General features: G+C 71.5%; 59 protein-coding genes and 1 pseudogene (2 of these 60 only partly in view). 41 read left to right on the top strand and 19 right to left on the bottom strand.

The window, feature by feature from the left end:
- Positions 1-127: the 3' portion of an SRPBCC family protein gene (locus KK087_RS04690; RefSeq protein ID WP_214564353.1), read on the top strand. 317 nt of this gene lie to the left of the window's left edge; the window shows 127 of its 444 coding nt (coding positions 318-444); its start codon lies off the left edge, out of view; the stop codon is at positions 125-127.
- Positions 128-202: 75 nt separating this feature from the next.
- Here KK087_RS04690 and KK087_RS04685 read toward each other — a convergent pair whose 3' ends face one another.
- Entirely contained in the window at positions 203-1,021 is an 819-nt protein-coding gene (locus tag KK087_RS04685) for a shikimate 5-dehydrogenase (protein WP_214564352.1), read from the bottom strand.
- Between the two features lie 79 nt (positions 1,022-1,100).
- Between KK087_RS04685 and KK087_RS04680 the strand changes: the two genes are divergently transcribed.
- From KK087_RS04680 to KK087_RS04670, 3 genes are all read left to right on the top strand, one after another.
- Entirely contained in the window at positions 1,101-2,027 is a 927-nt protein-coding gene (locus tag KK087_RS04680) for an NADP-dependent oxidoreductase (protein WP_250896306.1), read from the top strand.
- Between the two features lie 92 nt (positions 2,028-2,119).
- A complete protein-coding gene (locus KK087_RS04675) occupies positions 2,120-2,314 on the top strand; it encodes a PspC domain-containing protein (RefSeq protein ID WP_214530611.1) in 195 nt (64 codons plus the stop codon).
- A 56-nt stretch (positions 2,315-2,370) separates the two neighbouring features.
- A complete protein-coding gene (locus KK087_RS04670) occupies positions 2,371-3,792 on the top strand; it encodes an L-serine ammonia-lyase (protein WP_214564351.1) in 1,422 nt (473 codons plus the stop codon).
- 16 nt (positions 3,793-3,808) lie between these two features.
- Here KK087_RS04670 and KK087_RS04665 read toward each other — a convergent pair whose 3' ends face one another.
- Genes KK087_RS04665 through KK087_RS04645 form a run of 5 tightly spaced genes read right to left on the bottom strand, consistent with a single transcriptional unit; the run spans position 3,809 to position 8,514 of the window.
- The gene (locus KK087_RS04665; RefSeq protein ID WP_214564350.1) at positions 3,809-4,645 is read right to left on the bottom strand and encodes a class II fructose-bisphosphate aldolase; all 837 of its coding nucleotides are present in this window, start codon (positions 4,643-4,645) and stop codon (positions 3,809-3,811) included.
- A complete protein-coding gene (locus KK087_RS04660) occupies positions 4,642-5,619 on the bottom strand; it encodes a 1-phosphofructokinase family hexose kinase (RefSeq protein WP_214564349.1) in 978 nt (325 codons plus the stop codon). The genes KK087_RS04665 and KK087_RS04660 overlap by 4 nt, the downstream gene beginning before the upstream one ends.
- Complete coding sequence (nagA, locus tag KK087_RS04655; RefSeq protein ID WP_214530607.1) at positions 5,616-6,734, bottom strand: N-acetylglucosamine-6-phosphate deacetylase; 1,119 nt, start codon at positions 6,732-6,734, stop codon at positions 5,616-5,618. The genes KK087_RS04660 and nagA overlap by 4 nt, the downstream gene beginning before the upstream one ends.
- On the bottom strand, positions 6,731-7,636 hold the full coding sequence (locus tag KK087_RS04650; RefSeq protein ID WP_214530606.1) for an ROK family protein: 906 nt from the start codon (positions 7,634-7,636) through the stop codon (positions 6,731-6,733). The genes nagA and KK087_RS04650 overlap by 4 nt, the downstream gene beginning before the upstream one ends.
- Positions 7,636-8,514: an SIS domain-containing protein gene (locus KK087_RS04645; RefSeq protein ID WP_214564348.1), complete on the bottom strand. Its 879-nt coding sequence runs from the start codon at positions 8,512-8,514 to the stop codon at positions 7,636-7,638. Before KK087_RS04645 ends, KK087_RS04650 begins: the two co-directional genes overlap by 1 nt.
- 133 nt (positions 8,515-8,647) lie before the next feature.
- Here KK087_RS04645 and KK087_RS04640 point away from each other — a divergent pair, with 133 nt between their 5' ends.
- From KK087_RS04640 to KK087_RS04575, 14 genes are all read left to right on the top strand, one after another.
- Positions 8,648-9,436: a DeoR/GlpR family DNA-binding transcription regulator gene (locus tag KK087_RS04640; protein WP_250900807.1), complete on the top strand. Its 789-nt coding sequence runs from the start codon at positions 8,648-8,650 to the stop codon at positions 9,434-9,436.
- Between the two features lie 147 nt (positions 9,437-9,583).
- The gene (locus KK087_RS04635) at positions 9,584-10,807 is read left to right on the top strand and encodes a Gfo/Idh/MocA family protein (protein WP_214564346.1); all 1,224 of its coding nucleotides are present in this window, start codon (positions 9,584-9,586) and stop codon (positions 10,805-10,807) included.
- A gap of 23 nt (positions 10,808-10,830) precedes the next feature.
- Positions 10,831-12,153 (top strand): ABC transporter substrate-binding protein, encoded by a 1,323-nt coding sequence (locus tag KK087_RS04630; RefSeq protein ID WP_214564345.1) that lies wholly within the window; start codon positions 10,831-10,833, stop codon positions 12,151-12,153.
- 9 nt (positions 12,154-12,162) lie between these two features.
- Positions 12,163-13,140 carry a carbohydrate ABC transporter permease gene (locus KK087_RS17265; protein WP_214564344.1) on the top strand — a complete coding sequence of 326 codons (978 nt, stop codon included), beginning with the start codon at positions 12,163-12,165 and terminating at the stop codon, positions 13,138-13,140.
- Positions 13,137-13,997, top strand: a complete 861-nt coding sequence (locus tag KK087_RS04620) for a carbohydrate ABC transporter permease (RefSeq protein WP_250893249.1) — start codon at positions 13,137-13,139, stop codon at positions 13,995-13,997. Before KK087_RS17265 ends, KK087_RS04620 begins: the two co-directional genes overlap by 4 nt.
- Positions 13,994-14,767: a hypothetical protein gene (locus KK087_RS17820; protein ID WP_214564343.1), complete on the top strand. Its 774-nt coding sequence runs from the start codon at positions 13,994-13,996 to the stop codon at positions 14,765-14,767. Before KK087_RS04620 ends, KK087_RS17820 begins: the two co-directional genes overlap by 4 nt.
- A gap of 34 nt (positions 14,768-14,801) precedes the next feature.
- The gene (locus KK087_RS04610) at positions 14,802-14,996 is read left to right on the top strand and encodes a hypothetical protein (protein WP_017887924.1); all 195 of its coding nucleotides are present in this window, start codon (positions 14,802-14,804) and stop codon (positions 14,994-14,996) included.
- 54 nt (positions 14,997-15,050) lie between these two features.
- Positions 15,051-16,736: a bifunctional 3'-5' exonuclease/DNA polymerase gene (locus tag KK087_RS04605; RefSeq protein WP_214564342.1), complete on the top strand. Its 1,686-nt coding sequence runs from the start codon at positions 15,051-15,053 to the stop codon at positions 16,734-16,736.
- Positions 16,737-16,853: 117 nt separating this feature from the next.
- Complete coding sequence (locus KK087_RS04600) at positions 16,854-17,315, top strand: hypothetical protein (RefSeq protein ID WP_214564341.1); 462 nt, start codon at positions 16,854-16,856, stop codon at positions 17,313-17,315.
- A 46-nt stretch (positions 17,316-17,361) separates the two neighbouring features.
- Complete coding sequence (locus KK087_RS04595) at positions 17,362-18,180, top strand: phosphatase PAP2 family protein (RefSeq protein ID WP_214543410.1); 819 nt, start codon at positions 17,362-17,364, stop codon at positions 18,178-18,180.
- Between the two features lie 123 nt (positions 18,181-18,303).
- On the top strand, positions 18,304-19,887 hold the full coding sequence (locus KK087_RS04590) for a serine/threonine-protein kinase (protein ID WP_214564340.1): 1,584 nt from the start codon (positions 18,304-18,306) through the stop codon (positions 19,885-19,887).
- Positions 19,888-19,933: 46 nt separating this feature from the next.
- A complete protein-coding gene (locus tag KK087_RS04585) occupies positions 19,934-23,086 on the top strand; it encodes a GH92 family glycosyl hydrolase (RefSeq protein ID WP_307859976.1) in 3,153 nt (1,050 codons plus the stop codon).
- A 34-nt stretch (positions 23,087-23,120) separates the two neighbouring features.
- Positions 23,121-23,357: a hypothetical protein gene (locus tag KK087_RS04580; RefSeq protein ID WP_214564339.1), complete on the top strand. Its 237-nt coding sequence runs from the start codon at positions 23,121-23,123 to the stop codon at positions 23,355-23,357.
- A gap of 59 nt (positions 23,358-23,416) precedes the next feature.
- A complete protein-coding gene (locus tag KK087_RS04575) occupies positions 23,417-23,629 on the top strand; it encodes a hypothetical protein (RefSeq protein ID WP_214531008.1) in 213 nt (70 codons plus the stop codon).
- Positions 23,630-24,075: 446 nt separating this feature from the next.
- Here KK087_RS04575 and KK087_RS04570 read toward each other — a convergent pair whose 3' ends face one another.
- The 5 genes and pseudogenes from KK087_RS04570 to KK087_RS17250 form a co-directional block, all read right to left on the bottom strand.
- Positions 24,076-24,216 (bottom strand): hypothetical protein, encoded by a 141-nt coding sequence (locus KK087_RS04570; protein WP_214564338.1) that lies wholly within the window; start codon positions 24,214-24,216, stop codon positions 24,076-24,078.
- Positions 24,217-24,602: 386 nt separating this feature from the next.
- Positions 24,603-25,541, bottom strand: coding sequence for an aldo/keto reductase (locus tag KK087_RS04565; RefSeq protein ID WP_214564337.1), 939 nt, complete (start codon positions 25,539-25,541; stop codon positions 24,603-24,605).
- Between the two features lie 51 nt (positions 25,542-25,592).
- Positions 25,593-26,213 (bottom strand): CG0192-related protein, encoded by a 621-nt coding sequence (locus KK087_RS04560; protein WP_214564336.1) that lies wholly within the window; start codon positions 26,211-26,213, stop codon positions 25,593-25,595.
- 49 nt (positions 26,214-26,262) lie between these two features.
- On the bottom strand, positions 26,263-26,484 hold the full coding sequence (locus tag KK087_RS17255; protein WP_307859987.1) for an SDR family oxidoreductase: 222 nt from the start codon (positions 26,482-26,484) through the stop codon (positions 26,263-26,265).
- A 167-nt stretch (positions 26,485-26,651) separates the two neighbouring features.
- Positions 26,652-27,077 (bottom strand): annotated as a pseudogene (locus KK087_RS17250) (SDR family NAD(P)-dependent oxidoreductase); the annotation flags it as partial.
- Positions 27,078-27,111: 34 nt separating this feature from the next.
- Here KK087_RS17250 and KK087_RS04550 point away from each other — a divergent pair.
- Complete coding sequence (locus KK087_RS04550) at positions 27,112-27,924, top strand: putative RNA methyltransferase (protein ID WP_214564335.1); 813 nt, start codon at positions 27,112-27,114, stop codon at positions 27,922-27,924.
- Between the two features lie 19 nt (positions 27,925-27,943).
- Here the strand turns inward: KK087_RS04550 and KK087_RS04545 are convergent, their stop codons facing one another.
- Entirely contained in the window at positions 27,944-28,363 is a 420-nt protein-coding gene (locus tag KK087_RS04545) for a VOC family protein (protein WP_214543403.1), read from the bottom strand.
- A 62-nt stretch (positions 28,364-28,425) separates the two neighbouring features.
- Here KK087_RS04545 and KK087_RS04540 point away from each other — a divergent pair, with 62 nt between their 5' ends.
- A complete protein-coding gene (locus KK087_RS04540; protein ID WP_214564334.1) occupies positions 28,426-29,382 on the top strand; it encodes a helix-turn-helix transcriptional regulator in 957 nt (318 codons plus the stop codon).
- Here the strand turns inward: KK087_RS04540 and KK087_RS04535 are convergent, their stop codons facing one another.
- Positions 29,383-30,456, bottom strand: coding sequence for an Abi family protein (locus KK087_RS04535; protein ID WP_307859974.1), 1,074 nt, complete (start codon positions 30,454-30,456; stop codon positions 29,383-29,385).
- 256 nt (positions 30,457-30,712) lie between these two features.
- Between KK087_RS04535 and kdpF the strand changes: the two genes are divergently transcribed.
- The 7 genes from kdpF (at position 30,713) to KK087_RS04500 (ending at position 39,088) form a co-directional block, all read left to right on the top strand.
- Complete coding sequence (gene kdpF, locus KK087_RS17815) at positions 30,713-30,802, top strand: K(+)-transporting ATPase subunit F (RefSeq protein ID WP_194629227.1); 90 nt, start codon at positions 30,713-30,715, stop codon at positions 30,800-30,802.
- A complete protein-coding gene (kdpA, locus tag KK087_RS04525; protein WP_214564333.1) occupies positions 30,802-32,484 on the top strand; it encodes a potassium-transporting ATPase subunit KdpA in 1,683 nt (560 codons plus the stop codon). Before kdpF ends, kdpA begins: the two co-directional genes overlap by 1 nt.
- Positions 32,481-34,577 carry a potassium-transporting ATPase subunit KdpB gene (kdpB, locus tag KK087_RS04520; RefSeq protein ID WP_214564332.1) on the top strand — a complete coding sequence of 699 codons (2,097 nt, stop codon included), beginning with the start codon at positions 32,481-32,483 and terminating at the stop codon, positions 34,575-34,577. The genes kdpA and kdpB overlap by 4 nt, the downstream gene beginning before the upstream one ends.
- Before the next feature lie 2 nt (positions 34,578-34,579).
- Positions 34,580-35,179 carry a potassium-transporting ATPase subunit KdpC gene (gene kdpC / locus KK087_RS04515; RefSeq protein ID WP_214543397.1) on the top strand — a complete coding sequence of 200 codons (600 nt, stop codon included), beginning with the start codon at positions 34,580-34,582 and terminating at the stop codon, positions 35,177-35,179.
- Between the two features lie 121 nt (positions 35,180-35,300).
- A complete protein-coding gene (locus KK087_RS04510; RefSeq protein WP_214564331.1) occupies positions 35,301-37,793 on the top strand; it encodes an ATP-binding protein in 2,493 nt (830 codons plus the stop codon).
- Positions 37,790-38,473, top strand: coding sequence for a response regulator (locus KK087_RS04505; protein WP_214564330.1), 684 nt, complete (start codon positions 37,790-37,792; stop codon positions 38,471-38,473). The genes KK087_RS04510 and KK087_RS04505 overlap by 4 nt, the downstream gene beginning before the upstream one ends.
- A gap of 96 nt (positions 38,474-38,569) precedes the next feature.
- Positions 38,570-39,088 (top strand): type II toxin-antitoxin system RelB family anti-toxin, encoded by a 519-nt coding sequence (locus KK087_RS04500; RefSeq protein WP_111045873.1) that lies wholly within the window; start codon positions 38,570-38,572, stop codon positions 39,086-39,088.
- On the opposite strand, the gene KK087_RS04495 is transcribed toward KK087_RS04500, so the two are convergent.
- Entirely contained in the window at positions 39,072-39,917 is an 846-nt protein-coding gene (locus KK087_RS04495) for a helix-turn-helix transcriptional regulator (protein ID WP_071406217.1), read from the bottom strand. The two genes, KK087_RS04500 and KK087_RS04495, sit on opposite strands and share 17 nt — an antisense overlap.
- A 110-nt stretch (positions 39,918-40,027) precedes the next feature.
- Here KK087_RS04495 and hxlB point away from each other — a divergent pair, with 110 nt between their 5' ends.
- The 3 genes from hxlB to KK087_RS04480 all read left to right on the top strand — a co-directional run bounded on the left by hxlB (position 40,028) and on the right by KK087_RS04480 (position 42,076).
- Complete coding sequence (gene hxlB, locus KK087_RS04490; protein WP_027466792.1) at positions 40,028-40,591, top strand: 6-phospho-3-hexuloisomerase; 564 nt, start codon at positions 40,028-40,030, stop codon at positions 40,589-40,591.
- An 11-nt stretch (positions 40,592-40,602) separates the two neighbouring features.
- Complete coding sequence (gene hxlA / locus KK087_RS04485) at positions 40,603-41,226, top strand: 3-hexulose-6-phosphate synthase (RefSeq protein ID WP_110859441.1); 624 nt, start codon at positions 40,603-40,605, stop codon at positions 41,224-41,226.
- A 127-nt stretch (positions 41,227-41,353) separates the two neighbouring features.
- A complete protein-coding gene (locus KK087_RS04480) occupies positions 41,354-42,076 on the top strand; it encodes an alpha/beta hydrolase (protein WP_214543392.1) in 723 nt (240 codons plus the stop codon).
- Positions 42,077-42,148: 72 nt separating this feature from the next.
- Here KK087_RS04480 and KK087_RS04475 read toward each other — a convergent pair whose 3' ends face one another.
- A complete protein-coding gene (locus KK087_RS04475) occupies positions 42,149-43,507 on the bottom strand; it encodes an APC family permease (protein WP_214564329.1) in 1,359 nt (452 codons plus the stop codon).
- 200 nt (positions 43,508-43,707) lie between these two features.
- On the opposite strand from KK087_RS04475, the gene KK087_RS04470 reads away from it, so the two are divergent.
- The 3 genes from KK087_RS04470 (at position 43,708) to budC (ending at position 48,007) form a co-directional block, all read left to right on the top strand.
- Complete coding sequence (locus KK087_RS04470) at positions 43,708-44,475, top strand: HAD family hydrolase (RefSeq protein WP_214564328.1); 768 nt, start codon at positions 43,708-43,710, stop codon at positions 44,473-44,475.
- Between the two features lie 77 nt (positions 44,476-44,552).
- Positions 44,553-47,063, top strand: coding sequence for a glycoside hydrolase family 65 protein (locus KK087_RS04465; RefSeq protein ID WP_214531042.1), 2,511 nt, complete (start codon positions 44,553-44,555; stop codon positions 47,061-47,063).
- A 176-nt stretch (positions 47,064-47,239) separates the two neighbouring features.
- Complete coding sequence (gene budC / locus KK087_RS04460) at positions 47,240-48,007, top strand: meso-2,3-butanediol dehydrogenase (protein ID WP_214564327.1); 768 nt, start codon at positions 47,240-47,242, stop codon at positions 48,005-48,007.
- 45 nt (positions 48,008-48,052) lie between these two features.
- Here the strand turns inward: budC and KK087_RS04455 are convergent, their stop codons facing one another.
- Genes KK087_RS04455 through KK087_RS04445 form a run of 3 tightly spaced genes read right to left on the bottom strand, consistent with a single transcriptional unit; the run spans position 48,053 to position 49,244 of the window.
- Positions 48,053-48,439, bottom strand: a complete 387-nt coding sequence (locus tag KK087_RS04455) for a VOC family protein (RefSeq protein ID WP_214564326.1) — start codon at positions 48,437-48,439, stop codon at positions 48,053-48,055.
- Positions 48,436-48,951 (bottom strand): DUF1697 domain-containing protein, encoded by a 516-nt coding sequence (locus KK087_RS04450; RefSeq protein ID WP_214564325.1) that lies wholly within the window; start codon positions 48,949-48,951, stop codon positions 48,436-48,438. Before KK087_RS04450 ends, KK087_RS04455 begins: the two co-directional genes overlap by 4 nt.
- 26 nt (positions 48,952-48,977) lie before the next feature.
- Positions 48,978-49,244 (bottom strand): hypothetical protein, encoded by a 267-nt coding sequence (locus KK087_RS04445; protein WP_214531047.1) that lies wholly within the window; start codon positions 49,242-49,244, stop codon positions 48,978-48,980.
- Positions 49,245-49,344: 100 nt separating this feature from the next.
- On the opposite strand from KK087_RS04445, the gene KK087_RS04440 reads away from it, so the two are divergent.
- The 3 genes from KK087_RS04440 to KK087_RS04430 are packed head-to-tail and all read left to right on the top strand — an operon-like array spanning position 49,345 to position 50,650.
- Positions 49,345-49,809, top strand: a complete 465-nt coding sequence (locus KK087_RS04440) for a prevent-host-death protein (protein ID WP_214531049.1) — start codon at positions 49,345-49,347, stop codon at positions 49,807-49,809.
- A 4-nt stretch (positions 49,810-49,813) separates the two neighbouring features.
- Positions 49,814-50,158, top strand: a complete 345-nt coding sequence (locus KK087_RS04435) for a hypothetical protein (protein WP_214564324.1) — start codon at positions 49,814-49,816, stop codon at positions 50,156-50,158.
- Between the two features lie 39 nt (positions 50,159-50,197).
- Positions 50,198-50,650: a hypothetical protein gene (locus KK087_RS04430; protein ID WP_017887957.1), complete on the top strand. Its 453-nt coding sequence runs from the start codon at positions 50,198-50,200 to the stop codon at positions 50,648-50,650.
- Positions 50,651-50,781: 131 nt separating this feature from the next.
- Here KK087_RS04430 and KK087_RS04425 read toward each other — a convergent pair whose 3' ends face one another.
- The gene (locus KK087_RS04425; protein ID WP_214531055.1) at positions 50,782-52,257 is read right to left on the bottom strand and encodes an NCS2 family permease; all 1,476 of its coding nucleotides are present in this window, start codon (positions 52,255-52,257) and stop codon (positions 50,782-50,784) included.
- A gap of 157 nt (positions 52,258-52,414) precedes the next feature.
- Between KK087_RS04425 and folE the strand changes: the two genes are divergently transcribed.
- The 5 genes from folE to KK087_RS04400 all read left to right on the top strand — a co-directional run.
- Positions 52,415-53,026 (top strand): GTP cyclohydrolase I, encoded by a 612-nt coding sequence (gene folE, locus KK087_RS04420; RefSeq protein WP_214564408.1) that lies wholly within the window; start codon positions 52,415-52,417, stop codon positions 53,024-53,026.
- Positions 53,023-53,958 carry a dihydropteroate synthase gene (folP, locus tag KK087_RS04415; protein WP_214564323.1) on the top strand — a complete coding sequence of 312 codons (936 nt, stop codon included), beginning with the start codon at positions 53,023-53,025 and terminating at the stop codon, positions 53,956-53,958. The genes folE and folP overlap by 4 nt, the downstream gene beginning before the upstream one ends.
- On the top strand, positions 53,955-54,704 hold the full coding sequence (locus KK087_RS04410) for a pyrimidine reductase family protein (RefSeq protein ID WP_214564322.1): 750 nt from the start codon (positions 53,955-53,957) through the stop codon (positions 54,702-54,704). Before folP ends, KK087_RS04410 begins: the two co-directional genes overlap by 4 nt.
- Before the next feature lie 56 nt (positions 54,705-54,760).
- Positions 54,761-55,414, top strand: coding sequence for an HAD-IA family hydrolase (locus KK087_RS04405; RefSeq protein WP_214543383.1), 654 nt, complete (start codon positions 54,761-54,763; stop codon positions 55,412-55,414).
- Between the two features lie 434 nt (positions 55,415-55,848).
- Positions 55,849-55,947 carry the start of a type 1 glutamine amidotransferase domain-containing protein gene (locus KK087_RS04400; RefSeq protein ID WP_214564321.1) on the top strand. The gene runs 444 nt beyond the window's last position, so only the first 99 of its 543 coding nucleotides appear in the window; it begins with the start codon at positions 55,849-55,851; its stop codon lies off the right edge, out of view.

The following is a 55,947-nucleotide window of genomic DNA, read 5'->3' as shown; positions in this document are numbered from 1 at the left end:
GAACGCCGTGGCCGGTCCGGGCTCGTACGTGCCCGACTTCCTGATGCAGCCGCTCATCTGGATCCGCAACCGCGAGACGCTCCGCCGCCTCGAGTGGGTGTCCGTCGGGCGCGCGGCCAACGCCTGAGACGTCCCAGCAGACGGACGGGAGGCCCGTGGCGGCGTCGCCACGGGCCTCCCGTCCGTCCTGTGGGTGCGTCGACTACTCAGCCCGCGAGAACTCGCTGGCGCGCGCCACCTGGTCGTCGGTCAGGGTGACGCCTGTGTACCGCTCGAACTGGCGCGCCGCCTGCAGGGCGATGACCTCGGCGCCGGTGATGACGTGCTTGCCGGCATCGCGGCCTGCGCGCACGAGCGGGGTCTCCGACGGGAACGCGACCACGTCGAAGACGGTGTGTGCGGCCTCGATCCGTTCCGGCGCGAAGGCGAGCGCGTCCTGCTGATCGCCGCGCATGCCGAGCGGGGTGACGTTGACGACCAGGTCCGTCTCCCCCGCCTCGCGTTCCTCGGCGACCCACTCGTAGCCGTACTGCGACGCGAGCGCCGGGCCGGTCTGCTCGTTCCGGGCGACGACCGTCAACCGGTCGAAGCCGGCACCACGGAACGCCGCGGTGACGGCCTTGGCCATGCCGCCGGAACCACGGAGCAGCACGCGCGACGTGGGGTCGACCCGGTGGGAGCCGAGGAGCGCGGCGATCGCCTCGTAGTCGGTGTTCGACGCGGTGAGCACACCGTCGTCGTTCACGACCGTGTTGACCGACTGGATGGCGGCGGCGGAGTCCTCGATGTGGTCGACGAGCGGGATGATCGCCTCCTTGAAGGGCATCGACACCGAGCAGCCGCGGATCCCGAGCGCGCGGATGCCGGCGACGGCGCCCGGCAGGTCGGTCGTGGTGAACGCCTTGTACAGGAAGTTGAGCCCCAGCTCGTCGTACAGGAAGTTGTGGAACCGGGTGCCGATGTTGCTCGGTCGGGCGGCCAGCGACATGCAGACCCGCATGTCCTTGTTCAGGATGGGCATGTCCACAGTCTCCCACTCCCCCAACGATGGAGCGGTCCACACGGACCGGTCGCGGCGCTCCGGGGTAGCGTCGGGGGTGATGACTGAGATCCCGGAGACCATGCGCGCTGTCCGCTTCGACGAGTGGGGTGACCGATCGGTCCTGCACGTCGCCGAGGTGCCCGTCCCCGAGGTGTCGCCCGGTCGGGTGCTCGTCCGCGTGCGCGCGGCGGGCATCAACCCCGGCGAGTCGGCGATCCGCCAGGGCGCGTTCGGCGGCGACCTCCCGTCCGGGCAGGGCACCGACTTCGCCGGCATCGTCGTGGCCGTCGGCGCCGAGGTCGACGGCGTCGACGAGGGCGAAGAGGTCATCGGCTGGTCGTGGGACCGTGCGAGCCAGGCCGAGTACGTCTCCGTGCCGGCCGTCCAGGTCGTGCAGAAGCCTCGCTTGCTCGACTGGACCGTCGCCGGCGGGCTCGACGTGGTCGCGACCACCGCGGCCGCCGCCGTCCGCGCCGTGGATCCGCGTCCCGGCGAGACCGTCGTGGTGTCCGGCGCCGCCGGTGGGGTGGGCGGCTTCGTCACCCAGCTGCTCGCGAACGAGGGCATCGACGTCATCGCCGTCGCGTCCGAGGCGAACCACGAGTGGCTCCGCTCCAAGCGTGCGCGGCCGGTCGCGTACGGCGACGGGCTGCAGGAGCGCATCACCGAACTCGCGACGAACGGCGTCGACGCGGTGATCGACACCCACGGCGCCGAGTACGTCCGGCTCGGCATCGCCCTCGGGGTACCGGTCGACCGCATCGAGACGATCATCGCGTTCGACGAGGCCGCCGAGGTCGGGGCGAAGACCTCGGGCAGCGCGGACACCGCCGACCCGGAGATCCTCGGGGCGCTCGCGCTCGAGGTCGCGAACGGCGCGATCGAGGTGCCCGTCGCCGCGACCTACCCGCTCGACCGCGTGCAGGACGCCTTCGCTGAGCTCGAGCAGGGCCACACCCGCGGCAAGATCGTCCTCATCCCCTGATCGTCCGCCCGGCGGACCCGGGGGTTTCCCCCACCACACTCGGGGTGCGCCCCGGATGCGCGGGGTCGGCGGGGTTGCGTAGCGTCGTCCCCATGAGCACACTCTCCCGTCCCCGCAACGGTCGTCTCCTCGCCGGTGTCTGCGCCGGTCTCGCCGACCGCTTCAACCTGTCCCGCACGCTGCTCCGGGTGGTCTGGGTCATCCTGAGCTTCTTCCCCGGACCGCTGTGGATCGCCTACGTCGTGCTGTGGTTCGTGATGCCGCCCGAGGGTGGCCGTCGGCGCTGAGTCCTTCCGCGCCGGGCGCTGGGCACCGCGCCGTCCGGACGGGTTAGTGTGGCCGCGTGCCGGTCTCCGTCTTCGATCTGTTCAGCGTCGGTGTCGGCCCCTCGAGCTCGCACACCGTCGGGCCGATGCGGGCCGGTGCCGAGTTCGCCGCCCTCGTCCGTGACCTCCCGGTCGCGTCCGTCGTGGTCGACCTGTACGGGTCCCTCGCATCGACCGGGCAGGGTCACGGCACCCTCGGCGCCGTCGTCGCCGGGCTCATGGGGTCGCACCCGGAGACCGTCGACCCCGATGCGATGGTCCTCGCGCTCGAGACCCTCGAGCGCGACGGTGTCCTGCGGCTCGACGGTGGTGCGACCGTGCCGTTCCGCCTCGCCGACATCGTCCTGCACCCCCTGACGATGCTGCCCCGACACCCCAACGCCATGCGGCTGCGCGCCCGTGACGCCGCGGGCGCCGACCTGGCCGACGAGACGTACTACTCGATCGGCGGTGGGTTCATCGCCCGGGACGAGGATGCCGAACCCCGGGGCCGCACGGATGCCGACGGCGCGTCGGCCGCTGTCGCCGGGGCCGCCATCCCCGTGGACGACACCGTGCCGTACCCGTTCTCGAGCGGTGCCGAGCTGCTCGCCGCCTGTGCGCGCTCGGGCCTGCCGATCAGCGGTGTCGCGCTCGCCAACGAGGCCGTCACCCGCTCGGTCCCCGAGGTCCGCTCCGGGCTGCTCGGCATCCACGGTGTGATGGAGTCGTGCGTCGAGCGCTCCGTGCTCCGCGGTGGCTGCCTGCCCGGCGGGCTCGACGTCCGACGTCGAGCCGCCACCTGGTACGAGCAGCTCACCCGCGAGGACCCCGACCACGACCCGCTGTTCGCGATGGAGTGGGTGAACCTCGTCGCCATGGCCGTCAACGAGGAGAACGCCACCGGTGGCCGCGTCGTCACCGCCCCGACGAACGGCGCCGCCGGCATCATCCCCGCGGTGCTGTACTACGTGCTCACCTACGTGCCGACGGTCTCCGGGGCCTCCACGGCGGAGCGGGACGACGCCGTGGTCCGGTTCCTGCTCACCGCCGGGGCGATCGGGTCGATCTACAAGGAACGGGCGTCGATCTCCGGAGCCGAGGTCGGGTGCCAGGGCGAGGTCGGGTCGGCCGCCTCGATGGCCGCGGCCGGGCTCGCCGAGGTCCTCGGCGGCACCCCGGAGCAGGTCGAGAACGCCGCCGAGATCGCGATGGAGCACAACCTCGGGCTGACCTGCGACCCGATCGGCGGCCTCGTGCAGATCCCGTGCATCGAGCGGAACGCGATCGCCGCGAACAAGGCCGTCAACGCCGCACGGATGGCCCTGCGCGGCGACGGGGTGCACCACGTCTCGCTCGACCAGGTCGTCGAGACGATGCGGCAGACCGGGGCGGACATGTCGTCGAAGTACAAGGAGACCGCGATGGGCGGGCTCGCGGTGAACGTCCCGCTCTGCTGAGCGTCGCGGTCGCGCCTCAGGCGTGCAGGAGCGTCAGCAGCCGTGCGGTCTCGGTGGCGATCGCGTCGCGGCCCGCCGACACGTACTTGCGCGGGTCGACGACGTCCGGCCGCTCGTCGAGCACGGTACGGAGCGCCCGGGTGAACAGGCCGTTCAGGTGCGTCGAGATGTTGATCTTCGTCATCCCGGCGTGCACGGCGCCGCGGAGTTCGTCGTCGGACAGACCCGAGGACCCGTGCAGCACGAGCGGCACCGGCACCGTGGCACGGAGCCGCTCGACGAGGTCACGGTCCACCGAGGCCTCGCGCGTCTGCATCGCGTGCGAGGTCCCCACCGCGACCGCCAGGGCATCGACCCCGGTGTCGGCCACGAACGCGGCGGCGTCGGTCGGATCGGTCCGGACGCCCGGCGCGTGCACGCCGTCCTTGCCGCCGACCTCACCGAGCTCCGCCTCGATCCCGACACCGGCGACGTGGCAGCGCTCGGCGAGTTCGCGGGTCGCAGCCACGTTGGCCGCGAAGTCCAGGTGCGAACCGTCGTACATGATCGAGTCGACGCCGAGGTCGACCCCGGCGACGACGAGTTCCGGGTCCTCGATGTGGTCGAGGTGCACGAGGACCTCGACGTCGGCGGCGCGGGCGATGGCCTGGGTCGCGGTCGTGATCGGTGCGAGACCGCCGTGGTAGCGGACGCAGTTCTCACTGATCTGCAGGATGACCGGCAGTCCGGCCAGTTCGGCGCCGGACACGATCGCCTCGGCGTGCTCGAGCAGGACGACGTTGAACGCGCCGACGCCGCGGCGGGCCGAGCGGGCGGTGTCGAGCAGGCCGGTGAGGGCGAGGTCGGTGATCATGCTGGGGTCCTCGTTCGGTCGTGGGCGGGATCGGGCGGGGTGGACAGGAACCGGTCGACGTCGGCCGGGTCGACCTCGCCCGCCACCGGTCGGAGGACGGCGGCGGCCCCGAACGCTGCGGCCGACCGCAGTGCGCGGAGCAGGGTCGCGTCGTCGGTTGCGATGTCGGTCTCGGCACTCGTGAGGGCACGGACGAGCCCGGCGGTCGCGGCGTCACCGGCACCGGTCGGGTTGCCCGAGACCCCCGCGACCGCCGGGACCTCGAGGACGTGCTGGGTGGTGTGGGCGGCGATGCCCTCCGAGCCGCGTGAGACCACGACGACGGTCGCGCCGAGTCCGAGGAGACGGAGTGCCCCGGCGCGTTCGTCGTCGGTGCCGGTGGCGTCGAGCAGTTCCTCGCGGTTGGGCTTGCAGACGGTCACGCCGGCCGAAGCGGCTGCCACCAGTGCCGCACCGGAGCAGTCGACCACGGAGGGGACGCCACGGCGGCGAGCGGCGGCGACCCACCGGGCGACGACCGCGGGATCGGTGTCCCGGGGCAGGGAACCGGACACGACCAGGGCAGTGGCGTAGAGGGCACCGGATGCACCGCCGTCGAGCAGCGTTCCGACCGCGGTGGTGACCGAGTCCCACTCGTGCGGGCTGAGCACGGGTCCGGGCTCACCGAACATCGTCGGGTGTACGAGGTCGTCCACCACCGTCACGGTCGTGCGGGTCTCGCCGAGCACGTCGACGTCGGTGTGGGCGAGTCCGAGGGCGTCGAGGGTGTGGCTGATCCAGCGCCCGCCGTCGCCGCCGAGGGGCAGCACGGCGTGGGTCGGGACTCCGGTGGCCGCGAGGACCCGGCCGACGTTCAGCCCTTTGCCGCCGGGTCGCCGCTGGACCTCGAGCACGCGCTGGGTCTCGCCGATGCGCTGTTCGGCGACCCGGTAGGTCACGTCGACCGCCGGGTTCGGGGTGACGACGAGGATCACGCGACCACCGCCGTCGGCAGGGCTCGGACACTGCCGTGCACCGGGTCGACCACGAGCAGGTCCGCCGGGGCACCCACGCTGAGCGGTGCCGGCGACCCGAGCAGCTGCGCCGCACGCCCCGCGGACGCGGCCACGACCTCGGGAAGGGGTGTCCCCGCCTCGACCAGGTGGCGGACGGCGTCGGCGACCGTGATCGTGCTGCCCGCCAGCGAGGAGCCGTCGGCGAGGACGGCGACACCGTCACGGACGGACACTGCCGACCCGGCGACCGTGTATGCGCCGTCCGGGCAACCGGTCGCGGCCATCGCGTCGGAGACCAGGACCATCCGACCCGGGGCGCTGCGCTGGACGACCGTGACCGTCACGGGGTCGAGGTGGTGCCCGTCGACGATGCACTCGAGCAGCACACGGTCGTCGGACAGGGCGACCCCGACCGGCCCGGGTGCACGGTGGTGGAGCGGCGGCATCCCGTTGAACAGGTGGGTGACGAGCGAGGCGCCGGCGTCGATCGCGCGGCGGGTCTGCTCGGCGGTGGCGTCGGTGTGGCCGATGGCGACGACGACCCCGGCCGCGACGAAACGGGCGACGGCGTCGAGTGCACCCGGGAGCTCCGGCGCCAGCGTGACGATCCGCAGTGCGCCGTCCGCTGCGTCGCAGTAGGCGTCGACCTCGGCCGGCTCCGGTGCGTGCAGCAGGTCGACGCGGTGAGCCCCGCGCCGGGCCGGAGCGAGCCACGGCCCCTCCAGGTGCAGTCCGGCGAGCGTGCCGTCCGCCACGAGCGGCCGGAGTCGTGTGAGGGCTGCGACGGTGTCCGCGCGCTCCCCCGTGGCGACGGACCCGACCAGGGTGGTGGTGCCGCGCGACCGGTGGTGCGCTGCGGCGGCGCGGGCGTCCTCGGCGGAGCACCCGGCGAAGTCGTGTCCCAGGGCCCCGTGGGCGTGCAGGTCGACGAACCCCGGAAGGACCGCGCCGTCGACCGTGACGGCGGTGTCCGTGCGCATCGGGGACCCGGTGCCGGTCGCCAGGACGGTGTCGTCGTCGCCGATGACGAGCCAGCCGTCGTGCAGGTCGGCTCCGGCCGTCACGATGCGCGGGGCGCGGACGAGGGTCGTCACAGCAGGACCCCCGTGTCGAGCAGTGCCCGTGCGAGGAGCCCCGCGCCGATGGCACCGGCTGCATCGCCGTGCCGGGCCGGGGCGATGACGGGGACGCGGACGCCCTGGAGGCGTGCCGTCACGGCGGCGCGCAGCGGGTCGAGCAGCAGCGGGCCGGACTCGGCGAGTCCCCCGCCGACGATGATCGTGTGGCAGCCGGCGACCGCGGTGGTCCAGGCGAGGGCATCGGCGAGCACCCCGACGCAGTCGTCCCAGACGGCGGTGGCTGCGGGGTCGCCGTCGCGGACCCGGAGCATCACGGCATGCGCGGACGGAGCCCCGGCACGGCGTGCGACTCCCCCGGCGGACGCGATCTCCTCGACGCGGCTGCCCGCGTGCGCCCCGCTCTGGATCCGGACCTGTCCGATCTCCCCGGCCCAACCACCGCCGGGGACGACGACGCCGTCGACCACCAGGGCGCTCGCGAGCCCGGTGCCGACCGGCACGAAGGAGACCGACCCCCGAGCGAGTTCGGGGTCGCCGGCGCGGACCTCGGCCAGTGCGCCGGCGCGGACGTCGTGGCCGAAGGCGAGCGGGACGTCGATCCCCCGACGCAGGAGTTCGGCGCGGACGACGCCACGCACGGGCACGTCCCGCCATCCGAGGTTGACCGACAGGACCACGGTGCCGCGGGTCTCGTCGACGACCCCCGGGGTCACCAGTCCGATCGCCCCGAGCGGCGCACGCTGCGAGGCCCGTACAGCCAGTTCGGCGACGACCGTGGCGAGCCGTCCGGCGTCCGGGTCGTCGCGAGGCGTCGGTACCCGGGTCTCGTCGAGGACGAGTCCTTCGGCATCCGTCAGCCGGGCCTTGATGCCCGTGCCGCCGACGTCGACCCCGAGCACCGCGCCTGCGCCGCCCATCAGGTGAGGATGACCGACCGGGTCAGCGACCGGGGGTTGTCCGGGTCGAGGCCGCGCCCTTCGGCCAGGGCGACGGCGAACCGGTGCACCACGACGAGTCCGGCGATCGGGTCGAGGTCGTGCTGGACGAAGCGGGCGCCGGTGGCTGCGACCTCGTCGGCCAGGCCGTCGGGTGCGGCACCGAGCGACCACACGAGCCGGCCGGGCTGCGCGATCGCGATGGGTCCGTGCCGGTAGTCCATCGCCGGGTAGGACTCCGCCCAGAACTGTGCGGCCTCACGCGTCTTCAGCGCGGCCTCGAACGTCAGGCCGACGGCGGCACCACGACCGACGAACGAGACCTGCTCGGCGTCGAGCAGGTCGTCGATGGGCAGCGTGAGCGCCGTCTCGGCCTGGGCCGCGAGCGCGTCGACGTCGTCACCGATGGACGCCCGCAGCAGTGCGAGCGTCGTGGTGGCGAAGCGGGTCTGGACGACCGAGCGCTCGTCGGCGAAGGGCAGCGCGACCACCTGATCGGCGACGGCTGCGGCGGGGCTGTCCGCGACGGCGGTGATCAGGACGGTCCGCTGGGACGGCAGGGCCTGCAGCAGGTCGACGATCTCGGTCGTCGTGCCCGAGCGGCTGATCGTGAGCACGCGGTCGTACTCACGGGACGCGGGGTACTCGGACCCGGCGAAGGCGTCGGTCAGGCCGAGGCCTGCCTGCTCACGTGCGACGGCGTAGCTCATGGCGATGAACCAGCTCGTACCGCAGCCGACCACGGCCACGCGTTCGCCCGGCTGGGGGAGCGCGTCGGCGAACGTCGGCAGGAGTGCGGCGGCTGCGCGCCAGGTCTCCGGCTGCGAGGCCAGTTCAGCGCTCACGAAGGTGTCGGTCATGGGAGCCTTCCGGGTCCGGATCGATCCGGGTGATCGATGATCAGGAAGCGTAGCGAGCGATCGTGCGCAAGGGAAGGGCAAAACGTCATTCCCGATCACCGGGCGTCGGTGGCGACGCCGTAGGATGACGGGCATGACCCCCCAACAGCGGCTCAACGCCCTGCTCGAACTGGTGAGCGAACGCGGCAACGTGTCGATCGCCGAGATCGGGGAGCTGCTCGGGATCTCCGCCGCGACGGCCCGACGCGACCTCGCCATGCTGGCCGACCAACGGCTCGTCACGCGCACGCACGGGGGAGCGGCAGCACTCGGCGCCGGGTACGAGCTGCCGCTGCAGTACAAGATCGCCCGTCAGGCCGAGGCGAAGACGGCGATCGCCCGTGCCGCGGCCCGGCTGGTGCAGCCCGGCGAGACGGTCGGGCTGAACGGCGGGACGACGACGACCGAGGTCGCGCGTGAACTCGGCAAGAGCGAGCGGTTCATCCGCGCCGACGGCGAGTTCGGCATCACGATCGTGACGAACGCCCTGAACGTCGGGTACGAGCTGTCCGTCCGCGCGAACGTCAAGATCGTGGTCACCGGCGGAGTCGCCCGTCGACAGTCCTACGAGCTCGTCGGGCCACTGGTCCGGGACACCCTCGACGAGTTCGCCCTCGACCTCGTGGTCCTCGGCGTCGACGGGCTCACCGGGCAGTACGGGGCGACGACCATGCACGAGGGCGAGGCCGAGGTCAGCCGGCACTTCGCCTCGGTCGGGCGACGCGTGGTCGTGGTCGCCGACTCCACGAAGGTCGAACGCGCGACCTTCGCCCGGATCTGCCCGCTGGACCGCATCGACGTCCTGGTCACGGACCAGCCGGTGCCGTCGTCGTTCGCCGCCGACCTCTCGGCCGCGGGCGTGGAGCTCGTCGTCGCGGACTGACCGTTCTGCCCGCCCCGGCGGGACCGGACCCGACGTTTCCATCGTGTAAAACCCTGCTCGGCGTGGATGCGTGAGCGATCCGTGAGCGCCTATTGTGCATTCATGATCGATTCGGCATCATGGTCGTCACATTCACGCAAGGGAGCGATGAGCATGGGCGCTGACAACGCAGGACTCCGCGTCGCGGTGATCGGGATGGGCCAGCGGTCCGCCATCGCGCGGCACGTGGCCGACGCCACGGCCGCCGACCCGGCGCTGGCCGCACGGGTCGTCGCCGTCGCGGACGTCACCGCGGCGGGCCGGGAGCGTGGGCACGCCGAGTACCCGGACGCCGTGGTGGTCGAACATCACCGCGACCTCACCGGCCACGTGGACGCCGCGATCGTCACCACGCCGGACTGGACCCACGCCGAGATCGCGATCGACCTGCTCCGCGCGGGGATCGCCGTCTACCTCGAGAAGCCACTGGCCATCACGGTCGAGGACGCCGACGCGGTGCTGAACACCGCGGCCGAGACCGGGACGCCGCTGTACGTCGGCCACAACTTCCGGCACGCCGCCGTGGTCCGCCTGATGCGCGAGGTCATCGCCCGCGGCGAGATCGGCGAGGTGAAGGCCGTCTGGTGCCGGCACTTCGTCGGCAACGGCGGTGACTACTACTTCAAGGACTGGCACGCCGACCGCACCAAGGTGAACTCCCTGCTCCTGCAGAAGGCGAGCCACGACCTCGACGTCATCCACGCCCTCGGCGGCGGCGACACGGCCCGCGTCGTCGGCATGGGTTCGTTGTCCGTCTACGGCGAGGTGACCGACCGGCGCGACCGCAGCGGTGAGCTCATGGGGGACTGGTTCTCCCACGACAACTGGCCGCCGCTCGCCCAGACCGGGCTCAACCCCGTCGTCGACGTCGAGGACGTCTCGATGGTGATGATGACGCTCGACAACGGCGTGCAGGCCAGCTACGAGCAGTGCCACTTCACCCCCGACTACTGGCGGAACTACACCGTCATCGGTACCGAGGGGCGTCTCGAGAACATCGGCGACACCGGCGGCGGCGTCGTGAAGGTCTGGACCCACCGTCGCGGCTGGGACACCGCGGGGGACCGGGAGTACCCGATCGACGGCGTCGAGGACGGCCACGCCGACGCCGACCTGCTCACCATGACCGAGTTCCTGCGGTCCGTCGCCCTCGGCGAACCGGCGGAGCTCTCCCCGATCGCGGCCCGCGCCGCGGTCGCCGCCGGCGCGCTGGCCACGCGCTCGCTCCGCACCGGGTCCGTCCCCATCGACGTCCCGCCGCTGCCGGCCGAGACCATCGCGCACTTCACCCACCCCACCACCACCCACCCCGCCCAGACCGTCGGCTCCTGACGGCCGTGCGAAAGGACCTCCCGATGACCGCACACATGCCCACCCGAGGAACCGGCGTGCGCCGCGCCCTCCTCGGTGCCGTCGCCGCACTCGGCGCGGCCGCACTCCTCGCCGGCTGCTCCTCGTCGTCCGGGGCGTCGAGCTCCGGCGACTACGAGGCCGCGCCGAAGGACACCAAGGCGTCCCTGACGTACGCCGTCTGGGACGAGAACCAGGTCAAGGCGATCAAGGCCAACCTGAAGGGCTTCAACGAGGAGTACCCGGACATCAAGGTCAGCGTCGACGTCACGCCGTACGCCAACTACTGGACGAAGCTGCAGACGCAGGGCTCGAGCAACACGCTGCCCGACCTGTTCTGGATGAACGGCCCGAACTTCCAGCTCTACGCGGCCAACGGCAAGCTCGCGCCGATCACCGGCGAGGTCGAGTCCGGTGACATCGACGCGTCGAAGTACTCGAGCGCGCTCAACGACCTGTACACGTACGAGGACACCCAGTACGGCGTGCCGAAGGACTTCGACACCATCGGTGTCTGGGTCAACAAGTCGCTGTTCGAGCAGGCCGGCATGGACCTGCCGTCGAAGGACTGGACCTGGGACGACTTCCAGCAGACCAGCGCCGAACTGTCCGAGAAGCTCAAGGCGAAGGGCGCCTACGGGGCGGCCGGCGGCATGGACGGGCAGACCACGTACTACAACACGATCCTGCAGGCCGGGGGATCGGTCCTGAACGCGGACGGCACGGAGTCCGAGTACGCCACGAAGGCCTCCGAGGACGGCCTGCGGTTCTGGACCGACCTGATCGACTCCGGCGCCTCACCATCGATCAAGCAGCTCACCGACACCACCGCCGACCAGTGGTTCACCTCGGGCAAGCTCGCGATGTACCAGGGCGGCAGCTGGTTCCGATCGGCCCTGACCGGCACCGAGCTCGAGCAGGACGTCGTCGCCTACCCGCTGCCGAAGGGCAAGGAACAGGCGACCGTCATCCACGGCGTCTCGAACGTCGTGTCCGAGGCGAGCAAGGACAAGGCCGCAGCGCAGGCGCTGCAGGTCTACCTCGCGGGCAAGACGGCCCAGCAGCAGCAGGGCGACATGGGCGCGGTCATCCCGGCGTACGAAGGCACGCAGGGCGCGTTCACGAAGACGATGCCCGACGCCGACCTGCAGGTGTTCCTCGACGCGGTCGACTACGCGAAGCCGCTGCCGGTGTCGAAGAACACCGCCGCGTGGAACACCCTCGAGACCACCCTGCTGCCGAGCGCCTTCGACGGGTCGAAGCCCGTCGACCAGGTGGCGGAGGACCTCGCACAGAAGATGGACGCCGCCCTCGCCAAGGAGAAGTAGGTCCCACCCGTGACGATCAACACCGAGCGGCCCCCGGCCGCAGCCACCCCCGCCCGGACGACGCGTTCGTCCGGGCGGGGCGCCCCCGGCCCACGAGCCGACGGCGGGCGAGCACCGCGACGGACCGACGGCTGGTGGCCGTGGCTCTTCGTCCTCCCGCTGCTCGCCGGTGTCGGCACCTTCTACATCTGGCCGATCATCCAGACGTTCTGGTACTCGTTCACCAGCTGGGGCGTCTTCGGCGGAGCGACGTTCACCGGGGTCGCGAACTACGTCCGGCTGGTCGGCGACCCGCAGCTGTACCAGTCGCTGCTCAACACGGTGATCTACACGCTCGTCGTCCTCGCCGGCATCCCGATCGCGGTGTGGCTCGCCAGCCTGCTGAACACCCCGGGGCTGCGGTTCGCCCAGTTCTACCGGGTGCTCTTCTTCCTGCCGTACGTCGCCATGCCCGCGGCGATCGCCCTGGTCTGGCGGATCATGTACAACGGCGACTACGGCATCGTGAACTGGTTCCTCGGGAACTTCGGCATCGACGGCCCGTACTGGATCTCGACGCCCGGGTTCGCGCTCGTCGCGGTGAGCCTCGTCGGCCTCTGGTCGTCCCTCGGGTTCTCGATGATCATCCTCGGCGCCGGACTCAAGGACATCCCGCCGGAGCTCTACGAGGCCGCGGAGCTCGACGGCGCGAGCCGGTGGCGGCAGTTCCGGTCGGTGACCGTGCCCCTGCTCAGCCCGAGCATCTTCTTCGTGGTGATCGTCACGACGATCTCGAGCTTCCAGCTCTTCGACCTGCTGTACGCCATCCTCGGCAGCACCAACCCGGTGATCCCGAAGACGATGTCGCTCGTCTTCTACTTCTACAGCGCCGGGTTCATCGACAACGACAAGGGCTTCGCGGCCGCGATCGCCATGGTGATCTTCCTGCTCATCGGCATCGTCACGCTCGTGCAGTTCCGCGTCCAACGGAAGTGGGTGCAGGGATGACCGCCACCGTCACACCTCCTCGGGCCGCACGTCGGCCGGGCCGTCGCGGCGGCAGCCACTGGTGGATCCACGTCGTCCTCGGCGTCGGCGGGTTCGCGATGGCGTTCCCGTTCCTCTGGCAGATCATCATGTCGCTGTCCACGAACGCGCAGGTGCAGTCCGTCACGCCGGTCTTCTGGCCGGGGGAGCTGCAGTGGCAGAACTACGCGCAGGTCTTCGAACGCCTGCCGTTCCTCAGCCAGCTCGGCACGTCGGTGTACGTCACGATCATCCGGACGCTCGCGCAGATCGTCCTCTGTACCCTCGCCGGGTACGCCTTCGCGCGGATGCGGTTCCGCGGCCGGGCGGCCCTGCTCGCGATCGTGCTGTCGATCCTGCTCGTGCCCTCGCAGGTCTACCTGATCTCGCAGTACCAGATCGTGCAGGGGCTGGGCTGGCTCGACACCCTGATGGGGATCGTGGCGCCCGGACTGTTCAGCGCGTTCGGCACCTTCCTGATGCGGACCGCGTTCCTGAACATGCCGCCCGAGCTCGAAGAGGCCGCGCGGATGGACGGCGCGAACCCGTTCCAGACGTTCTGGCGGATCATGCTGCCCCTGGCCCGGCCCTCGATCAGCGTGCTCGCGATCACGACCGTGCTGTGGTCGTGGAACGAGCTGCTCTGGCCGCTCGTGGTCTCCACCCGAGCCGAGGACATGCCCCTCGCGGCTGGCCTGGCGACGCTGTCCAGCGACCGCACGATCGACTACCCGGTGCTGATGGCCGCCAGCCTGATGGCGATGGCGCCGGTGCTCATCATGTTCGTCGTGCTGCAGCGTCGGGTGATGGACGGGCTCGCGTCGTCCGGTCTGAAGTGACCACCGCGACCCCCGGCCTGGAGGCCCGTCCCGCGTCCCGCGCGGTCCTCGCCGCCGCCGTGGGGTCACCGGACGACTCCGCCACGGTGGCGGCCGCACTGGCCGCCACCGTGGCCGACGCCGGACCCGCGGAGCGGGACGCACTGCTGGTCGCAGCGCTCCGCGCCGCCGTGCCGGACACCGCCGTCGCCCTCGCGGAGCGCGGGTTCCCGCGGAGCCTGGCCGAGGCGTCCGTCGCCGACGTCGACCGCAAGCTCGCACGCTACGGCCTGCAGGGCACGGGGGTGGAGTGGCTCGTCGCCGTGGCGACCGGGCGCGTGGTGGCCGTGGGGCGCCTCCAGTTCGAACTCGGCGACCACCTGGCGGACGGCACGCCGGCCTGGGGCGTGCACGTGCCGGAGACCGGGCCGCTCGACCCGGCCGCCTGTGACCGCTCGTTCGCCCGCGCGCCCGAGGTCCTGCGCGGCCTCGCACCGCAGCTCACTGCGGACCGGTGGCAGTGCCGCTCGTGGATGCTCGATCCGGGGCTGGCCGCCGCGCTCGGTCCCGACGCCAACCTCGTGCGCTTCGCCCGGCGTTTCCGGCTCGCTCCGCCAGGGGAGCACGACGCGACCGAGGGGGACGCCAGCGTCGCCAAGTTCGTCTTCGGGGTGCCGCTGGCGACCGCCCGTGCCGCGGCGCCGACCGGCCGGTTGCGCGCGGCCGTGCTCGAGCGCTGGGCGAGCGGCGCGCACTGGACCGAACGGACCGGCACCGCACCGGTGACCTGATCACCCGACGCCGCGGCCGCGTACCGTGCACGACATGACGAAGCCCGACCACGACCACCTCGACGACGGCGTCGACATGACCTTCGAGGAACGCCGGCAGGACACGTTCCGCCGCATGTCCGGATCCGACGAGCACGACGCCGATCCGCGGGTCGAGGTGTCCCGAGCCGAGGACGGCGACGTCCGCATCGACGTCGCCGACACCGCGGCGGTCCGACCCGGCGAGTGACGCCCGTTCCGGCCCTGGTCCGCCGGGGTCGGTGGGGCAAGGCATGATCGTGTCGTGCACCTCGTCCTCCGCCGCGTCGACGGCGGCGTCCTCGCGACGCCCCTGACCGACGCGGGGACCGCCGGGGGCGAGTCGATCCGCCTGGCCGAGTCGGGCCTCCCGGCCTTCGTCGCGGCGCACGACGCACCGAGCGTGCGCTGGGTGTGGGACGACACCGCGCGCTGGTACCCGGCCGTGCTGGCCGCGGGCGGTCGGGTCGGTCGCTGCGTCGACCTGCGGCTCGGTCGTCGCGTGTTGCGTGCTGCGCTCGCAGCACGGGGGTCCGCGCTGGCCGTGGCACCCGCCGACACCCTCGACGCACCCGTCGCGGAGGCCCGGGTCGTCCGGCCGACGCAGGCCCAGCTCTTCGACGACGCCCTGTTCACCGCCTCCGTGCCGGACGACGAAGTCGACCCGGTCGCGGAGTTCCGGGCGCAGCTCGCCGCGGTCGCCGGGTCGACCGCCCCCGGCGCGCTCCGCCTGCTGCTCACCGCCGAGTCCGCAGGGGCCCTCGTCGCGGCCGAGATGCTGCACGCCGGACTGCCGTGGCGCGCCGACGTGCACGAGCGCCTGCTCGAGGACGCCCTCGGACCGCGCGTGCCCTACGGCGTCCGGCCGCGTCGCCTCGAGGAGATCGCCGCCGTCGTGCGCGAGCGCCTCGACGACCCCGGGCTCAACCCGGACTCGCCCGCCGACGTCCTGAAGGCGCTCCGCCGGGTCGGCCTGATGGTCACCAGCACCCGGAAGTGGGAGCTGCAGGAGATCGAGCACCCCGTCATCGAGCCGTTGCTCGAGTACAAGCGGCTGGCACGGCTGCTCACCGCCAACGGTTGGACCTGGCTCGACGACTGGATCCGCGACGGCCGGTTCCACCCGAAGTACGTCGTCGGTGGCGTCGTCACCGGGCGCTGGGCGGCCGACGGTGGGGGAGCGATGCAGTTGCCGAAGGGCATCCGCGGGGCGGTCATCGCCGACCCCGGGTGGAAGCTCGTCGTGGCGGACGCCGCGCAGCTGGAGCCCCGGGTGCTCGCCGCGATGTCCGGCGACCGGGCGATGGCGGCGGCCGGCGACGGGCGCGACCTGTACGACGGCGTGGTTGCCTCGGGAGCGGTCGAGACCCGGCAGCAGGCGAAGGTGGCGATGCTCGGCGCGATGTACGGGGCGACCCAGGGCGAGGGGGGTCGGCTCGTGCCGCGCCTGGTCCGGGCGTTCCCGCAGGCGCTCGACATGGTGGAACGGGCGGCGCGTGCGGGGGAGCGCGGCGAACCCGTGACGACGCTGCTCGGGCGGACGTCGCCGGTGCCCGACGACTCGTGGTTCGAGGCGCGGAACCAGGCGTACACGGTCGAGGGCACACCGGCGATGCAGCGTGCGGTCGAGTCCCGTGCCCGGAGCTGGGGGCGGTTCACCCGGAACTTCGTGGTGCAGGGGACCGCGGCGGAGTGGGCGCTCGCGTGGATGGGGTCCCTGCGGTCACGGTTGCTCGCGCGGTTCCCCGGCGCGGTGACGGACGGGCCGCACCTGGTGTTCTTCGTGCACGACGAGATCGTGGTGCACGCCCCGGCGGAGCATGCCGAGTGGGTGGCGCAGCAGATCCGGGAGGCCGCGGTCGATGCCGGACGGCTGTTGTTCCAGGACTTCCCGGTGACGTTCCCGCTGTCGGTCGGGGTGGTGGGGGCGTACTCGGAGGCGAAGGACTGAGGTAGCCGGGGCTCACGGGCCGCCGAGTTGTGCCACTGAAACACCTATGTCAGTGTTCGGCGATGGCTGTTGGCCGGTGCTCTCCCTCCGAGCGCCCAGAAACGATCGGACAGATCGATGCGTGTCCTCTCGTGGCAGCGGTTCGACATCGGGCTGCGGCTCGTCCTCTGCAGTGGCCCTGCGCTGATCTGCGTGTTCTCCCTGGCCGAGTTCCCGGAAGCGAGCGGCTGGTGGATGCTGGGCATCGGGACCGCGTCGATCGTGCTGATGCTCAGCACCCCGGCAGTCGGCATCATCGCGACCCGTAACGCCCTCTGGCTCGTCGCGGCGCCGTTCTGGGGCGTCCGGGTCAAGATCGGCGACATCGCCTCCGTAGCGAGCGCGGACGTGCGACCGATGGAGGACTTCGGTGGGTGGGGCATCAAGGGCAGGAGCCGCCGCGGTGGTCTGCTCCTGGCAGCGGACGGCCAGCGCGCCGTACGCATCGCTCGGCTGAACGGACAGGTCTTCCTCGCCACCTCCGATGCTGCCGACGGTGTGGCCAGCGCGATCGGTCGCATGGTCGCTCGGCGGTCGTAGCCACGCGGCCGGGACAGCTCCCGGCGGCTTCGGGCAGGGTGGACGGATGCACACCGAACACGGGGACGCCGCCGACCGCACCGTCGGCGAAGTCGACCTGACCCGCTGGCGCTCCCGTGCCGGCCGCAGTGTCGCCGGTGCGTGGACCGCGCTCGGCAAGCGCTTCGGGGCCATGCCGCTCCTGCTGTTGACGCTCGCCATCGGGCTGGGTGTCGCCGTCCTCGCCACGTGGATCGCCTCCGAGGTCTACGACGCCGTCCGTGAAGCCGACGACGTCGCGGTGCTCGACCGACCCGTCCTCGACTGGGCGCTCACACTCCGATCACCCACGGCGGACACCCTCGTCACCTGGTGGACCGACATCGCGGGGACGATCGGGATGCCGATCGTCGCGCTCGGGTTCCTGGTCGGCTTCACGATCCAGCGCCGTGCATGGACGCCGCTGGTGCTCCTGGTCGCCGCGAGCGGTGGTTCGCTGCTCATGACGATCGCGGGAAAGGACCTGATCGGTCGCGCCCGGCCGCCGCTGTCCGACGCGGTACCGCCGTACGAGACGTCGCCGTCGTTCCCGTCGGGGCACACGCTCAACTCCACGGTGATCGTGGGCACCATCGTGTACCTGCTGCTCCTGCGGCAGTCGCGCGTCGTCACCCGGGTGTGGACGATCGTCGTGGGCACCCTGTTCGTGCTGTCGGTCGGGGCGTCGCGGGTGTTCCTCGGGCACCACTGGCTGACCGACGTGCTGGCGGCGTGGGCGCTCGGGCTCGCCTGGCTCGCCCTCGTGATCACGGCGCACCGGTTGTACCTGACGGCGCTTCACCGCGGTGCCGAGCCCGCGCCGGACGTCGACCGCATCACTTCGTGAGCAGAAGAAGTCGGGTCGTTCGGCCGCACCCGACATCTTCTGCTCACGAAGTCGCCAAGCCCCGCCCCGCGCACCCGGCCCAACGGCAGAGCGCCGTCAGCCGCGACCGGTAGGTTGCCGGGCATGGAAGAACGGGTCTTCGGCGGCAGGTACCGCGTCACGGGCACGCTCGGACACGGTGGCATGGCGTCCGTGTACCGGGCGGTCGACGAGCAGCTCGGTCGCGAGGTCGCGGTCAAGGTGTTCCGCATCGGCCCCGTCGACCGCGGTGAGCGCGCCCGCGCCGAGGCGGAGATCCAGACCCTCGCGACGCTGCGTGCCCCGGAACTCGTCACGCTCTACGACGCCGCACTCGACGACGTCGACGGTGACTCGTACCTCGTCATGGAGCTCGTGCCGGGCAGTGACCTCGCCACCCGTCTGCGCGAAGGGCCCCTCGACCCCGCGACCGCCGCCCGCCTGGGTGCGCAGGTCGCCGACGGCCTGGCCGCGGTGCACGCGCAGGGGATCGTCCACCGTGACGTGAAGCCCGCGAACGTGCTGCTCGAGAGCGACGGCCGGCACGTCAAGCTCGCCGACTTCGGGATCGCCCTGCTCCGTGACGCCTCACGCGTGACGGGGACGGGGACCGTGATGGGGACGGCCGCGTACCTGGCCCCGGAGCAGGTCCTGGCGAAGGAGATCACCGGCAAGGCCGACGTCTACTCGCTCGGGCTCGTGCTGCTCGAGTGCATGACCGGTCGTCAGCCGTTCCCGGGCAGCGCCGTCGAGTCGGCCACCGCTCGGCTCACCCGTTCGCCCGAGATCGACCGGCAGCTGCCCACGGCCTGGCGCACCCTGCTGCACGTGATGACGGCGCAGGACCCGGCGGAGCGACCGACGGCAGCCGAGGCCGCCGAGCGTCTGCGTGCCCTGGGCCGTGACGAGCCGACGAACGCCACGCAGCTCCTGCCCGGCACACCCGGCGTGGTGACGGCTGCGGCCGCCGGTGCCGCGGGTGCCGCAGTCGGGGCCGGTGCCGCAGCCGCCGCGAACGCCGACGACCGGACGCAGGCGATGCCGGCGAGCGAACTGCCGAACGGCGGCGTGCGCCCGGGCGACGACGCCACGCGGGTCCTCGACACCCAGCGGCCGAACCCCGCCGACGACGTCTCGACGACCGTCCTCGGTGCCCAGGCGAACGACCGCGGCGCATCGGGCCCGAGCGGGCCGACCCCGCCGCCGGCCCCGCCCGTCCGCCCGACGCCGAGCCGCGGGCCGCAGGACGAGCCGGAGAAGAAGAAGCGCGGGCCGCTCGTCGCCGCCATCGTCGTGATCGTCCTGGTGCTCATCGGCATCGGGGTCGCGGTGTTCGCCCTGAACGGCGACGACGACGGCACACCGGCCCCGACCGACACCACCTCGACCGCGCCGACCGAGCAGCAGCCGAGCGAGGACCCCGGCGAGGAGCAGCAGCCGAGCGAACCCGCCGAGCAGCAGCCGTCGCAGGAGCAGCAGCCCTCGCAGCCGGCCGAGGAACCGAGCGAGGAGCCGAGCGAACCGACCGAGCCGGAACAGCCCACGCAGGACCCGCCCGTCGGCCCCGAGCCGAGCGCCCCGGCGTCGAACCCCGTGCAGGAGCCGCAGGACGGCACCGGCGCGGTCGACACCTCGTCGGACACCGCTCCCGGCAAGTCCGGCAGCGCTCCAGGGAAGAACAAGGACTGACACGCCGGGGTTTTCGTCCAGTCCCTGGAGCAAATAGGCTCGGTCCGTGCGAGAACTGCAACGGAGCGGTGGTCCGACGACGGCCGTGGCGGCTCGGAACGGTGTCGGCTTCGACTGTGCAGAAGGTTGGCTCGTCGAACGACCGGCGGGCGTGTCCGTGGCCGAGGCGATCGTCCCCGGGTTCTCCGGTCGAACGATCGCGTCCGGTGACGAGCTCTCCTGGGTCTGGTTCCCCGAGCGGACCCTGCCCGACGGGGCATCGGAACCGACCGAAGCCGACCTGCCGCACTTCTGGGACGCCACCGCCTTCGCCGTCGACGTCGTCTTCACCGACGGCTCGCGGCTTCGTGACCACGTGGCGACCCGCGACCAGTACGGCGATGCGGTCACCCCGGACGCGCAGGACGCGGCCCGCAAGCAGTGGGTGGACCAGTGGAACCGTCGCGTGGTCGACCTCACGCCGTTCGCGGGGTTGGTCGTCGACCGCCTGGAGGCCCGGCTCGGCTCCGATGCACCGGCTACGGACGCCGACGGTGCGCGTCCGGCGCTGCGCGGCTGGCTCGACGCCGTCCGCATCGCCCCCGCGCGCCCGATCCCGACGACCCCGCTCGACCACGTCCGGACGACCCGCGGCACCCAGGCGTCCTCGCGGTTCTCCCGCGGGAACAACGCTCCGCTCGTCGGCGTCCCGCACGGTGGGGTGTTCGGCCTGCCGATGACGGACGCGTCGAGCAACCGCTGGCCGTACGCGTACCAGGAGCACGACCGGCTCGACGACCATGGACGACTCCGTCCTGCGATCCAGGCCTTCGCGACGAGCCACATCCCGTCGCCGTGGATGGGGGACCGCGGGGTGTTCCAGGTGATGCCCTCGCCGCTCGACACCCCCGACGTCGACCGGGCCGCCCGCGCGCTCGGGTTCGACCACGAGGACGAGCAGGACGGCCCGCACCGCTACCGCGTCGCCCTCGAGCACGGTGTGACCGCCGAGCTGACCGCGGGGGAGTTCGCCCTCGGGTTCCGGTTCACCGGCACCCGCAGCGTCGTGCTCGACCACCACGGCCGGGTCTCCGACGTCTCCGTGACGATCACCGACGGCACCGCCGTGGTCGAGGCGGTCCTCGACGACCGACCTGGCACGCCACCGCACCACGTGCACCTCCGGATCGCGGGGGTCACGGCCGACCACACGACGATCGGCGAGCACGAGCTGCGCGGCTGGCTGTCCGTCGGGGAGGCCGGGGGCACGGACGGTCCGGTCGACGTCCTGCTCGGCATCTCGACCGTCTCGATCGAGGACGCCCGCGCGAACCTCGACGTCGCCGGCTCGTTCGACGCCATGTGCTCCCGGGCCGAGGCGCTGTGGACGGAGAAGCTCGCGACGCTGACCTTCGACGGCGCGACACCCGACCAGCTGACGAGCCTGTACTCCGGCCTCTACCGGCTGTTCCTCTACCCGAACCGCGCCGGCGAGACCGCCCTGACCGGCACCCCGCGGCACCGCTCCCCGTACGGCGACGTGCTGGCGGAACCGATCCGCGACGAGCCCGGACCAGAGGTCGTGGAGGGCCCGTTCACCACCACGAACGGCTTCTGGGACACCTACCGCACGGCCTGGCCGCTCCTCGGACTCCTGACCCCCGAGACCGCTGGCGAGCTCGCGCAGGGCTTCGTCGAGCACCACCACGACGGCGGGTGGACGCCCCGCTGGAGTGCCCCGGGCGCCGAGGACTGCATGACCGGCACCACGAGCGACACCGTCTTCGCCGACCTCGCGGTGAAGGGCGTGCGCGGCTTCGACCTGGCCGAGGCGTACCGGAGCGCGGTGCGGAACGCGACCGTCCCGCCGCGTGACGAGCGCGTCGGACGCAAGGGGAGCCTCCCGGGCGCCTTCCGTGGCCACGTCGACACGGCGACCCACGAGGGGATGTCGTGGACCCTGGACGCGGCGATCAACGACTGGGGTCTGGCCGTCATGGCGGGCCTGCTGGCGTCACGGGCGCGGACGCCCGCCGACCTGTCGCGCTACGAGGCCGAGGCCGAGTGGTTCGCCCGCCGGTCCCTGCAGTACCGGCACGTCTTCGACTCCGAGCGCGGGTTCTTCATCGGGCGCGACCCCGACGGTTCGTGGCGGGTCGGCACCGAGTTCGACCCGCGTGACTGGGGTGACGACTACACGGAGACGAACGCGTGGGGCACCGCCTTCACGGCCCCGCACGACGGTGCCGGCGTCGTCGACCTGCACGGCGGCCCCGAGCGGTTCGACGCGGCGCTCGACGCGTTCTTCGCGACCCCCGAGACCGGCGCCCTGGCACGCTCCGGCTCGTACGGGTTCCCGATCCACGAGATGACCGAGGCCCGCGACGTCCGGATGGGCATGCTCGGGCTGTCGAACCAGCCCGCGCACCACATCCCCTTCTTCCCGATGTTCACGGGGCGGCACGACGACGCACACCGCATCGTCCGCGAATCGCTCGAGCGGCTGTTCGTCGGATCCGACCTCGGGCAGGGCTACCCGGGCGACGAGGACAACGGTGAGATGAGCGCCTGGTACGTCTTCGCCACCATCGGCCTGTACCCGCTGGCGCCGTCGACCGGTACCTACGTGCTCGTACCGCCGTCGGTCCGCAGGACGGTGCTGCGACAGCTGGGAGGAACGGAGACGGTCATCGAGATCGCCACCGGCTCCGCAGGCGCCTACGTGGCGTCGGTGACGGTCGACGGCTCGCCCTGGACGTCCGTCACCATCCCGCACAGCGTGGTCCTGGCCGCGTCGCGGGTCGAGTTCACCCTGTCCGACGAACCGCAGGGATGGGCCTCGGACACCCGCCCCGTCTCGGCCTCCGACGTGCACGGCTACCGGGACGCCCCGGTGGACGTCCTGCCCGTCGGGGTCTCGGCGCTCACCGACGACACCGGCCGCACCGTCACGGCGCTCGCCGTGGGGGAGTCCGTGTCCTTCGACGTGACGTGCCCCGCCGCCTCGCTGTACACCGTGACGGTCGCATCGCCGGGCTCCTACTCGTGGCAGGTCGCCCTCGACGACGCCGTCACCGCGGTCGACGGCGCCGAGTTCACGTGGGCCGGGCAGACCCGGGTGTTCCGGATCATCGGCGGTGGTTCGTCGTTCGTGTTCACCGCCGGGACGGACCTGCCGCTCACGCAGCTCGAACTCATCGCGGCCGACGGACAGCGTTGACCCGGCGTTCACCGAGCGGGAGCATGCTCGGCCCATGTCGATGAGCGCACCGTTCGATCCCGAACAGCAGGGCCGGTCCATCCCCGTGGACGGCAGTGACGAGTCCGAGCTCGAGATGGAGGAGGACCGCGGCGCCGACGTCGGCGACGACTCCGCCGACCCGAGTGTCTCGCCCGTCAGTCACCACGACGAGGACGAGGCCGGTGGCGGCCCGGTGTTCCGGCGTCCGCAGGTCGGTGAGCGCCTCCGGCCGGAGGACCTCGCCGACTGATCGGTACCGCAGGGCCTGTTCGGAGGCGACGCTCATGCGCGACCGGCATGCTCGTCGGCATGTCGATTGCGAACACGTTCGATCCGTCCGGTGGCCGTGCGATCCCGGAGGACCAGGTCCGCGAGGACGGGCTCGAACTCGACGAGGACCCGGCGATGCTGGGGATCTCGTTCGACGTCGTGGGTGGTGCTTCGGCCGATCCCGCCGGGGTGTCCCCGGTCGACGTGAACGTGCCGACGCCGCGGTCTGCGGACTCCGCCTCCGGCGACTAGCGCACGCCCGGTCGAATCGGGCGAGTGGCCCCACCTGGCCGGTAGTATTCCGGAATGGTACCGACGGCCTACGTGGACGAGTCCGAGCCCGGAGACGAACGTGACCCCGGCGCGTACATCCTCGGGGCGGTGACAGTTGCCGACAGCGATGCTGAGCGGTTCCGGGACTCGCTCTGCGCCATCAAGCCACGGTCGGCGCGGAAGCTGCACTGGTCCGAGAGTGACGCTCGGCACCGCACCGGGATCGTCGGGATGCTGTGCGACCATCCGTTCGAAGCCATCGGGGTCGTGAGCGTGACTGACCGATCCGTCCGGAGCGAGCGTCGTCGCCGTCTTGCTCTTGAGCACTTGATCTCGAACTCCGCGCGGGCGGTGTCGACCGAGTCGTCCTCGAATCTCGCGGGCCCTCGGACCGGAACGATCGCGCGCACCTCGACGCCCTGCGGTCACGCAAGTTGGTTCACGGGCTGGTGTTCGAGCACCTGCCGGGTGGCCGCGAGCCACTTCTCTGGGCGGCGGATGCGGTCTGCGGCGTGGTCGCGCTGGCCCGGCGAGGGGAAACGGCCTACCTCGAGCAGCTGGACCATGTGCTGAGCGTCCACGAGCACCGTCGGTGAACGCGCGAATCCCCGGGCCCCGCTATACCGCAGGATCTCCCGGGGATCACTTCCGCACCCACCTCGATGGGGCGACTGGTCTCAGTGTGACATATCAGGCGGGATGGCGGAAGGGTCGGAGACCCGGTACTTGAACCCGACGTGTGAGCCGGTGAAGCCGAGGCGCTCGTAGAACCGGTGCGCAACCTCGTGCGGCGCTGATCGGGTCGTCGGACAACAGCGCCATGAGTGCGTCGAGGTCCTCGTCCACGGCGTTCCGCAGCGTCAGTTCGCCGGAGCGTGTGGTCAGACGGACGGGCAGGGCGAGAGCGTGGAGCACGACCCCACCCTGCCCGAGTCGACCGGGCCGTTCCGGTTCAGGGAACGGTGTGTCCTGCCGCGGTGAAGATCCGGTACCACTCCTCGCGTGACAGCTCGACGTCCGAGCCGGCGGCCGAGTCCCGCACGCGCTGCGGGTTCGTCGTGCCGAGGACGACCTGGAAGTGCGCGGGGTGGCGGGTGATCCACGCGACCGCGATGCCGGTGGGGGTGACCCCGTGCGCGGTGGCGACCTCCTCGAGCACGTCGTTCAGCTCGGCGTACTGCTCACGGTCGCCCAGGAAGACGCCGTCGAAGAAGCCCTTCTGGAACGGCGACCAGGCCTGCAGGGTGATGTCGTTGATCCGCGAGTAGTTGAGGATGTCGTTGTCGCGATCGACCGACTGCTCGAGGCCACCCATGTTCGCTGTCAAGCCCTGCGAGATCACGTTGGCGTGCGTGATGCTCAGCTGCACCTGGTTGAACGCGAGCGGCTGGCGGACGTGCTTCTTGAGCAGGTCGACCTGGCCGGGGGTGTGGTTCGAGACGCCGAAGTGGTGCACCTTGCCGGCGGCGTGCAGCTCGTCGAAGGCCTTCGCGACCTCTTCCGGCTCGACCAGGGCGTCGGGGCGGTGCAGCAGCAGGACGTCGACGTACTCGGTCTGCAGCGCCTCGAGCGATTCGTGCACGGACTCGAGGATGTGCTCGTACGAGAAGTCGAAGTAGGCGCCCTTCGGCGTCGGCCGGATGCCGACCTTGGTCTGCAGCACGATCTCGGCGCGCTCCGCGGGCGACAGCGTGACAGCCGCGCCGAACCGCTCCTCGCAGCCGTGCCACTCGCCGTAGACCGCGGCGTGGTCGAACATGTTCACGCCCGCATCACGCGAGGCGCTGTAGAGCGAACGGATGTCCTCGTCGCTCATGTCGTTGATCCGCATCAGTCCGACGACGACGTCGGAGGCGGTGAGGTCCGTCTGTGGCAACTCCAGTGTCTTCACGCCGTCGATCCTGCCAGCCGAACCCCGGCACAGGCAGGCCCTGCCAGTACCTCAGGCGCGGTCGGGCACCAGGACGGCGAGCACCTCGGAGCGGTCGGCCCACGTACCGATGAGCGTCTCGCCCTCGGGCAGGGCCGTGCCGACGACCCGTGCGACGACGATCGTGCCGTGGTCGGTCGCGATCGAGGTCACCGCATCCGCAGTGGTCGCTCGCACCGAGGTGACGGTGTGGGAGTCCGGAGCGGAGCCGCTGCCGTGGGCCCAGGCGTCCTTCGACCGCCGTCCGGCACCGTTCGCCAGTTCGAGCTCGGCTTCGTGCCCGCCGGTGACGATCGCGCGGCGCAGGACGTCGGCGTGGACCGGATCGACCACGGCGTCGTACACCCACCGTCGTCCCAGCACGGAGTGGTCCATCTCGGTGACCAGGAACGCGTCGGCGCCGGGCAGTGGTGCATCCCGGTAGGTCAGTGGCGCCTGCAGGACCCGGCCGTCCTCGGTGCGGACGAGCAGCACCTCGATGCCGACCTCGCCGGCGGGGTCGTCGAAGCGGAACTGCCCGACGATCTCGAGCGCGGCTCCTGCGACGACGCCGCTCCACGCCTGGTCGGGGAGCCAGGCGGCGAGCGCCTCGGCCTTGGAGGGGCGGAGCGTTGCCTGCTCGATGACTGCCATGTCCTGACCGTACTGCCGCGCAGCACCCTGCCGTCGGCGCACCTCGAGGTCAGTGGACGGAGAACCCCCCGTCCACCGCGATGGCCTGTCCGGTGACGTAGGCCGACCCGGGTCCGGCGAGGAACACCGCCGCCGCGGCGAAGTCCGACGCGAGCCCGTTCCGCCCGACCAGCGTCCGCGCGGCGAGGGCCGCGACCGTCGCCGGGTCGGACCCGAGACGCTCGTTGAGTGGGGTGCGCACGAAACCGGGGACGAGGACGTTGGAGGTGATCCCCTGCGCGGACCAGGCCTCTGCCTGGGACCGGGCCAGCGCCTCTCCCCACCGGCACGGCCAGCCCGCCGCTGGCGCGTCGGTCCGGAACCGGCGGCGGGGCCCCGACCGGCCTTGGAGACCCCGTACGCGCCGCTGGCGGCGAAGGGGCGGTGGGCCTGCTGTGAACTGATCGACACGATCCGCCCGTACCCACGTGCCGCCATGCCGGGTGCGAGCCGCTGCCCGAGCACGAACGGTGCGTCGAGGTTGACGGCCATCGTGGCGTCCCAGGTGGCCTCGTCGAGTTCCGGCATCGGCGGCCGCAGGTTGATCCCGGCGGAGTTCACCAGCACGTCGACGTCTCCGGCGGCGTCCGCGAGTGCGTGTGCGCCAGCGCGGGAGGAGAGGTCCGCGACGATGCCCTCAGCCGAGCGGCCCGTCTGGCGGATGCCGGCGACGGTGGTGTCGATGGTCGCGGACGTCCGGGCGGCGACGAGGACGCGGGCACCCGCATCGGCGAGTGCGGTGGCGATCGCTCGACCGATGCCGGAGCTGCCTCCCGTCACGAGTGCGGTGCGGCCGTCGAGGCCGAAGAGCTGCTGCAGCGACATCCGGTCAGGCTACCGAGGCCCGTACGCTGGGCCGGTGCGTGACGACCTGCTGCCGATGCTCGCCTGCCCTGTGTGCGCCGAGCCCCTCGGCCGCGTCGACGGCGGCCAGGTCGGCTGCCCGAACGGTCACCGGTTCGACGAGGCGAAGCAGGGCCACCTGACGCTCCTGCCCGCGAAGCGGCGCGCACTCACCGCGGACACCCCGGAGATGGTTGACGCGCGGCTGCGGTTCCTGGGGCGCGGGCACTACGCGCCCGTCGAGCGGGCGCTCGCCGCGATCGTCGCGGACGCCACCGCGCCCGGCATCGTGCTCGATGTCGGTTCGGGCCCGGGGACCTACCTGGCGCATGCGCTGCGCGCGGCGGCCGGGAGGCTCGGGGTCGCGTTGGACTTGTCGGCCGTCGCGATCCGGCGTGCGGCACGCGTCCACGAGCGTGTGGGGGCCGTCGTCGGGGACGTGACCGAGCGCCTCCCGGTCGTCGACGGCGCTGCCGCCGTCCTGCTCGACGTCTTCGCACCCCGCAACCAGACGGAGTACGCCCGCGTCCTGCACCCGGACGGCGTGCTCGCGGTGGTGACCCCGCGGACCGGCCACCTGGCGGAGCTCGCCGAGGCGACGATCAGCGTGGACCCGGAGAAGGAGCGCCGGCTGCACGACTCCCTGACGCCGTCGTTCACGCTGCGGTCCTCCGAGGACCTGACGTGGACCATGGAGCTGTCGGCGGAGGACGTCCACGACGTGGTGCACATGGGGCCGAGCCACCACCACGTCGCAGCGGACACCGTGTTCGAGCCGGCGACGGTGACGGCCGCGGTGACCGTGTCGACGTGGACGCCGACCCGCTGACCGCGGCCGCCGGGACCGACTAGTCGCCAGCCGGGGCGACGTCGAGCTGCCAGACCACGCCGAAGCGGTCGCGCAGCTGCCCGGCCAACGGCGCCCAGGCCGAGGGCTCCAGGGGCTGCCGGACCTCGGCGCCGTCGGACAGTGCGGCCCAGTACCGCTCGATCTCGGCGGTGTCGTCGCCGTGCACGAACACGTAGAAGGCGTTCGATCCCTGGTCGTAGGGCTGCCCGGGCCAGACGTCGAAGGCCATGACGCGGAAGCCGGCGGCCGTGGAGACCTGACCGAACACGATCCGGTCCGCCCAGGCCGGGTCGTCCAGGGCACCCATCTGGCCGTATGTGGCGACGGTGACCTCGCCGCCGAAGACCGATGCGTAGAAGTCGAGCGCCGCGCGGGCGTCGCCGTCGAAGTTGAGGTGGGTTGTCGTTTCGATGCTCATGGGACGAGGATGTCGGGCAATGCGGTCAGGTCGTGTCCGCTTCTCGGACGAAGATGGACGCCATGGCCGGACCCTCCGCACGGATGCTCGCGCTGCTCTCCCTGCTCCAGGTGCACCGCGACTGGCCGGGCGACGAACTCGCCGGGCGGCTCGAGGTGAGTCCCCGCACCGTCCGCCGCGACGTCGATCGGCTCCGCGGGCTCGGGTACCGGGTCGAGGCGCTCCGCGGGCCCGCTGGCGGCTACCGGCTCGAGGCGGGCTCCGACCTGCCCCCGCTGCTCTTCGACGACGACCAGGCGGTGGCGATCGCCCTGGCGCTCGCCGTGGCGCCGGCCTCGGGGGCGGACGTCGCCGAGTCGGCAGCCCGCGCCCTGGCGACCGTCCGGCAGGTGATGCCCGCGCGGCTGCGGTCCCGGGTCGACGCGGTGCAGGCCGTGACCGCGACGAGCCGGACCACGACCGACCCTGACGTCCTGGTGGCGGTGAGCGAGGCCGTCCACCTGCAGGAGGTGTTCCGCTTCGGCTACGGCGAGGACGAGACCCCGCGCCGGGTGGAACCGCACGCCGTCGTCGCCCGGAACGGTCGCTGGTACCTGCTCGACTGGGATGCCGACCGCGACGACTGGCGCACCCACCGCATCGACCGGATCACGCCGCGGATGCGCACCCGTGTCCCCTTCACGCCGCGACCGATCCCCGGTGGCGATGCGGCCGCGTTCGTGTCCGCGCGGTTCAAGGGGTCGGCGGTCGACGACGTGTGGCCGTGCACCGGTTCGGTGACCACGACGGCGGGCGATGCGCGGCGGATCGCGCCGTACCTGCCCGAGGACGCCGTGGTCGAGCCGCTCGAGGACGACTGGGTCAGCGTCACCCTCGGATCGTGGTCGTGGGATGGGCTCGCCGGCGTGGTCGCGGGACTTGCGGTCGACTTCGTCGTCGTGGGTCCGGACGAGCTCGTCGAGGCCGTGGCCGACCTCGTCGACCGGTTGCGCTCGGCCGGCACGCGGGGACCAGCGTGATCAGTGGCGACCGGTCCAGAGCGCGTGGTCCAGCCAACCGGCACCGACACCCATCGACGAGAGATCGACGTGTTCGTTGCTCGGGAAGGCCCCGAGGAGAGCGGCCACGCGCTCGGCCCAGTCGTGGTCGGACGGGATCGACCTGAGGAGGTAGGCCATCACCGCCATGGTGTTGTAGACACCGAACTGCTTCGGCGCATCGGTTCCCGAGAGATGTGCGAGGAGCGGTACAGCACCGGACCTCGGCCGTTTCGGGACCACGACCAACTTCCGGTTGAACAGACGCGCATGGTGTGCTGCGACGTTCCGGACGTAGTTGACCGAGGCGAGCCAGCTCAGCATCGTCTTCTTGGTCGGGACGCCGAACTCTCGGGCGATCCGGGTGGCGACGTCGTTACGGAGTCCGCCGTACAGCCGAGCGAGGTGTCCCAGCTCGAGGATTTCGGTGAGCGCCCAGATGGGCATCCGGTCGTCGTACTTGGTGCGGAAGTGGGCAACGAACGATTCATCCGAGGAATCCTGCCGTTCGCGGACGCGCTGCAGCCAAGCAGTGTGCGGGCTGGAGCCATCGGACGCATCGGCCCGGTGCGCGGTGAACGCCTCGGTGAAGAGCGACACGTCTTCATGGGCGAAGGGGGCGTGCTCCCCGAGGACGTGGCCTACCTGGGTCCGAACGGCCACCTCGATCCGCTCGACACCTTCGATCACCAGGAGCCGGAGACTCCGATCGAAGACGATGAGCGCTTCGGCTGCGGCGAGTTCCGTCCCTGCCCGGTACCGGTCCTGGACCTCGATGCGCCGACGGCCGTCGTCGTCGTCGATCTCGAACGAGGATTCACGGAAGGGATAGAGGTATCCGGTGAGGCGGTAGTAGCCGACTTCGCGCAGCACCGAGCCCGCGACGCCCCGATCACCGATGCGGACTCCCTTGGAAGCCAGCTTCTCGATCTGCTCACCGATCGAGAGCCACGGCTTCACGTACTCCATGCGCCCCCCCGAGACAAGAAAATCGGCCCGAGCCGTGAGGCGAGCGGGCCGATCGTGATGCCGAAACTCTACCAGGATCCGCGTCACGGGATCGAGCGCTCTCCACAGGCGTTAGGAGCGTGCATGCGTCCGCCAGGGCGGCGTCAGGGATCCGTTAGGAGCGGTCTGGAGGCCCGGCGCAGGACCCAACATCGGTTCGGCACCACAAGTGGTGCCGGTCCGCGTCACCCGGCGCGGACACCGCAGACCTTCTGGAGTCCCTCGTGTTCGACGTGTTCGTCGTCGCCGGTGTCCTCGCCGTGTTCGGCGTGGTGGCACTGATCGCCAAGGGGGTGGAACGGCTGTGATCGGCATCACCATCGCGGCCGCCGTCCTCGGTGTCGCCGCAGTCGTGTACCTCGTCTGGGCGCTCGTGCGTCCGGAGCGCTTCTAGTGGGCGCCGCGGACGTCTGTGCGGGCATCGCCCAGGTCGCCACCCTCGTCCTGCTGCTCGTCGTCGCCTACCGACCCGTCGGCGACTGGATGGCGAAGGTCTTCACGCCCGTCCGGCACAACCGCGTCGAGCGCGGGGTCTACCGCCTGATCGGGGTCGACCCCGACGCCGAGCAGTCCTGGCCCGTGTACCTGCGCGGCGTGCTGCTCTTCAGCGTCGCCGGGCTCCTGCTCGTCTACCTGCTGCAGCGCATCCAGGTCGTCCTGCCCGGCGACCTCGGGCTGCCGGCCGTCGGACCCTCGCTCGCGTTCAACACCGCGGCGTCGTTCGTCGCGAACACGAACTGGCAGTCCTACTCGCCCGAGGCCACCGTCGGCTACGCGGTGCAGATGGCCGGGCTCGCGGTGCAGAACTTCCTGTCCGCCGCCGTCGGGCTCGCGGTCGCCGTGGCCCTGGTGCGCGGGTTCGCCCGTCGGAAGTCCGGCACGCTCGGCAACGTCTGGGTGGACGTCGTCCGCGGCGTCGGCCGGCTGCTGCTGCCGGGGGCGTTCGTCTTCGCGATCGTGCTCGTCGCCGGCGGGGTCGTCCAGTCGTGGGGGAGCGGCACCGACGTCACCACGCTCATCGGCGGAACGCAGCACATCCCGGACGGGTTCGTCGCCTCGCAGGAGGCGATCAAGGAACTCGGCACGAACGGTGGCGGCTACTTCAACGCGAACTCGGCGCACCCGTTCGAGAACCCGCAGGCGTGGACGAACCTCGTCGAGATCTTCCTGATGCTCGTCATCCCGTTCTCGCTGCCGCGCACCTTCGGCCGCCTGGTCGGCGACGACCGCCAGGGCTACGCGATCCTCGCCGTGATGGGCGCGATCTTCCTCGTGTCGCTCTCGGTCATGTCGATCGCCGAACTCGGCGGAGCCGGTGTCGCCACGCACGCCGCGGGCGCCGCGATGGAGGGCAAGGAGACCCGTTTCGGGATCCTCGGCACGACGCTCTTCGGGACGACGTCGACCGCCACCTCGACCGGTGCGGTGAACGGCATGTTCGACAGCTTCACGCCGATCGGCGGGATGATGGCGATGCTCAACATGATGCTCGGCGAGGTCACCCCCGGCGGCGTCGGCTCCGGCCTGTACGGCATGCTCGTGCTCGCCGTCATCACGGTGTTCATCGGCGGCCTGCTGGTCGGTCGCACCCCGGAGTACCTCGGCAAGAAGATCCGCGCCAAGGAGATGACGTTCGCGGCGCTGTACATCCTCGTCACGCCGACGCTCGTGCTCCTCGCCACCGCCCTCTCGCTCGTGATCCCCGGGGTCCGCGAACAGGTGCTCGGGACGTCGATCTTCAACCCCGGCAACCACGGGTTGTCCGAGTTGCTCTACGCCTTCACCTCGGGCGCGAACAACAACGGGTCGGCCTTCGGCGGGCTCACCGCGAACACGACGTGGATGAACTCCGCGCTCGGTGTCGTGATGCTGCTCGGTCGCTTCCTGCCGATGGTGTTCGTCCTGGCGCTCGCCGGGTCCCTCGCCGCCCAGGACCGGGTGCCCGAGACCGTCGGCACGCTGCCCACCCACCGCCCGCTCTTCATCGGGCTGCTCGGCGGCGTCGCCGTCATCGTCACCGCACTCACCTACTTCCCGGTGCTCGCACTGGGTCCGCTCGCAGAAGGACTGTCATGACCATCGTGACCTCCGAGCACGAGGCGACCACCGCCTCCAGGCCGGCCACCCGCTCGTCCGCATTCGGACCCCGCCAACTGGTGGCGGGCCTCCCGGGAGCCCTGCGGAAACTCGATCCGCGACTCATGTGGCGGAACCCCGTCATGTTCATCGTCGAGGTCGGCGCGGCGCTGACGACGGTGGCCGCCGTCGTCGAGCCGTCCGCGTTCACCATCGCGATCGCCGTGTGGCTCTGGCTCACCGTCGTCTTCGCCAACCTGGCGGAGTCGGTCGCCGAGGGCCGCGGCAAGGCGCAGGCCGACACCCTGCGGAAGACCCGCTCGACCACGAGCGCCCGCCGGGTGCTCGGGTTCGCGACGACCGACGCGGCCGCGACCGGCAACGAGACCGAGGAGGTCGCGTCCGTCGACCTGGCGAAGGGCGACGTGGTCGTGGTCGTCGCCGGCGAGGTCATCCCCGGCGATGGCGACGTCATCGACGGCATCGCGTCGGTCGACGAGTCGGCCGTCACGGGTGAGTCCGCGCCGGTCATCCGCGAGTCCGGCGGTGACCGCAGTGCGGTCACCGGCGGCACCCGGGTGCTGTCGGACCGGATCGTGGTGCGCATCACCTCGACCCCGGGCGAGACCTTCATCGACCGGATGATCCGCCTGGTCGAGGGCGCGGCACGGCAGAAGACCCCGAACGAGATCGCGCTGAACATCCTGCTCGCCTCGCTCTCGATCGTGTTCGTGATCGTCTGCCTGACGATGCAGCCCATCGCGGGACTCGTCGGCGCGACCGTCAGTGTGCCGGTGCTCATCGCCCTGCTCGTCTGCCTCATCCCGACCACCATCGGGGCCCTGCTCTCCGCCATCGGCATCGCCGGCATGGACCGGCTCGTGCAGCACAACGTGCTCGCGATGTCGGGCCGCGCGGTCGAGGCCGCCGGAGACATCACGACGCTGCTGCTCGACAAGACCGGCACGATCACCTACGGCAACCGCCGGGCGTCGCGTGTGGTGCCGGTGCCGGGCGTGACGACCGCCGACCTGCTCGAGGCGGCGGCGCTGTCGAGTGCCGCCGACAGCACCCCGGAAGGACGCTCGATCGTCGACCTGGCGCGCGAGGACGGAGCCGCCGTGGGCCTGCCGGACGGAGCCGTCGAGGTGCCGTTCACGGCGCAGACGCGCATGTCCGGTCTCGACCTGCCGGACGGGTCGCAGATCCGGAAGGGCGCTGCTGCGGCAGTGCTCGCCTGGGCGGACACCACCGAAGCCGGTGTAGTGTCGGCCATCGACGCGACCGTCGCGGAGATCTCCGATCAGGGCGGCACCCCGCTCGTCGTCGGGCGTCGCTCCTCGACCGGCGCGGTCACGCTGCTCGGTGTCGTGCACCTGAAGGACGTCGTGAAGGACGGCATGGCGTCGCGGTTCGCCGAGCTCCGGTCGATGGGCATCCGCACGGTGATGATCACCGGCGACAACCCCCGCACCGCTGCCGCCATCGCCCACGAGGCCGGCGTCGACGACTTCCTCGCCGAGGCCACGCCGGAGGACAAGCTCGCCTACATCAAGCGCGAGCAGGAGGGCGGCAACCTCGTCGCCATGACCGGTGACGGCACCAATGACGCCCCGGCCCTGGCGCAGGCGGACGTCGGCGTCGCGATGAACACCGGCACGACGGCGGCGAAGGAGGCGGGCAACATGGTCGACCTCGACTCCGACCCGACCAAGCTCATCGACGTCGTCCGCATCGGCAAGCAGCTGCTCATCACCCGCGGTGCCCTGACCACCTTCTCCATCGCCAACGACGTCGCGAAGTACTTCGCGATCATCCCGGCGATGTTCCAGGCGGCCTTCCCCGGGCTCGCGGCGCTCAACATCATGGGGCTGCACAGCCCGTCGTCCGCCATCCTGTCGGCTGTCATCTTCAACGCGCTCGTCATCGTTGCGCTCATCCCGCTGTCCCTGCGCGGCGTCAAGTACCGCGCGGCCGCAGCGTCGTCGATCCTCGGCCGCAACCTGCTCGTCTACGGGCTGGGCGGCGTGGTCGTCCCCTTCATCGGCATCAAACTGATCGACCTCGTGGTCGGTCTCATCCCGGGGTTCTAGTCATGGCATCTGCACGTTCCACCTTCCGTTCCGCCGGTGTGGCCATCCGCCTCACCCTCGTCGCCACCGTCGTCCTGGGCGTCGGCTACCCGCTCGCTGTCTGGGGCGTCGGCCAGGCGGCGTTCCACGACCAGGCCAACGGCTCGATGGTCACGGACTCGTCCGGCGAGGTCGTCGGTTCCTCGCTGATCGGGCAGTCGTTCACGGGCGAGCAGGCGGACCGCTGGTTCCAGTCGCGGCCGTCCGCCGCCGGGGACGGGTACGACGCCGGGGCGTCCTCCGGCTCGAATCTCGGGCCGAACAACCCCGACCTGCTCAAGGCTGTGCAGGAACGCCGGGCGGCACTGGCAGAGGCCGACGGGGTCCCCGCCGCGCAGGTGCCCGCGGACGCGGTCACGGCGTCGGGTTCGGGCCTGGACCCGGACATCAGCCCCTCGTACGCGTCCCAGCAGGTGTCCCGTGTGGCGTCGGCACGGGGGTTGTCGGAGGACACCGTGCGGGCGCTCGTGCAGTCGCACACCGAGTCGCGGCAGCTCGGGTTCCTCGGTGAGCCCGTGGTGAACGTGCTCGCGCTGAACCTGGCGCTGGCGAAGGCGTCCTGACCGTGGGTGACCCCTCCGCAAGACACCGGTGCTCGCGCGTCGAACACCCGCAGACCGCGGTGCGACAGGTGAACACCGGTGTTTTGCGGGGAGCGGCCCCCCGACGCGAGAGGATGAGCACGTGAAGCGCGGGAAGCTGCGGGTCCTGCTCGGTGCGGCGCCCGGCGTCGGCAAGACCTACACGATGCTCGAAGAGGGGCGTCGGCTGCTCGACGAGGGTCGCGACGTGGTCGTCGCCGTCGTCGAGACGCACGAGCGCGCCGCCACCGCAGCACTGGTGAACGGGCTCGAGGTCGTCCCCCGACGCACCGTCTCGCACCGCGGTGTGGAGCTCGACGACCTCGACCTCGACGCCGTGATCGCCCGGGCCCCAGAGGTCGCGCTCGTCGACGAACTCGCGCACACGAACGCCCCCGGCAGCCCGAACGACAAGCGCTGGCAGGACGTCGAGGCGCTGCGGGACGCCGGCATCGACGTCATCTCGACCGTCAACGTGCAGCACATGCAGTCCCTCGGCGACGTGGTCCGCGAGATCACCGGCACCGTGCAGCGCGAGACCGTCCCCGACGCCGTGGTGCGTGCGGCCGACCAGATCGAGGTCGTCGACCTTGCCCCGGCAGCGTTGCGCGAGCGGCTCTCCGACGGACTCGTGTACCCGGCGGCCCGGATCGACGCCGCGCTGTCGAACTACTTCCGCCTCGGCAACCTCACCGCCCTGCGCGAGATCGCCCTCCTCTGGCTCGCCGACGAGGTCGACGACGCGCTCAAGGCCTACCGCGCCGAGCACGGCATCGAGCACCGGTGGGAGACCCGGGAGCGCGTGCTCGTCGCCCTGACCGGCGGCCCCGAGGGTGAGACCCTGCTGCGCCGCGGCGCGCGCATCGCCGCCCGCAGCGCCGGCGGTGAGCTCGCCGCCGTGCACGTCACGACGAACGACGGCCTGCGCGAGCGGCACCCCGGTGCGCTCGGCAAGCAGCGGACCCTGCTCGAGCAGCTGGGCGGCACCTACCACCAGGTCGTCGGCGACGACGTGCCGAGCACCCTCGTGCGCTTCGCGCGGTCGATCGACGCCACCCAGATCGTGATCGGGGTGAGCCGTCGCAGTCGCCTCGCGGCCGCCATGACCGGCCCGGGCATCGGCAACACCGTGATCCGCGAGTCCGGCGACATCGACGTGCACGTCGTCACGCACGAGCGGGCCGGCGGCGGGATCACCCTGCCCAAGCTCGGCGGCAGCCTGTCCCGCGGGCGGGTGGTCGCCGCGTTCGTGCTCTCGGTCCTGGTCGGGCCACTGCTCACGTGGGTGCTCTCGATCGGCAGCGACCCGGACGCCATCACGGTGGACGTCCTGGCGTACCAGCTGCTCGTGCTCGTCGTCGCGCTCGTGGGCGGGATGTGGCCGGCGGTGTTCACGGCCGTGCTGTCCGGACTGAGCCTCGACTACTTCTTCGTGCAACCCCTCTACATGGTCACCGTCCAGCAGCCGTGGCACCTGTTCGCCCTGGTCATGTACGTGATCAGTGCGGTGCTGGTCAGCTTCGTGGTCGACCGGTCCGCCCGTCGATCGCGTGCAGCCCGCCGTGCTTCGGCCGAGTCCGGGCTCCTGATGGGCATCGCCGGCAGCGTGCTCCGTGGCGACGACGCCCTGCAGGCACTGCTCGACCGCACACGAGAGGCGTTCGGCTTCGCCGGCGTCCGGATCCGCCAGGGCGACGAGGTGCCGGCCACTTCCGGTGAGTTCGGCGCGACGCCGGACGCGTCGACGACGCTGGCGTCCGGTGCCGTGCTCGAGTTCGCCGGGGCGCCTGACGACCCGACCCAGCGCCGACTGCTGCGGGTCGTCGAGCAGCAGCTCGACGCCGCCGTCGAGCACCGCGAGCTGACCCGCACCGCCGTCGGCGCCGAACGCATCGCCGCCGCCGACCGGGTCCGCAGCGCGCTGCTCGCGGCCGTCGGCCACGACGTGCGCCGCCCCATCGCAGCGGCCTCCGCCGCCGTGCAGACGCTGCGTGCGCCCGACATCGACCTGTCACGGGCCGACCGGGAGGCGCTGCTCGCGACCGCCGACGAGAGCCTCGGTCAGCTGGCGGTGCTGTTGGCAGACCTGTTGGACGTCAGCCGCGTGCAGGCCGGTGTCCTCGCGGTCACCCCGGCGTCGATCGCGCTCGAGACGGTGGTCGCTCCCGCGCTCGACGAGCTGGAGCTCGGCCCGGACGACGTCGACCTCGACCTGCCCGCCGACCTGCCGCCCGTGCTCGCCGACCCGGTCCTGCTGCAGCGGGTCGTCGTGAACCTGCTCGCGAACGCCGCCCGGTACGCACCGGACGGCACCCACGTCCGGGTCGCGGCCAGCGCATTCGCCGGCGGGGTCGAGCTCCGCGTCGCCGACCACGGCCCCGGGATCCCCGAGGACCGCCGCGACGAGGTGTTCCAGCCGTTCCAGCGGCTCGGCGACACCGACAACGAGACCGGCCTCGGCCTCGGCCTGGCCCTGGCGCGCGGGTTCACCGAGGGCATGGGCGGCACGATCGAGGTCGACGACACCCCGGGCGGTGGGCTCACCGTCGTGGTGCGGCTGCCGATCGCCGGGCACGTGGGAGTGGAGATCCGATGAAGGTCCTGATCGCCGACGACGACGCGCAGCTCGTCCGCGCGCTCTCGGTGACGCTCTCGGCGCGCGGGTACGCCGTCGTCACGGCACGGGACGGCCGCGAGGCGATCGACGCCGTCATCACCGAGCGCCCCGACCTGGTGCTGCTCGACCTCGGCATGCCCCGGCTCGACGGCATCGGGGTGCTCGAGGGCGTCCGGGCCTGGTCGCAGGTGCCGGTCCTCGTGCTCTCCGGGCGAACCGACTCGTCCGACAAGGTCGACGCGCTCGACGCCGGTGCCGACGACTACGTGACGAAGCCGTTCCAGATGGACGAGCTCCTCGCCCGGTTGCGGGCACTCGGACGGCGGCGGGTGGTGGCGTCGGAGGAGACCCCGACGATCGCGATCGGTCCGCTGCTCGTCGACCTCGTGGCGAAGCAGGTCACCCCGGCCGAGGGTCCCGCGATCCGCCTGACGCCCACCGAGTGGCGCCTGCTCGAGGTCCTGGTCACGAACCCCGACCGGCTGATGACCCGCGAGATGCTGTTGACGGAGGTCTGGGGGCCGACGCACGGCAACGACTCCGGGTACCTGCGGCTGTACATGGCGCAGCTGCGGCGGAAGCTCGAGCCCGACCCCGCGCACCCGCGTTACCTGGTGACGGAGTCCGGCATGGGCTACCGCTTCGCCCCCGGAGCGTAGGAACCCGCCGCTGTCGGGGGACTGGCGGGAAGCTGTCGTGTCGGTGGCGGGTCCCTGTCGTGGTGCGCGGTTCCGCGGTTCCCTACTGTTCAGGACATGAACGAGATGCGGATCGGTGAACTCCGACGACTGCGGGGCTGGACCCAGGAACGACTGGCCGAGACGAGCGGCATCGCCGTGCGGACGGTGCAACGGATGGAGAGCGGCAACGACGCGAGCCTCGAGTCGCTGTCCGCGGTGGCCACGGCCCTCGAGGTCCCCGTGCGCGACCTGTTCGCCACCGAGGAGCCGGCGTCGCTCGACCCCGGGGTGCGCGGGCTCGACGAGCGCGCCGAGCGGGAGCAGGCGCAGCGCGACGCTGCTTCGCGCGGCTGGCAGTACCTGTACTCCGGTGTCGGCATCGTCGTGACGCTCGGCACCCTGGCGCTCATCGGTTCGCGCATCTGGCCGGGTGCCGCGATCTTCGTCATCCCCATCTACTGGGCGGGTGGGCGGCTGCTCTCGCAGTTCCTGATGGCGACCGTCGTCGAGCCCGCGCTCGACCGTCGGTACCCGTTGTCGCGGTCTCGTCGGGACGCCTCGTCGCGGTCCCGTCGCTTCACGCCCGGGAACTGAACGCCGCGAGCTCCGCCCGGGTCCGGGCGCCGTGCTTCCGGAGCAGGTTCGCCACGTGGTACTTCACGGTGTTGACGCTGATGCCGAGCCCCTCGGCGATCTCCCGGTTGCCGACCCCCGTCGCCACGAGCCGCAGGACGTCGCGCTCCCGCGGGGTCAGGTCGCCGTCGTCGACCGCGTCCACCTCGGTCGGCCGCGGGTCGAGCGGCAGTGAGATGTCGAGCACGGACCCCCAGCCGGGCGTGCTCGCGACCTGCACCCGCCCGTCGAGCGTGACGACCCGCTCCGCGATCGGCCGCATGGCGTCGTCGTGCACGTCGAGCGTCCCGGAGCCGTCGTCGCGGAGCTGCATGAGCAGGTTCCGGCCGTCGCAGTCCCACTGGATGCGCACCCGCTTCGCCGCACCGTCGTCGACCAGGGCGAGCACCGCGGTCCGGACGATCGCCCGGGCCGCGTGGGCGACGTCACCCGGGAGCGCACGGCCGGTGGCCGGCGGCTCGACGAACTGCACGTCGAGGTCCCCGAAGCGCACGAGCGGCCGCAGGTCGGCGCGCAACCGCGAGAACGCGCCGGTGACGGGTTCGAGCAGGGTGCTCCGCTGCTGATCGGTCACGGTGCGCAGGTCGACGAGGGCGGCCGAGGCGATCTCGACGGCCTCGGCCCTGGCGGCCGCGTCGGTGACCCGCGACGACCGGAGCACGGCGAGGACGGACTCGAGGGTCAGCGCGTGCCGGTCCGCCTGCTCGGCGACCGTGCGGGCGTGCTCGGCGGCCGCGAGCCGGATGGCGGAGCCGCCCCGGGCCTCCAGGGTGTCGACCGATGCGTCCATGGACGCGACGGTACCCGTCCCACCCGAGCGGACGGGCCCACCCGATGGGATGGGGTCCCTGCCGGGGCGGGTAGCGGCGTGCCGAGGCGCGCGACGGAAGGATCGAGGGCATGGCAGCAACCACCGTCTCCGCAGCGCTCGACCTGGTCGTCCGCGAGGTCGGCGACCTGGCGGCCCGCCTCGACGATGCCCCGGCCCAGCGCGCACTCGACCTGATCGAGGGCGCCGACCGGGTGTTCGTCCACGGCGCCGGTCGCTCCGGACTCGCCCTCCGCATGACCGCGATGCGCCTCATGCACCTCGGCCTCGACGCGCACGTCGTCGGCGAGGTCACCACCCCGGCCATCCGTCCGGGTGACCTGCTCCTCGTCGCGAGCGGCTCCGGTACGACCACCGGCATCGTGCAGGCCGCGCGCACCGCGCACGAGGTCGGCGCATCCGTCGTGGCGCTCTCGACCACCGACGACTCCCCGCTCTCCGAGCTGGCGGACGTCACGATCGTGCTGCCCGCCGCGACGAAGACCGACCGCTCCGGCACCGCCTCGGCCCAGTACGCCGGTGGCCTCTTCGAACAGGCCGTCGCCCTGGTGGGCGACGCCGTGTTCCACGCCCTGTGGGCCCGAGGCGGGCAGTCCGCCGACGACCTCTGGCCCCGTCACGCCAACCTCGAATGAAAGGCACACCCATGCAGCTCCAGTTCGCCATGGACACCCTGACCACCGAAGCCGCCCTCGAGCTCGCCGCCGCGGCCGCGCCGCACGTCGACGTCCTCGAGCTCGGCACGCCCCTGATCAAGAGCGCCGGCCTGTCCGCCGTCACCGCGATCAAGGAAGCACACCCCGACAAGATCGTGTTCGCCGACCTCAAGACCATGGACGCCGGTGAGCTCGAGGCCGACATCGCCTTCTCGGCCGGTGCCGACCTGGTCACCGTCCTCGGTGTCGCCGGCGACTCGACGATCGTCGGCGCCGTCAAGGCCGCGAAGAAGCACGGCAAGGGCATCGTCGTCGACCTGATCGGCGTCTCCGACAAGGCCGCCCGTGCCCGCGAGGTCGTCGCGCTCGGCGCCGAGTTCGTCGAGGTCCACGCCGGGCTCGACGAGCAGGCGGAAGAGGGCTTCACGTTCGGGGCCCTGCTCGACGCCGGCAAGGAGTCGGGCGTCCCGTTCTCGATCGCGGGCGGCGTGAACGCGTCCTCGGTCGCCTCGGTGCAGGAGGCCGGTGCCCGCATCGCCGTCGCCGGCAGCGCGATCTACAGCGCTTCGGACGTCGGCGCAGCAGCCGCCGAGATCCGCGCCGCCATCAAGTAGCGCGTCACGGTCGCCCCACCTCGGGCGACATCGTGAGCAGGAATGGTCGGGTGTGCACGTCGCACCCGACCATTCCTGCTCACGAAGCGAACGACACTGAGGCCCTCATGCGCCGTACGGTGGCCCCATGAACCGAGCACTGCGCTGGACCACCTGGATCGTCGCCGTCGTCGTGCTGATCGCGGTGGTGTTCCTCGTCTGGGCGCACATCGTGATGCAGGGCACCCGCGGTGCGGCGCTGCAGGTCTGGCGCGACGACCGGATCGCGGTCCGCGATGCCGGTGACTCGGTGGTGATGACCCCGACCGGCCAGGCCGACGGCGTCGGGATCGTGTTCATCCCCGGCGCGAAGGTCGATCCGTACGCCTACATGGCCACGTTCCGGCAGGTGGTCGCCAACGGCACGACGGTGGTCATCACGAAGCCGACGCTGAACCTCGCGTTCTTCGACACGCGGCCGCTCGCCACGTTCGAGGCCCACGCCCCCTCGGTCACACGCTGGGCGGTCGGCGGGCACTCCCTCGGCGGGGTCCGTGCGTGCCAGCTCGCCGAGGACGCCGACGGCCTGCTGCTGTTCGGCAGCTACTGCGCGAACGACATCAGCCGCTCGTACATCGACGTGCTGAGCGTCTCCGGTTCGCGTGACGGCCTGTCGACGCCGGCCAAGGTCGACGCCGCGCGGGACCGGTTGCCGTCCACCGCGACCATGACCGAGATCCAGGGGGCGAACCACGCCGACTTCGGCGCCTACGGCGACCAGCCGGGCGATCGCACGGCGACCATCAGCCGTGCGGAGGCCCGCCAGCAGATCTCGGACTCGGTCGAGACCTGGGTGCGCGATCTGCGCTGACCACGCGTGCTGACCGGCGGACGCACCACGGGCCTCCAGACGGTCTGCCTGGAGGCCCGTGGTGCGTCGGCATCAGTGGATCACGCCCGCCTCGTGGTCGCGTCCCGAACGGCGCCCGGTGAACCGGGCGACGAAGTACAGCACCACGCCGACGGCGAGCAGGATCGCGGCGTAGAGCCAGACCTGACCGCTCTGCTGCGTGAGCAGCAGGATGCACGACAGCACCCCGAGCACCGGGACGAACGTCCAGACCCTGAAGTGGTCGTGCTCGACGTGGTCGCGGCGGAGCACCAGGACGGCGACGTTCGTGCTGATGAAGACGAAGAGCAGCAGGAGCACGACGGTCTCGGCCAGCACGCCCACATCACCGACCAGGGTGAGGAGCATCGCGACGACCGTGGTGGCGACGATGGCGGTCCACGGGGTCTTCCGGTTCGGCAGGACCTTCGCGAGCAGGGCGGGCAGGAGTCGCTGTTCGGCCATCCCGTACGTCACGCGACTCGACATGATCATCGTGAGCAGTGCGCCGTTCGCCACGGCGATCAGTGCGATGAGGCTGAACACCCAGTCGGGGATCGGGACGCCGGTCGCGGAGACGACGGCCAGGAGGGGACCGCTGGACTCGGACAGCTCGGACGCGGGGAGGGCGATGGAGCTGGCGAGCGCGACCAGGACGTAGACGACGCCGGCCGTGGCGAGGGCGCCGAACAGGGCCTTCGGGTAGACGCGGCGGGGTTCGCGGACCTCTTCCGCGATGTTCGCGGAGGTCTCGAAGCCGACGAACGAGTAGTAGGCGACGATCGCGGCGCTCAGGGTCGCGAGCGCGGGGTTCGCGTCGGCCGGGAACTCCCCGATGCGCGAGACGTCACCGCCACCGCCACCGAGCATCACCGCGACGACCACGATCACGATGACGAGGCCGGAGACCTCGATGATCGTCATCACGACGTTGCTCTTGAGGGAGTCGGAGATGCCGCGGGCGTTCAGGCACGCGATCAGGGCGAGGAACACGATCGCGGTGGGGACCGGCGGCAGGTCGACGAAGGTGCCGAGGTAGTCGCCGGCGAAGGCGAGCGACAGCCCGGCGGCGCTCGTGACACCGGCCGCGAGCATGCTGAAACCGACCAGGAACGAGACGATCGGCGACTTGTACGCGCGCTCGGCGAAGACCGCGGCGCCACCGGCCTTCGGGTACTTCGTCACCAGTTCGGCGTAGGAACCCGCGGTGAGCAGGGCCAGCAGCAGCGCGAGGACGAGCGGTGCCCAGAGAGCGCCGCCGACGTCCTTCGACAGGGTCCCCATCAGGGCGTAGATGCCGGCGCCGAGCACGTCGCCGAGGATGAAGAGGTACAGCAGCGGGCCGGTGATCGCCTGGCGGAGCTTCGACTGCGTGCCGTCGTGGGGTGGTGCGGCCGTGGTGTCGCTGGTCATGGTGGTGCCTTTCGTCCGGGTCAGCGTGCCGGTGCGTGTCTCCGAGCCCTCACAGGTGGACCGTGGTCGCCGGTGCTCCTCCACACCCGGGGGCGGGTGAACTCTCTCCACAGGGCGCAGCGCCTCCGGACGTGCTGACTGGAGCGGTCCTAGACTCGGCGGGAGCCATTCGTCCACCACCAGTCCCCGGAGGACCGCAGATGACGACGCAGGACCAGCGCACACGCGCGCGACTCAGTGACCAGCGAGCGCTCCTGTTCGACCTCGACGGCGTGCTCACCCCGACCGCCGACGTCCACATGCGGGCCTGGAGCCGGCTGTTCACGCCGTACCTCGCCGCGCACGGGGTCGCGCCGTACACGGAGCAGGACTACTTCACGTACATCGACGGCAAGCCGCGCTACGACGGTGTGCGCTCGCTGCTCGCATCTCGGGGCATCGACCTGCCCGAGGGCACCCCCGACGACGCGCCGGACACCGACACCGTGTGCGGTCTCGGCAACCGGAAGAACGCGGAGTTCACCGCCGAGCTCGACGAGCACGGCGTCGAGCCCTACCCGGGATCGCTGCGCTTCCTCACCGCCGCCATCGCCGCCGGCATGTCGGTCGCGGTCGTCTCCAGCTCGGCCAACGCCACGTCGGTGCTCCGGACCGCCGGTATCCTCGACCGGTTCCCGGTGGTCGTCGACGGACTCGTCGCGCGCCAGGACGGTCTGACCGGCAAGCCAGCGCCCGACACCTACCTCGACGCGGCGACCCGGTTCGGACTCACCGCAGCCGAGTGCGTCGTGGTCGAGGACGCCACGAGCGGGGTCGAAGCCGGCCGCAACGGTTCGTTCGGTCTCGTCGTCGGGGTCGACCGTGGTGCCGGGGCGGACGCCCTGCGCGAGCACGGTGCCGACGTCGTGGTGTCCGACCTCGCCGAACTCATCGACCAGCTGCCCGCACCGGCCACGCGCACGGACTAGGCACACACCGGCCGGAACCGTTCCCCGCCTGCCGGCCGCAGCGACGCACCCATCTCCCTCCCTCCCCACGGAGCAGCATGAACCCCATCACCTCGGACCCCCTCGACCGCGTGCGGTACCCGATCGACGAGTGGGCACTCGTGGAAACCGAGTACGCCCCCGACGAGCAGGGCGTCGCCGAGACGAACTTCGCCGTCGGCAACGGGTACCTCGGCCTGCGCGGCAACCTCGACGAAGGCCGTGGCGGCGTGCAGTACGGCACGTACATCAACGGTTTCCACGAGACCTGGCCGATCCGGCACGCGGAAGACGCCTTCGGCTTCGCGAAGACCGGGCAGACGATCATCAACGCGCCCGACGCCAAGGTGATCCGCCTCTACGTCGACGACGAGCCGCTCGTGCTGGCCGAGGCCGACATCCTCCGGCACACGCGCCGTCTGGAGTTCCGTGGCGGGTACCTGTTCCGCGAGACCGAGTGGTCGACGCCCTCGGGCAAGCGGGTGCTCATCCGCTCGCGGCGGCTCGTGTCCTTCGCCGACCGGCACCTCGCGGTCATCGACTACGAGGTCACCGTGCTCGACGCGGACGCCTCGATCCTGTTGTCCAGCCAGATCCTCAACCGCCAGGACGTGCAGGACGAGTACCACGCGGGCATGCGGGCCGCGGCCAACGCCTTCGACCCTCGCAAGGCCGAGTCGTTCACCGAGCGCGTGCTCGTCCCGAAGATCAAGCGGAGCACCGGTGGGCGCTCGGTCCTCGGCTACCAGGCGTCCAGCTCCGGCATGACGATCTGCGTCGGGGTCGAGCACCACATCGAGACCGAGAACAGCTGGGACGAGTCGTCGTCGATCGAGGACGACCTGGCGAAGCACGTCTACCGGGTGCAGGCCCGAGCCGGTCAGCCCATCCGGCTCGTGAAGCACGTGGTCTACCACACCTCCCGCGGGGTGCCCGTGCGCGAGCTCGCCGACCGCTGCGAGCGCACGCTCGACCGCGCACACGCCGAGAACGTCGACGAGACCTTCGCGAAGCAGCGCGAGTGGCTCGACGACTACTGGGCCCGCAGCGACGTCGAGATCGCCGGTCAGCCCGCGATCCAGCAGGCCGTCCGCTGGAACCTCTTCCAGTTGGCGCAGGCCACCGCCCGCACCGACGGCCACGGCATCGCCGCGAAGGGTGTCACCGGCTCCGGCTACGGAGGCCACTACTTCTGGGACATGGAGATCTACGTCCTGCCGTTCCTGTCGTACACGGCGCCGATCGTCGCCCGGAACGCCCTGCGCTTCCGCTACAACATGCTCGACGCGGCACGGGCTCGGGCCCGCGAGCTGAACCAGCGCGGCGCCCTGTTCCCGTGGCGGACGATCAACGGTGAAGAGTCCAGCGCGTACTACGCCGCCGGCACCGCGCAGTACCACATCGATGCCGACATCTCGCATGCGCTCATGCAGTACGTCCGAGCCTCGGGCGACCGCGAGTTCCTGAAGCGCGGCGCCATCGACGTGCTCGTCGAGACCGCGCGGCTGTGGGCCGACCTCGGGTTCTGGCGGTCCAACGGCGACAAGAAGTTCCACATCGACGGCGTCACCGGGCCGGACGAGTACACCACCGTCGTCGACGACAACCTCTACACGAACGTGATGGCGCGGGCGAACCTGTGGTTCGCCGTCAACGCCTGCCGTGAGCTCGCCGCCGACGACGCCGAAGAGTACGACCGCATGGTGCGCCGGACGGGTCTGCGGCCCGACGAGCTCGTCGAGTGGGAGCACGCGGCCGAGTCGATGGAGATCCCCTTCGACCCGCACCGTGGCATCCACCCGCAGGACGCCCAGTTCCTCGACAAGGAACTCTGGGACCTCGAGAACACCCCCGAGTCCAAGCGTCCGCTGCTGCTCCACTACCACCCGCTGGTGATCTACCGGTTCCAGGTGCTGAAGCAGGCCGACGTCGTGCTCGCGCTGTTCCTGCAGGGGCACGAGTTCACGGCCGCCGAGAAGCGTCGCGACTTCGACTACTACGACGCGCTCACCACCGGCGACTCGACGTTGTCCGCGGTCGTGCAGTCGATCATGGCGGCCGAGGTCGGCTACCACGACCTCGCCGACCAGTACTTCCAGACCGCGCTCTACGTCGACCTGGCGGACCTGCACGGCAACACCTCGGACGGCGTGCACATCGCGTCGACCGGTGGCATCTGGGGTGCGCTCGTCAACGGCTTCGGTGGCATGCGCGACCACGGCGGACGCATGACCTTCAACCCGCGGCTGCCGAAGCACTGGGACCGTCTGACGTACCGCCTGACGGTGCGCGGCTCGCGGGTCCGTGTCGACCTCGAGCAGGACACCATGACGCTCACGGTCGAGACCGGCTCGGGCTTCACGGTGTGGGTGCACAACCAGCAGTGGGACATCGAGGCGGGGGAACCCACCGTGGTGCCGATGCCGCACCACGGGCCGCGGATGTCCGGGCACGCCCCGACCACGAGCGACATCCAGGGCACGCTGCGGGCGGACGGCTCGGTCATCACCGCGTCGATCCCGACGATCTCGCTCGAGCGCGACTTCGACCTCGACGACTCGACCGGCTGACCCCTCGTCACGTTCGCTCGTCGCCCCGGTCCCGCCTCGCGGTGCCGGGGCGACGTGCGTTCTCGGGTCCCGGCGCCTCCGAACGCGTCCAGTCGGCCCGGGGCACCGTGGTCTGCCGTGCCCCTCGGGTCGATGGCGTCTCCCCGGGCACGGTTCGTGCAACGAGAGGAGACATCATGGGCAACCGGTTCGAGGGCAAGGTCGCGATCGTCACGGGAGCGGGGTCCGGCATCGGCGAGGCGACGGTGCGGGCGTTCATCGACGAGGGTGCGTCGGTCGTGCTGACCGACAGCGTCGAGGAGAAGGTGCGGGCGGTGGGTGACTCCCTGCCGACGCACCGGGTCGTCGCCCTGCACGCCGACGTGGCGAGCCCGGAGGACTGGGAGACCGTCGTCTCGGCGGCGATCGACCGCTTCGACCGGCTCGACGTCCTGGTGAACAACGCCGGGACCTTCAGCTCGGGCGACATCACCGACATCAGCACGGCGGAGTGGCGCCGGGTCATCGAGACCGACCTGTCCGGCGTGTTCTACGGCACGCGGGCGGCCCTGCCGTTCCTCCGTGAGACGAAGGGCTCGATCGTCAACACCTCGTCGGTCTCCGGTGAGGACGCCGACTGGCGGATGAGCCCCTACAACGCGGCGAAGGGTGGTGTGACGAACTTCACCAAGGCCGCGGCACTCGACAACGGGCAGTTCGGCGTGCGCGTGAACGCCGTCGCTCCAGGACTCATCTGGACGGACCTGACCCAGGAGCAGGCGGAGGACGAGTCGCTGCAGTCGAAGTTCACCGAGCGCATCGCCCTCGGCCGTGGTGGACGCTCTTCCGAGGTCGCCGAGGCGATCCTGTTCCTGGCCAGCGACGCGGCCTCGTTCATCACCGGAGCGGTCCTGCCGGTGGACGGCGGCACCATGGCGAGCAACGGGCAGCCGCCGCAGGCTTGAGCTGCCGCAGCGTCGCCGTCAGCGCCGTCAGCGCCATCAGCGCAGTCAGCTGGCGACGAGCTCCACTTTGAACCGTTCGGCGTCCTCGAGGAAGGCCGCGTGGTGCTCCGGCCCACCGGCGAACGGGTGCCGGTCTTCGTACAGGCGGGCCCAGCCGTGTTCGGGAGCCTCGGCCCAGAGCCGCGCCACCGCCTCGGCGTCGCCCGCGTGGAACGCCAGGTGGCTGAGCCCCGGATGGCGGCGGTCGTGATCGCCGTCCAGCGGCGCTGATTCGAGCACGACGTACAACGTGCCGAGCCGCCAGCTCCGGCCGCGGTCCCAGTGCTGGAACGGTTCGTAGCCGAGTTCGCCAAGCAGCCACCCCCAGGTGCCGACGGCGGTGGCGAGCTGGGCGGTGCGGAGCTCGACGTGGTGCAGCGTGCCGAGTGTCACAGGAGCTTCCGCAGGGTGTTCGTGTTGCGGGTCGTCGTCGTGCGCTTGAAGCGTGCGGCGCCGGCCCGCTTGGCGAACACGGTGTCGGTGCTCGACCCCTTCGGACACGACCAGTAGACGACCCGGTTGCCGCGGGCGACCTGCTCGACCGAGTCGTCGAGTTCGAGGTCCGCGACCAAGGCGTCGAGCACAGCGTCGTCTGACCCGAACACGACGTAGTCGTGCCGTTCGTCGGCAGGTTCGAAGGGGAACCCGTCGACCACGGCCGCGAGGGCGTCGTGCCGGACGAGCACGATCCAGGCGTCGTACCCGAACCGGTCGCGCAGCCCCTGCTCGATCGAGGTCTTGAGGTGCTCGGGGGGCAGGTCGGCTGCGAACACGACGTTGCCCGAGGCGAGCACGGTGCGGACGTCGTCGAGCCCGAGCCCTCGGAAGAGCTCCGCGAGCTCGGCGCTCCGGATCGTGATGCCGTTCACGTTGACGCCGCGCAGCAGCGCCACCCACCTGTCCATGTCCGGACGGTAGCGGTCCGGGCCGCTCACGTCCACGTCCGGGCCACGCCCCAACCGGCACCCTGCGGGACGATGTCGACCACCAGAGCCTCTCCGTCGTCGTCGCTGGTCGCCTGGAACCGCCAGCCCACGGTGCGCTCGGGTGCGTGGGTGATGGCGGTGGGCAGCTCGGCGCGCGTCACGGTCAGCCTGGTGGGGGTGTCACTCACCCGCCAGCGCCGTCCGGCCCACACCAGCCGCGTCGGCGTCCCCTCGGCCCACCACACGGTGGCGGCCGTCTCGGTGATCATCATTGGGTCTCCTCGTTCGAACGTGTGTTCGAATGGTAGGCGGCAACCACTGACTGAGCAACCGACCATTGCGTTCAGAACACGTTCTGAATACGCTCGATCCATGACCCTCGTCGCTCCGCCCCGATCCCGCCGGTCGGTGCAGTCTTCAGACCTCTCCCGCCACGCCAAGCAGGTGTTCGCAGCGGCGGAGGAAGCTCCGCTCGAGGTGACGCGTCGGGACGGGAAACCCCTCGTCCTCACCACGAAGGAACGGTCCGACGACGACGACGCGGTCCTGGACATCGCGGCGCAGCTGATCGCTGCGGTGACGCTCAACGAGCAGCTGCCGCTCCACGATCGGCTGGCGATCCCGTACCCGTGGATCAAGCTCCTGAGCGCAGCAGACCAGCAGCGCTTCGCGCGGGAGATCGTCGACGTCGCCCGTGGTTCGTTCTCACTCCGGCAGCCGCGCCGGCTCCTGCTCGAGATGCAGGCGTGGCGCAACAGTGCCGAGGCGATCGCCGCGGGCTGGGACACCGGAGAGCCGGAGATCCTCGCTGACCCGATCCGCGTCGAGAAGCCCTGACGCGGTGGCGGGCCGGCGCGGCGGGGTCCCCCGGCCGATCCGTTCGACGGAGTACACGATCGTCTTCGGGACGCGTGGCGCGGAACAGGGATGGCGCGATGTGGTGGCGGTGCAGCGGAACGCCGTCACTGCCGCGTGGGATCGGCTGACCATGGATCCGTTGACCGAGGACCTGTCCTGCCACGCCCTGCGCGGTGAACTCGGTGTGGTTCGACACTCCGGCCGGGAGTGGACGCGTCGTCAGTTCGAGTTGAAGCGCGGCGCCCGGATCTGGTTCACGTTCGACGTGGATGACCGGGTGGTGTGCATCACCGACGTGCACACCCACCACCCCAACCAGACGAAGTGACTGCGCTCGGCCTCGGCAGCCGTCGTGTAGACGGGACCCATGACGAACGACGCACAGGGCCCCGACGCGCAGCACCAGGTTCCCGAGGGGGTGTCCGAGGCCACGGTCGAGGCGCTCGGCAGCCTGTCCGCCGCGGTCGAGGTCATCGAGCACGCCCGCGGTCTGCTCTACGGGTTCCACCGGCTGACCGGCACCGCTGACCTGAACCTCGGTGAGGCGGTCGAGCAGCTGCGGAAGGCCGGGCACACCGAACTCGCCGAGCGCATCGACACCGAACTCGTGGGCCGCAACGTCATCGCGGGCCGCTGGACGTTCCAGATCGTCGAGGACTACGACGACGGCTACTACGCCCTCGCCAAGGAACTCGAGCGCACCGCGCGCGACGAGCTCGTGCAGGGCCGCCGCCACCTGTTCGAGGCGGGCATGAAGGAAGACCGTCGCACCCAGGACCAGCGCCACCACGAGGCCACGCCGAGCGACCTGCCGGACTGAGCACGGGCCTCCAGGCCGAAGACGCCGGTGTCTTGCGGAGACGCCCCGGAAACGTCGAGACGCCGCCGGATTCGGCGGCGTCTCGATGACACGACGGCGTCTCGCGCCAGGCCCCAGCCCAGCAGCAAGCGTCAGCCGACGCCGAGCAACGCCTCCAGCGGCCCCCGCGCGAAGTACAGCAGGAAGCCAGCGGCGACCACGTAGAGCAGCCACGAGACCTCACGGCCACGGCCGGACAGCAGCTTGATGAGCACCCAGCTGATGAAGCCAGCGCCGATGCCGTTCGCGATCGAGTACGTCAGCGGCATGACGACGATCGTCAGGAACGCCGGCAGGGCCGAGCCGAAGTCCGACCACGAGATGTCCGCGACCTGCGCGACCATGAGCGCACCGACGACGACGAGTCCGGCGGCGGCGACCTCGAGCGGGACGACCTGGGTGAGCGGCGTGAGGAACATCGACGCCAGGAACAGCAGCCCGGTGACGACCGAGGCCATGCCGGTGCGGGCGCCCTCGCCGATGCCGGAGGCCGAGTCGATGAAGACGGTGTTCGACGACACCGAGGCGCCACCGCCGGCGATCGCGCCGACGCCCTCGACGACGAGCGCCGACTTCAGGCGGGGGAACGTGCCGTCCGGCTTCGCGACACCGGCGGCCTTCGCCAGGCCGGTCATGGTGCCCATCGCGTCGAAGAAGTTCGTGAACACGAGGGTGAAGACGAGCATCGACGCGGCGAGCGGGCCGATGCGGGTGAAGGCACCGAAGACGTCGGCGTGGCCGACGAGCGACAGGTCCGGCACGGCGAACAGGGCGCTCGGCAGGCCGGGGGCGTTGAGGTTCCAGCCGGTCTTCGAGTCGACCGAGGTCGGCACCTGGAAGATCGCCTGCAGGATGATCGCGATGATCGTCGTCGCGACGATGCCGATGAGCAGCGCACCCTTGACCCGGCGGGCCATGAGCGTGCCGATGATGATGAGGCCGATCAGGAACACGATGGTCGGCAGGGCGCCGACGGAGCCGTCCTCGCCGAGCTGCAGCGGCGGCGACGCGAGCCCGGAGGAGCGCACGAAGCCGGAGTCGACGAGCCCGATGAACGCGATGAACAGGCCGATGCCGACGGTGATCGCAGCCTTGAGCTGGGCCGGGACGGCGGTGAAGATCATCGTCCGGATGCCGGTCAACGCGAGGATCACGATGATCACACCGTTGATGACGACCAGACCCATCGCCTCGGCCCAGGTGACCTGCTGCACGACGCTGACGGCGAGGAACGAGTTGATGCCGAGCCCCGCGGCGATGCCGAACGGCAGGTTCGCGATGATGCCCATCGCGATGGTCATGACGCCCGCGACGAGGCCGGTCGCCGCCGCCACCTGAGCGTTCTCGAGCCAACCGCCGCTGACGTCCTTCGCGGCCTGGTCGGCGCTGAACCCACCGAGGATGAGGGGGTTGAGGATGACGATGTACGCCATCGTCACGAAGGACACGACACCACCGCGGACCTCGCGGGGGATCGAGGATCCGCGTTGCGTGATGGAGAAGAATCGATCGAGGCCGGTCGCGAAGCGGTTCCGGGGCGTGGTGTCGGTCTGCGGGGCGCTCACCACGAGAGTTTAAAGGACGCTGGGTTTCGAGCGTGTCACACGGGTCTCACAGGTTGGAGCAGCCGGGAGGCCCGTCCCACGCCGTCCGCGAGCCTCGCGCTGGGTGTCCGCTCGCGTTCTCCGGCCAGGGCTGGTGTTGGATGAGCGGGTGACGTCACGCATGGACCGTGCCCGCGTCGTGGCCGCCGTGCGCGAGCTGCTGCTCGCCATCGGAGAGGATCCCGACCGCCCCGAACTCACCCGCACTCCGGCCCGGGTCGCCGACTCGTACGCCGAGTTCTTCGCGGGGATCGGCATCGACGCGGTCGCCATCGCCCGCGACGGCACGGTGCACGCCGAGGACGGGGAGCGCGGCGAGCTCGTGATCGTCCGCGACGTCAAGTTCCGATCGGTCTGCGAACACCACCTGCTGCCGTTCCTCGGCGTCGCGCACCTGGCGTACGCACCGGGCGACCGGCTCATCGGGCTCGGCACGCTGGCCAGGGTGCTCGACGCGGTGGCCTCCCGACCGCAGCTGCAGGAGCGACTCGGCGAACAGGTCGCCGCGACCATCGCCGAGGGGCTCGGTGCCGAGGGGGTCCTCGTGGTCCTCGACGCGCAGCACCAGTGCGTCACGACGCGTGGGGAGCGCCAGACCGGTTCGACGACCGTGACGGTGGCGGCGACCGGTTCGTTGGCCGACGCCGCGGGGCGGGCCGAGGCGATCGCGCTCATCGGCGCGGGGCGTGCGACCGGCGACGGGCACGACGTGAGCACCGAGGCTGGCGCATGACGGGCCTCCAAAGCGTCTCGGGTGCACCGGGCACGGCTGGACCCGGCTGGGTCGTGCCGGACCTGCGCCACCCGGTCCGGACGCTCGGTCGCCGCACCATCGACTTCGACCACCGCATCGCCGTGATGGCGATCGTGAACCGCACCCCCGACTCGTTCCACGACCGCGGCGCGACCTTCGAGCTCGACCGGGCCGTCGCGGCCTCGGTCCGCGCAGCGGAGCAGGGTGCCGACTGGGTCGACATCGGCGGCGTGAAGTTCGCCCCCGGCCCGGAGCTGCCGGCCGCCGACGAGATCGACCGGGTCGTGCCCGTCGTCGAGCAGCTCGCGCAGGAGTCCGACGTCGTCATCAGCGTCGACACCTTCCGGCCCGAGGTCGCCGCAGCGGCGATCGCTGCCGGGGCCAGCGTCGTCAACGACACGACCGGCCTGTCCGACCCGCGGATGGCCGCCGTGGTCGCCGACTCCGATGCCACCGTCGTCATCACGCACTCGCTCGCAGCACCGCGCCAGCGACTGCCGGCTCCGCCGCAGTACGCCGACGTCGCGGGGCAGGTCGTGGCGTTCCTCCGCGAACGGGTCGACCGGGCGCTCGCCGCCGGCATCCCCGAGTCACGGATCATCGTCGACCCGGGCCACGACCTGCACAAGAACACCGTGCACACGCTCGAACTCACCCGTCGGCTGCCCGAGGTCGTCGCGCTCGGCTACCCGGTGCTCGCCGCGGTGTCCAACAAGGACTTCGTGGGGGAGTCGCTCGGACGCCCCCGTGGTGAACGGCTTGCCGGATCGCTCGCCGTCGCGACCGTGAGCGCGATGCTCGGCGCCCGGATCGTCCGCATGCACGACGTCGCCGAGAGCGTCGACGCGATGCGGATGGTCGAGGCCACACTCGGCTGGCGGACCCCGGTGGAATCGAGGCACAACACGTGAACGTCCTGCCGCCGTCGATCGCGGACCTGTCCGACGACGACCTGCTCGAGCTCTACACCGCCGACGCCGGGGACCCCTGGCTCCGGGTGAACTTCGTCGCGACGCTGGACGGCTCTGCCTCGGCCGCCGGGGTGTCCGGATCGCTCGGCGGCGACGACGACCTGCGCGTCTTCGACCTGCTCCGCCGGGTGGCCGACGTCGTGCTCGTCGCCGCCGGCACCGTCCGTGATGAAGGCTACGGGCCGATGGTCCTGCACGACGCCGACGTCGCCTGGCGGCGGGCGCACGGCAAGCCGGACCACCCCGTGTTCGCGATCGTCACCGGCTCACTGTCGCTCGACCCCGGGTCTCGGGTGTTCACCGAGGCGCCGGTGCGCCCGATCGTCCTGACGTCGGCGACGGCAGCCGCTTCGTCGACGGGGCGGGTGCTCGCCGAGGTCGCCGACGTCGTGCCCTGCAGCGCGGACGGCGACCCGGGCTCGGTGGACTCCGGACGTATCCGGGGTCTGCTGGCCGACCGGGGGCTCGGCACGATCCACTGCGAGGGCGGGCCGTCGTTCCTCGGGGCGCTCATCGCAGCGGACGCCGTCGACGAGCTGACCCTGACGATCGACCCGTCGCTCGAGGGCGGCGAGGGGCCGCGGATCGCCCGCGGGTCGTCCCCGGAACTCCGGCGGATGCGCCCGGCACACGTGCTGCGCGGTGCGGGCGACGTGCTGCTCACCCGGTACGTCCGGGCGCGCTGACCCCGGTCGCGCGCTGACCACCGGGACGGTCGGGCCCGTGGACTAGGGTCGGGCGCGTGATCGACATCGTGGCGTCCGGGGTCCTCTTCGACATGGACGGGACCCTCGTCGACTCGACCGCGGTGGTCGAGGCCACCTGGACCCGGTTCGGCCACGCGAACGGCATCGACCCCGACGAGATCCTCGCGTTCTCGCACGGGCGGCAGGCGATCGACACCCTGCGCCGCTTCCTGCCCGACCTGCCCCTCGCCGAGCAGCAGCGGATCGCGGCGGAACTCGTCGCCGAGGAGACCGCGAGCACCGAGGGCATCCTCGAGATCCCCGGTGCCGTCGCCTTCGTGCAGCGGCTCGTCGAACTCGGCGTCCCGGTGGCGCTCGTGACGAGTGCCCCTCGTGACCTCGCCGCCGGCCGGATGGCGGCCGCCGGGTTCGCCGTGCCCGCGGCCTTCGTGCCCTCGGAGGACGTCGAGCACGGCAAGCCGCACCCCGACGGCTACCTGCGCGGTGCCGCTCTGCTCGGCGTCGACCCGGCCGACTGCGTGGCGTTCGAGGACGCCCCCGCCGGGCTCGAGTCCGCCATCGCCTCCGGTGCCACCACGGTCGTCGTCGGTCCCCTCGAACACCCGGTGACCGACGGGCTGCACCGCATCCCCGGCTACGACGGGCTCACCGTCGAGCGCGACGGCGACGCCTTCCGCATCCGGGGCTGAGCGCGGCGCCCGTCCTGGACGCCCCGTCGGTCAGGACACCCCGCCCGGCCTGCGCCGAGTGGTCAGGAACCGTCGGCTGCACCGCCGCCAGCCGGCGCTTCGTGACCGCCAAGCGGACGTGAGCCGGGTGTTGCGACCGTCCGGATGGCGGCCTGGAGGCCCGTGGCGGGCCCGCACCGCGCCTCCAGGCCGCCGGTGGGCGCGTCCACGGCGCCTCGCCGGCTGGTCAGGACACCCCGCCCGGCCTGCGCCGAGTGGTCAGGAACCGTCGGCTGCGTCGCGGCCAGCCGACGCTTCGTGACCGCCAAGCGGACGTGAGCGGGGTGTCGCGACCGCCCGACCCGGCATCCGACCGGCCCCTGCACGCCTGCCCAGCCGACCACGACGACCCTCGGGTGCGCGGCCGGAACGACCGGGCCGCGGAAGGAGCGATCATGGCAACCCTCGACGGCAAGAAGATCCTCGTCATCACGACGAACTACGGCGTGGAGCAGGACGAGATCGTCGTCCCCACCGAGCAGCTGCGCGAGCGT

Origin of the sequence: Curtobacterium aurantiacum, assembly GCF_018598555.1 — a bacterium.
Lineage (GTDB): Bacteria > Actinomycetota > Actinomycetes > Actinomycetales > Microbacteriaceae > Curtobacterium > Curtobacterium aurantiacum.
Note: the sequence above shows the minus strand (reverse complement) of the source record. Positions and strands in the feature narration are given on the sequence as shown.

Excerpts from the sequence above, each read along its gene's own strand:
- KK087_RS04685 (WP_214564352.1), bottom strand. The coding sequence starts at position 1,021 with ATGCCCATCCTGAACAAGGACATGCGGGTCTGCATGTCGCTGGCCGCC.
- KK087_RS04680 (WP_250896306.1), top strand. The coding sequence starts at position 1,101 with ATGACTGAGATCCCGGAGACCATGCGCGCTGTCCGCTTCGACGAGTGG.
- KK087_RS04675 (WP_214530611.1), top strand. The coding sequence starts at position 2,120 with ATGAGCACACTCTCCCGTCCCCGCAACGGTCGTCTCCTCGCCGGTGTC.
- KK087_RS04665 (WP_214564350.1), bottom strand. The coding sequence starts at position 4,645 with ATGATCACCGACCTCGCCCTCACCGGCCTGCTCGACACCGCCCGCTCG.
- KK087_RS04650 (WP_214530606.1), bottom strand. The coding sequence starts at position 7,636 with ATGGGCGGCGCAGGCGCGGTGCTCGGGGTCGACGTCGGCGGCACGGGC.
- KK087_RS04645 (WP_214564348.1), bottom strand. The coding sequence starts at position 8,514 with ATGACCGACACCTTCGTGAGCGCTGAACTGGCCTCGCAGCCGGAGACC.
- KK087_RS04640 (WP_250900807.1), top strand. The coding sequence starts at position 8,648 with ATGACCCCCCAACAGCGGCTCAACGCCCTGCTCGAACTGGTGAGCGAA.
- KK087_RS04635 (WP_214564346.1), top strand. The coding sequence starts at position 9,584 with ATGAGCATGGGCGCTGACAACGCAGGACTCCGCGTCGCGGTGATCGGG.
- KK087_RS04630 (WP_214564345.1), top strand. The coding sequence starts at position 10,831 with ATGACCGCACACATGCCCACCCGAGGAACCGGCGTGCGCCGCGCCCTC.
- KK087_RS04620 (WP_250893249.1), top strand. The coding sequence starts at position 13,137 with ATGACCGCCACCGTCACACCTCCTCGGGCCGCACGTCGGCCGGGCCGT.
- KK087_RS04610 (WP_017887924.1), top strand. The coding sequence starts at position 14,802 with ATGACGAAGCCCGACCACGACCACCTCGACGACGGCGTCGACATGACC.
- KK087_RS04600 (WP_214564341.1), top strand. The coding sequence starts at position 16,854 with ATGCGTGTCCTCTCGTGGCAGCGGTTCGACATCGGGCTGCGGCTCGTC.
- KK087_RS04595 (WP_214543410.1), top strand. The coding sequence starts at position 17,362 with ATGCACACCGAACACGGGGACGCCGCCGACCGCACCGTCGGCGAAGTC.
- KK087_RS04590 (WP_214564340.1), top strand. The coding sequence starts at position 18,304 with ATGGAAGAACGGGTCTTCGGCGGCAGGTACCGCGTCACGGGCACGCTC.
- KK087_RS04580 (WP_214564339.1), top strand. The coding sequence starts at position 23,121 with ATGTCGATGAGCGCACCGTTCGATCCCGAACAGCAGGGCCGGTCCATC.
- KK087_RS04575 (WP_214531008.1), top strand. The coding sequence starts at position 23,417 with ATGTCGATTGCGAACACGTTCGATCCGTCCGGTGGCCGTGCGATCCCG.
- KK087_RS04570 (WP_214564338.1), bottom strand. The coding sequence starts at position 24,216 with ATGGTCCAGCTGCTCGAGGTAGGCCGTTTCCCCTCGCCGGGCCAGCGC.
- KK087_RS04560 (WP_214564336.1), bottom strand. The coding sequence starts at position 26,213 with ATGGCAGTCATCGAGCAGGCAACGCTCCGCCCCTCCAAGGCCGAGGCG.
- KK087_RS04545 (WP_214543403.1), bottom strand. The coding sequence starts at position 28,363 with ATGAGCATCGAAACGACAACCCACCTCAACTTCGACGGCGACGCCCGC.
- KK087_RS04540 (WP_214564334.1), top strand. The coding sequence starts at position 28,426 with ATGGCCGGACCCTCCGCACGGATGCTCGCGCTGCTCTCCCTGCTCCAG.
- kdpB (WP_214564332.1), top strand. The coding sequence starts at position 32,481 with ATGACCATCGTGACCTCCGAGCACGAGGCGACCACCGCCTCCAGGCCG.
- kdpC (WP_214543397.1), top strand. The coding sequence starts at position 34,580 with ATGGCATCTGCACGTTCCACCTTCCGTTCCGCCGGTGTGGCCATCCGC.
- KK087_RS04505 (WP_214564330.1), top strand. The coding sequence starts at position 37,790 with ATGAAGGTCCTGATCGCCGACGACGACGCGCAGCTCGTCCGCGCGCTC.
- KK087_RS04500 (WP_111045873.1), top strand. The coding sequence starts at position 38,570 with ATGAACGAGATGCGGATCGGTGAACTCCGACGACTGCGGGGCTGGACC.
- KK087_RS04495 (WP_071406217.1), bottom strand. The coding sequence starts at position 39,917 with ATGGACGCATCGGTCGACACCCTGGAGGCCCGGGGCGGCTCCGCCATC.
- hxlB (WP_027466792.1), top strand. The coding sequence starts at position 40,028 with ATGGCAGCAACCACCGTCTCCGCAGCGCTCGACCTGGTCGTCCGCGAG.
- hxlA (WP_110859441.1), top strand. The coding sequence starts at position 40,603 with ATGCAGCTCCAGTTCGCCATGGACACCCTGACCACCGAAGCCGCCCTC.
- KK087_RS04480 (WP_214543392.1), top strand. The coding sequence starts at position 41,354 with ATGAACCGAGCACTGCGCTGGACCACCTGGATCGTCGCCGTCGTCGTG.
- KK087_RS04475 (WP_214564329.1), bottom strand. The coding sequence starts at position 43,507 with ATGACCAGCGACACCACGGCCGCACCACCCCACGACGGCACGCAGTCG.
- KK087_RS04470 (WP_214564328.1), top strand. The coding sequence starts at position 43,708 with ATGACGACGCAGGACCAGCGCACACGCGCGCGACTCAGTGACCAGCGA.
- KK087_RS04465 (WP_214531042.1), top strand. The coding sequence starts at position 44,553 with ATGAACCCCATCACCTCGGACCCCCTCGACCGCGTGCGGTACCCGATC.
- budC (WP_214564327.1), top strand. The coding sequence starts at position 47,240 with ATGGGCAACCGGTTCGAGGGCAAGGTCGCGATCGTCACGGGAGCGGGG.
- KK087_RS04450 (WP_214564325.1), bottom strand. The coding sequence starts at position 48,951 with ATGGACAGGTGGGTGGCGCTGCTGCGCGGCGTCAACGTGAACGGCATC.
- KK087_RS04445 (WP_214531047.1), bottom strand. The coding sequence starts at position 49,244 with ATGATGATCACCGAGACGGCCGCCACCGTGTGGTGGGCCGAGGGGACG.
- KK087_RS04440 (WP_214531049.1), top strand. The coding sequence starts at position 49,345 with ATGACCCTCGTCGCTCCGCCCCGATCCCGCCGGTCGGTGCAGTCTTCA.
- KK087_RS04430 (WP_017887957.1), top strand. The coding sequence starts at position 50,198 with ATGACGAACGACGCACAGGGCCCCGACGCGCAGCACCAGGTTCCCGAG.
- folE (WP_214564408.1), top strand. The coding sequence starts at position 52,415 with ATGGACCGTGCCCGCGTCGTGGCCGCCGTGCGCGAGCTGCTGCTCGCC.
- folP (WP_214564323.1), top strand. The coding sequence starts at position 53,023 with ATGACGGGCCTCCAAAGCGTCTCGGGTGCACCGGGCACGGCTGGACCC.